This is a genomic window from Actinomadura sp. 21ATH (genome assembly GCF_041951345.1).
Taxonomy (GTDB): domain Bacteria; phylum Actinomycetota; class Actinomycetes; order Streptosporangiales; family Streptosporangiaceae; genus Spirillospora.
In genome coordinates this window covers 9,904-65,572 of the sequence record NZ_JBGNUR010000020.1, presented here as the reverse complement: position 1 = coordinate 65,572, position 55,669 = coordinate 9,904, and the positions used below count along the sequence as shown (strand labels likewise).

The 55,669-nt window shown below is 73.9% G+C and carries 53 protein-coding genes and 1 tRNA gene (1 of these 54 cut by a window edge); 26 read left to right on the top strand and 28 right to left on the bottom strand.

Annotated features, from left to right (window positions below; genetic code table 11):
- The 10 genes from ACA361_RS36310 to ACA361_RS36265 all read right to left on the bottom strand — a co-directional run.
- Positions 1 to 185, bottom strand: the 5' portion of a protein-coding gene (locus ACA361_RS36310) for a LacI family DNA-binding transcriptional regulator (protein WP_375019635.1). Its footprint begins 829 nt before the window's first position; only the first 185 of its 1,014 coding nucleotides appear in the window; its start codon is at positions 183 to 185; its stop codon lies beyond the left edge, outside the window.
- Positions 186 to 338: 153 nt separating this feature from the next.
- Positions 339 to 1,787: an SPFH domain-containing protein gene (locus tag ACA361_RS36305; RefSeq protein ID WP_375019634.1), complete on the bottom strand. Its 1,449-nt coding sequence runs from the start codon at positions 1,785 to 1,787 to the stop codon at positions 339 to 341.
- Positions 1,788 to 1,889: 102 nt separating this feature from the next.
- Entirely contained in the window at positions 1,890 to 3,056 is a 1,167-nt protein-coding gene (locus ACA361_RS36300) for an ADP-ribosylglycohydrolase family protein (RefSeq protein WP_375019633.1), read from the bottom strand.
- 25 nt (positions 3,057 to 3,081) lie between these two features.
- Positions 3,082 to 3,897 (bottom strand): SAM-dependent methyltransferase, encoded by an 816-nt coding sequence (locus ACA361_RS36295; protein WP_375019632.1) that lies wholly within the window; start codon positions 3,895 to 3,897, stop codon positions 3,082 to 3,084.
- A 99-nt stretch (positions 3,898 to 3,996) separates the two neighbouring features.
- The gene (locus ACA361_RS36290) at positions 3,997 to 6,330 is read right to left on the bottom strand and encodes a transcriptional regulator (RefSeq protein WP_375019631.1); all 2,334 of its coding nucleotides are present in this window, start codon (positions 6,328 to 6,330) and stop codon (positions 3,997 to 3,999) included.
- Between the two features lies 1 nt (position 6,331).
- A tRNA-Gly gene (locus ACA361_RS36285) sits at positions 6,332 to 6,404 on the bottom strand.
- A gap of 53 nt (positions 6,405 to 6,457) precedes the next feature.
- The gene (locus tag ACA361_RS36280) at positions 6,458 to 7,474 is read right to left on the bottom strand and encodes a YihY/virulence factor BrkB family protein (protein WP_375019630.1); all 1,017 of its coding nucleotides are present in this window, start codon (positions 7,472 to 7,474) and stop codon (positions 6,458 to 6,460) included.
- Positions 7,475 to 7,492: 18 nt separating this feature from the next.
- Entirely contained in the window at positions 7,493 to 7,804 is a 312-nt protein-coding gene (locus tag ACA361_RS36275; RefSeq protein WP_375019629.1) for a DUF4235 domain-containing protein, read from the bottom strand.
- On the bottom strand, positions 7,801 to 8,661 hold the full coding sequence (locus tag ACA361_RS36270; RefSeq protein WP_375019628.1) for a DUF3618 domain-containing protein: 861 nt from the start codon (positions 8,659 to 8,661) through the stop codon (positions 7,801 to 7,803). Before ACA361_RS36270 ends, ACA361_RS36275 begins: the two co-directional genes overlap by 4 nt.
- A complete protein-coding gene (locus tag ACA361_RS36265; protein WP_375019627.1) occupies positions 8,658 to 9,191 on the bottom strand; it encodes a phage holin family protein in 534 nt (177 codons plus the stop codon). The genes ACA361_RS36270 and ACA361_RS36265 overlap by 4 nt, the downstream gene beginning before the upstream one ends.
- Positions 9,192 to 9,451: 260 nt before the next feature.
- On the opposite strand from ACA361_RS36265, the gene ACA361_RS36260 reads away from it, so the two are divergent.
- The 3 genes from ACA361_RS36260 to ACA361_RS36250 all read left to right on the top strand — a co-directional run bounded on the left by ACA361_RS36260 (position 9,452) and on the right by ACA361_RS36250 (position 12,624).
- Positions 9,452 to 10,276: an IclR family transcriptional regulator gene (locus ACA361_RS36260; protein WP_375019626.1), complete on the top strand. Its 825-nt coding sequence runs from the start codon at positions 9,452 to 9,454 to the stop codon at positions 10,274 to 10,276.
- 93 nt (positions 10,277 to 10,369) lie between these two features.
- Complete coding sequence (locus ACA361_RS36255) at positions 10,370 to 11,650, top strand: glucarate dehydratase family protein (protein ID WP_375019625.1); 1,281 nt, start codon at positions 10,370 to 10,372, stop codon at positions 11,648 to 11,650.
- On the top strand, positions 11,647 to 12,624 hold the full coding sequence (locus ACA361_RS36250; RefSeq protein ID WP_375019624.1) for a 2-hydroxyacid dehydrogenase: 978 nt from the start codon (positions 11,647 to 11,649) through the stop codon (positions 12,622 to 12,624). The genes ACA361_RS36255 and ACA361_RS36250 overlap by 4 nt, the downstream gene beginning before the upstream one ends.
- Here the strand turns inward: ACA361_RS36250 and ACA361_RS36245 are convergent.
- From ACA361_RS36245 to ACA361_RS36220, 6 genes are all read right to left on the bottom strand, one after another.
- Positions 12,621 to 13,625, bottom strand: a complete 1,005-nt coding sequence (locus ACA361_RS36245; protein WP_375019623.1) for an ABC transporter ATP-binding protein — start codon at positions 13,623 to 13,625, stop codon at positions 12,621 to 12,623. The two genes, ACA361_RS36250 and ACA361_RS36245, sit on opposite strands and share 4 nt — an antisense overlap.
- On the bottom strand, positions 13,618 to 14,610 hold the full coding sequence (locus ACA361_RS36240) for an ABC transporter ATP-binding protein (protein ID WP_375019622.1): 993 nt from the start codon (positions 14,608 to 14,610) through the stop codon (positions 13,618 to 13,620). Before ACA361_RS36240 ends, ACA361_RS36245 begins: the two co-directional genes overlap by 8 nt.
- A complete protein-coding gene (locus tag ACA361_RS36235) occupies positions 14,607 to 15,605 on the bottom strand; it encodes an ABC transporter permease (protein WP_375019621.1) in 999 nt (332 codons plus the stop codon). Before ACA361_RS36235 ends, ACA361_RS36240 begins: the two co-directional genes overlap by 4 nt.
- Positions 15,602 to 16,531, bottom strand: a complete 930-nt coding sequence (locus tag ACA361_RS36230; protein WP_375019620.1) for an ABC transporter permease — start codon at positions 16,529 to 16,531, stop codon at positions 15,602 to 15,604. Before ACA361_RS36230 ends, ACA361_RS36235 begins: the two co-directional genes overlap by 4 nt.
- Positions 16,532 to 16,541: 10 nt before the next feature.
- Complete coding sequence (locus tag ACA361_RS36225; protein ID WP_375019619.1) at positions 16,542 to 18,113, bottom strand: ABC transporter substrate-binding protein; 1,572 nt, start codon at positions 18,111 to 18,113, stop codon at positions 16,542 to 16,544.
- Between the two features lie 144 nt (positions 18,114 to 18,257).
- Positions 18,258 to 19,148 carry a LysR family transcriptional regulator gene (locus ACA361_RS36220; protein ID WP_375019618.1) on the bottom strand — a complete coding sequence of 297 codons (891 nt, stop codon included), beginning with the start codon at positions 19,146 to 19,148 and terminating at the stop codon, positions 18,258 to 18,260.
- Between the two features lie 134 nt (positions 19,149 to 19,282).
- On the opposite strand from ACA361_RS36220, the gene kdgD reads away from it, so the two are divergent.
- The 4 genes from kdgD to ACA361_RS36200 are packed head-to-tail and all read left to right on the top strand — an operon-like array spanning position 19,283 to position 24,036.
- Positions 19,283 to 20,200 (top strand): 5-dehydro-4-deoxyglucarate dehydratase, encoded by a 918-nt coding sequence (gene kdgD, locus ACA361_RS36215; protein ID WP_375019617.1) that lies wholly within the window; start codon positions 19,283 to 19,285, stop codon positions 20,198 to 20,200.
- Positions 20,197 to 21,702 (top strand): aldehyde dehydrogenase (NADP(+)), encoded by a 1,506-nt coding sequence (locus ACA361_RS36210; protein ID WP_375019616.1) that lies wholly within the window; start codon positions 20,197 to 20,199, stop codon positions 21,700 to 21,702. The genes kdgD and ACA361_RS36210 overlap by 4 nt, the downstream gene beginning before the upstream one ends.
- Entirely contained in the window at positions 21,699 to 23,030 is a 1,332-nt protein-coding gene (locus tag ACA361_RS36205) for an enolase C-terminal domain-like protein (RefSeq protein ID WP_375019615.1), read from the top strand. The genes ACA361_RS36210 and ACA361_RS36205 overlap by 4 nt, the downstream gene beginning before the upstream one ends.
- A 46-nt stretch (positions 23,031 to 23,076) precedes the next feature.
- Positions 23,077 to 24,036: a 2-hydroxyacid dehydrogenase gene (locus ACA361_RS36200; protein WP_375019614.1), complete on the top strand. Its 960-nt coding sequence runs from the start codon at positions 23,077 to 23,079 to the stop codon at positions 24,034 to 24,036.
- On the opposite strand, the gene ACA361_RS36195 is transcribed toward ACA361_RS36200, so the two are convergent.
- From ACA361_RS36195 to ACA361_RS36170, 6 genes are all read right to left on the bottom strand, one after another.
- Positions 23,990 to 24,634: a TetR/AcrR family transcriptional regulator gene (locus ACA361_RS36195; protein ID WP_375019613.1), complete on the bottom strand. Its 645-nt coding sequence runs from the start codon at positions 24,632 to 24,634 to the stop codon at positions 23,990 to 23,992. The genes ACA361_RS36200 and ACA361_RS36195 overlap by 47 nt on opposite strands.
- Complete coding sequence (locus tag ACA361_RS36190) at positions 24,631 to 25,410, bottom strand: SDR family oxidoreductase (RefSeq protein ID WP_375019612.1); 780 nt, start codon at positions 25,408 to 25,410, stop codon at positions 24,631 to 24,633. Before ACA361_RS36190 ends, ACA361_RS36195 begins: the two co-directional genes overlap by 4 nt.
- Before the next feature lie 101 nt (positions 25,411 to 25,511).
- Positions 25,512 to 26,534, bottom strand: coding sequence for an NrfD/PsrC family molybdoenzyme membrane anchor subunit (nrfD, locus tag ACA361_RS36185; protein WP_375019611.1), 1,023 nt, complete (start codon positions 26,532 to 26,534; stop codon positions 25,512 to 25,514).
- Positions 26,531 to 27,481 (bottom strand): 4Fe-4S dicluster domain-containing protein, encoded by a 951-nt coding sequence (locus tag ACA361_RS36180; protein ID WP_375019610.1) that lies wholly within the window; start codon positions 27,479 to 27,481, stop codon positions 26,531 to 26,533. Before ACA361_RS36180 ends, nrfD begins: the two co-directional genes overlap by 4 nt.
- A gap of 3 nt (positions 27,482 to 27,484) precedes the next feature.
- Complete coding sequence (gene fdh, locus ACA361_RS36175; protein ID WP_375019609.1) at positions 27,485 to 30,742, bottom strand: formate dehydrogenase; 3,258 nt, start codon at positions 30,740 to 30,742, stop codon at positions 27,485 to 27,487.
- A gap of 94 nt (positions 30,743 to 30,836) precedes the next feature.
- Positions 30,837 to 31,334 carry an SCP2 sterol-binding domain-containing protein gene (locus ACA361_RS36170; RefSeq protein WP_375019608.1) on the bottom strand — a complete coding sequence of 166 codons (498 nt, stop codon included), beginning with the start codon at positions 31,332 to 31,334 and terminating at the stop codon, positions 30,837 to 30,839.
- 178 nt (positions 31,335 to 31,512) lie between these two features.
- Here ACA361_RS36170 and ACA361_RS36165 point away from each other — a divergent pair, with 178 nt between their 5' ends.
- The 11 genes from ACA361_RS36165 (at position 31,513) to ACA361_RS36115 (ending at position 41,708) form a co-directional block, all read left to right on the top strand.
- A complete protein-coding gene (locus ACA361_RS36165; RefSeq protein WP_375019607.1) occupies positions 31,513 to 31,806 on the top strand; it encodes a YiaA/YiaB family inner membrane protein in 294 nt (97 codons plus the stop codon).
- A 288-nt stretch (positions 31,807 to 32,094) separates the two neighbouring features.
- Entirely contained in the window at positions 32,095 to 32,880 is a 786-nt protein-coding gene (locus ACA361_RS36160) for an MlaE family ABC transporter permease (protein WP_375019606.1), read from the top strand.
- Positions 32,880 to 33,746 carry an ABC transporter permease gene (locus ACA361_RS36155; RefSeq protein ID WP_375019605.1) on the top strand — a complete coding sequence of 289 codons (867 nt, stop codon included), beginning with the start codon at positions 32,880 to 32,882 and terminating at the stop codon, positions 33,744 to 33,746. The genes ACA361_RS36160 and ACA361_RS36155 overlap by 1 nt, the downstream gene beginning before the upstream one ends.
- Complete coding sequence (locus tag ACA361_RS36150; protein WP_375019604.1) at positions 33,743 to 34,771, top strand: MlaD family protein; 1,029 nt, start codon at positions 33,743 to 33,745, stop codon at positions 34,769 to 34,771. The genes ACA361_RS36155 and ACA361_RS36150 overlap by 4 nt, the downstream gene beginning before the upstream one ends.
- Complete coding sequence (locus ACA361_RS36145; protein WP_375019603.1) at positions 34,768 to 35,820, top strand: MCE family protein; 1,053 nt, start codon at positions 34,768 to 34,770, stop codon at positions 35,818 to 35,820. Before ACA361_RS36150 ends, ACA361_RS36145 begins: the two co-directional genes overlap by 4 nt.
- Positions 35,820 to 36,878: an MlaD family protein gene (locus tag ACA361_RS36140; protein ID WP_375019602.1), complete on the top strand. Its 1,059-nt coding sequence runs from the start codon at positions 35,820 to 35,822 to the stop codon at positions 36,876 to 36,878. Before ACA361_RS36145 ends, ACA361_RS36140 begins: the two co-directional genes overlap by 1 nt.
- A complete protein-coding gene (locus tag ACA361_RS36135; protein ID WP_375019601.1) occupies positions 36,875 to 37,936 on the top strand; it encodes an MCE family protein in 1,062 nt (353 codons plus the stop codon). Before ACA361_RS36140 ends, ACA361_RS36135 begins: the two co-directional genes overlap by 4 nt.
- A complete protein-coding gene (locus ACA361_RS36130) occupies positions 37,933 to 38,982 on the top strand; it encodes an MCE family protein (protein WP_375019600.1) in 1,050 nt (349 codons plus the stop codon). Before ACA361_RS36135 ends, ACA361_RS36130 begins: the two co-directional genes overlap by 4 nt.
- A complete protein-coding gene (locus ACA361_RS36125; protein WP_375019599.1) occupies positions 38,979 to 40,268 on the top strand; it encodes an MCE family protein in 1,290 nt (429 codons plus the stop codon). Before ACA361_RS36130 ends, ACA361_RS36125 begins: the two co-directional genes overlap by 4 nt.
- Positions 40,265 to 40,930, top strand: coding sequence for a hypothetical protein (locus ACA361_RS36120; RefSeq protein WP_375019598.1), 666 nt, complete (start codon positions 40,265 to 40,267; stop codon positions 40,928 to 40,930). The genes ACA361_RS36125 and ACA361_RS36120 overlap by 4 nt, the downstream gene beginning before the upstream one ends.
- Positions 40,931 to 41,051: 121 nt before the next feature.
- Complete coding sequence (locus ACA361_RS36115; RefSeq protein WP_375019597.1) at positions 41,052 to 41,708, top strand: TetR/AcrR family transcriptional regulator; 657 nt, start codon at positions 41,052 to 41,054, stop codon at positions 41,706 to 41,708.
- A gap of 5 nt (positions 41,709 to 41,713) precedes the next feature.
- Here ACA361_RS36115 and ACA361_RS36110 read toward each other — a convergent pair whose 3' ends face one another.
- From ACA361_RS36110 to ACA361_RS36095, 4 genes are all read right to left on the bottom strand, one after another.
- The gene (locus ACA361_RS36110) at positions 41,714 to 43,762 is read right to left on the bottom strand and encodes a xanthine dehydrogenase family protein molybdopterin-binding subunit (protein ID WP_375019596.1); all 2,049 of its coding nucleotides are present in this window, start codon (positions 43,760 to 43,762) and stop codon (positions 41,714 to 41,716) included.
- Positions 43,759 to 44,760 carry an FAD binding domain-containing protein gene (locus ACA361_RS36105; RefSeq protein ID WP_375019595.1) on the bottom strand — a complete coding sequence of 334 codons (1,002 nt, stop codon included), beginning with the start codon at positions 44,758 to 44,760 and terminating at the stop codon, positions 43,759 to 43,761. Before ACA361_RS36105 ends, ACA361_RS36110 begins: the two co-directional genes overlap by 4 nt.
- Positions 44,757 to 45,320, bottom strand: coding sequence for a 2Fe-2S iron-sulfur cluster-binding protein (locus ACA361_RS36100; RefSeq protein ID WP_375019594.1), 564 nt, complete (start codon positions 45,318 to 45,320; stop codon positions 44,757 to 44,759). The genes ACA361_RS36105 and ACA361_RS36100 overlap by 4 nt, the downstream gene beginning before the upstream one ends.
- 71 nt (positions 45,321 to 45,391) lie before the next feature.
- Entirely contained in the window at positions 45,392 to 45,736 is a 345-nt protein-coding gene (locus tag ACA361_RS36095) for a phage holin family protein (RefSeq protein WP_375019593.1), read from the bottom strand.
- 156 nt (positions 45,737 to 45,892) lie between these two features.
- On the opposite strand from ACA361_RS36095, the gene ACA361_RS36090 reads away from it, so the two are divergent.
- Both ACA361_RS36090 and ACA361_RS36085 read left to right on the top strand, forming a co-directional pair.
- A complete protein-coding gene (locus tag ACA361_RS36090; RefSeq protein ID WP_375019592.1) occupies positions 45,893 to 47,104 on the top strand; it encodes a PucR family transcriptional regulator in 1,212 nt (403 codons plus the stop codon).
- Between the two features lie 96 nt (positions 47,105 to 47,200).
- On the top strand, positions 47,201 to 47,344 hold the full coding sequence (locus ACA361_RS36085) for a hypothetical protein (RefSeq protein ID WP_375019591.1): 144 nt from the start codon (positions 47,201 to 47,203) through the stop codon (positions 47,342 to 47,344).
- 6 nt (positions 47,345 to 47,350) lie between these two features.
- Here ACA361_RS36085 and ACA361_RS36080 read toward each other — a convergent pair whose 3' ends face one another.
- Both ACA361_RS36080 and ACA361_RS36075 read right to left on the bottom strand, forming a co-directional pair.
- Positions 47,351 to 48,502: a mandelate racemase/muconate lactonizing enzyme family protein gene (locus ACA361_RS36080; protein ID WP_375019590.1), complete on the bottom strand. Its 1,152-nt coding sequence runs from the start codon at positions 48,500 to 48,502 to the stop codon at positions 47,351 to 47,353.
- Positions 48,499 to 49,542, bottom strand: coding sequence for a LacI family DNA-binding transcriptional regulator (locus ACA361_RS36075; protein WP_375019589.1), 1,044 nt, complete (start codon positions 49,540 to 49,542; stop codon positions 48,499 to 48,501). The genes ACA361_RS36080 and ACA361_RS36075 overlap by 4 nt, the downstream gene beginning before the upstream one ends.
- 194 nt (positions 49,543 to 49,736) lie before the next feature.
- On the opposite strand from ACA361_RS36075, the gene ACA361_RS36070 reads away from it, so the two are divergent.
- The 6 genes from ACA361_RS36070 to ACA361_RS36045 are packed head-to-tail and all read left to right on the top strand — an operon-like array spanning position 49,737 to position 55,602.
- Complete coding sequence (locus ACA361_RS36070; RefSeq protein ID WP_375019588.1) at positions 49,737 to 50,564, top strand: ABC transporter permease; 828 nt, start codon at positions 49,737 to 49,739, stop codon at positions 50,562 to 50,564.
- A gap of 56 nt (positions 50,565 to 50,620) precedes the next feature.
- Positions 50,621 to 51,640, top strand: coding sequence for an ABC transporter substrate-binding protein (locus ACA361_RS36065; protein WP_375019587.1), 1,020 nt, complete (start codon positions 50,621 to 50,623; stop codon positions 51,638 to 51,640).
- 12 nt (positions 51,641 to 51,652) lie between these two features.
- Positions 51,653 to 52,462 (top strand): ABC transporter ATP-binding protein, encoded by an 810-nt coding sequence (locus tag ACA361_RS36060; RefSeq protein ID WP_375019586.1) that lies wholly within the window; start codon positions 51,653 to 51,655, stop codon positions 52,460 to 52,462.
- 40 nt (positions 52,463 to 52,502) lie between these two features.
- The gene (locus ACA361_RS36055; RefSeq protein ID WP_375019585.1) at positions 52,503 to 53,651 is read left to right on the top strand and encodes a Gfo/Idh/MocA family protein; all 1,149 of its coding nucleotides are present in this window, start codon (positions 52,503 to 52,505) and stop codon (positions 53,649 to 53,651) included.
- On the top strand, positions 53,648 to 54,793 hold the full coding sequence (locus ACA361_RS36050; RefSeq protein WP_375019584.1) for a dihydrodipicolinate synthase family protein: 1,146 nt from the start codon (positions 53,648 to 53,650) through the stop codon (positions 54,791 to 54,793). The genes ACA361_RS36055 and ACA361_RS36050 overlap by 4 nt, the downstream gene beginning before the upstream one ends.
- The gene (locus ACA361_RS36045) at positions 54,790 to 55,602 is read left to right on the top strand and encodes a sugar phosphate isomerase/epimerase family protein (protein WP_375019583.1); all 813 of its coding nucleotides are present in this window, start codon (positions 54,790 to 54,792) and stop codon (positions 55,600 to 55,602) included. The genes ACA361_RS36050 and ACA361_RS36045 overlap by 4 nt, the downstream gene beginning before the upstream one ends.
- Positions 55,603 to 55,669: the final 67 nt, after the last annotated feature.

Genomic DNA, 55,669 nt, shown 5'->3' with positions numbered 1-55,669 from the left:
CGGCCGGTGGCCAGGTCGCGGGCGACGGCGTCGACGCGGTAGCCCAGCTCGTCGATCGCGGCGAGCACGCGGGCGCGGGTGCCGGGCGAGACGCGGCCCTCGGCCTTGCCGTTGACGATCAGTGAGACCGTCGCGGTGGACACCTGGGCCCGGCGGGCCACATCGGCCGCCGTGGTCCGCTTCACCGCCCGCACAGCACCTCCCGCCACGGCCCGGTCAGGGCGCAAGTCGGCCCGGTAAGGCCCGTTGTCCAGCGGTTTCGCCCGCCGGACCCCGCGATGATAGCCGTTCGCGCGGGCTATGGGCGGGCGAACGGGGCGCCGCCGGAGGTCCGGCGGTCAGCGGCCTTCCGGGCCGTCGCCGGTGGCGTCGCGCAGCGCGCCGACCACGGCGGTGAGCTGGGCGACCAGCCCGGCCACGCTGGTCTGGTCGGTGCCGCCGATGGTGACCGAGCGCAGCTCGGCGGGCGCCGGCAGCCGCTCCACGATCCCGGGCAGCGCGCCGATCAGTTCGGCCTGGACGCTGGCGGGCGTGCGCGCGTTCTCGATGGCGGCCCTGGCCTGGTCGCGCTCGACCTCCAGCATGGCCTGCTCGTGCCGGAGCGCGGCGCGGGCGCGGGCCGTCTCCAGCTCCCCGTCCAGTTCGAGCCGCTTCAGCTCCCGTTCCCGTTCGATCCGCAGCCGCCCGGTCTCGGCCTCCTCGGCGTGCCGGTCGCGTTCCATCCGCAGCGCGTGCCGCGTCGTCTCGGTCTCCAGCTCGGCGACCTCGCGGGCGTCGTCGTGCTCCCGCCGGGTGCGGCGGAGCTTCTCGGCGACCTCGGTGTCGAACCGGCCCGCCTCGTTCCGGGCGCGCAGCTCGGCCAGCTCCCGCTCGTGCTCCAGCCGCTGGGTCTCCTTGAGCCGCCCGGCCGCCATCTCGCGCTGCGCGATGGCCTCCTCTGCCTCCAGTTCGGCGAGCCGGGCGAGCTGCGCCTGCTCGGAGCGGTACGGCTTCTGCAGGTTCTCCCAGAGCCGGGACGAGCTGACGACCGCCTCCTTGATCTGCACGGTGACGATGCGCAGCCCGAGGCCCTCGTCCGCCGCGTCCGCCTCGCCTTCGGCGACCGCGCGCAGCCGGGCGGTGAGCTCCTCGATGATGGGCTGCTTGTCGCTGAGGACGTCGCGGACGCCCATCGTGGACACCTTGTCCTTGATCGCCGCCTCGGCCTGCTCCTTGAGCTGCAGGTTGACCAGCCGCATCGGGTCCTGGTCGTCGCCGAAGTCGAGCTTGCGGTAGGCGACCGCGAAGTCCTGGATGATCCACTGCACGTACCCCTGCACGAGGACGCCCTGGAGCTCCTTGCAGATGCAGTACGCGTTGATCAGGATCGTCTGCGTCGCGCCCGGCACCACCAGGAACGAGTCGGTCGCGGGGTTGAACCGGAACGAGACGCCCAGCCCGATGTGCAGCGGCTTCTCCCGGCCGCGCCGGGTGTGGACGACGAACGCGTTCGGCGGGACGAGCACGTTCTTCCAGCGCCAGAAGCCGCTGATCCGGACGTCCACCGGGCCCGGGCCGCCGCTCCCGGACGCCGGGTCGCCGGCGCCGAGGGCCCGCTGCCGCTTGCCGAGCGCGCCCGAGGGGCGCGAGGAGCGCGAGCCGCGCGGCGCGGGCGCCGCGGCGGCCATCTGCGGTGGCCCGCCGGGGGCGGCGGGGCCGCGGCGGGCGCGGAGGTCGCCCTCGAGTTCGGCCTGCTGCGCGACGACCTGTTCGAGATAGGTGTTGCCCTTGCCGGCCCCGCTGCTCATCGGCCCCTCCTCGCGCTCGCCCCGCCGGTCGGCGCCGAGTCTGGCCGAGCCCGCTCGCACGCCGCAACCGCTTTGCCCGGCTTCAGGCGGCTTCCCGGAGTTTCAGGCGTCCGGAGCGGACGGCGCCCAGCCCATCGGCGGATGCCCCTGCCCCTCGGGGTCGGCCGGCGGCTCCACGCCGAACTCCAGGACGATGTCGGCGGCCAGGGCGAGCACGCCGTGGCGGTTCTCCAGCCCGTACTGCCAGTAACCGGGGAACGCGGCGGACCCGTACCGGGCACCGAGGAGGTGGCCGGTCAACGCCCCCGTCGCGTCGCTGTCGCCGGAGTGGTTGACCGCGCGCAGCATCGCGTGCCGTCCCTGGAGGGCGGGCCGCCGCCAGGCGTTCCACTCCTCCCGGGGCGGGTCGCTCTCGGCCCGGAGCAGGAGATGGACCGCGATGGCGAGGGCCTCGGGGGCCGTGTGGCCGCGGCCGAGCGACTCCACCCGCTCCGGGGTGGACGGCCCGTCCGCGGCGAGGCGGGCGGCGTCGTCGAGCGCCCGCGCGGTCTCCTCGTGCCCCTCGCGGCGGGCGAGGAGACCGCGCGCGAGCCCGAGCGCCTCCTCGAACCCGGCGCCGCGCACCAGGCCCCGGACGAGCACCGCGAGGACGCCCGCCGGGAGGAAGCCGCTCGGATGCCCGTTGGTGAGCGCGGCGACCTCGCAGCCGAGGTCGAACGCCCCCTCCTCGTCGCCCGTCCCGAACCCGCACGGCGCCGCCCGGAGGAGCCCGCCGCATCCCTTGGAGTCGTTGACGGGCTCGTCCGGCGTGCCCAGCGGATGGCCCGGCCGGCCGCGCGCCGCCGCCGCGCGCAGCGCCTCCAGCGTGCTGCGCCCCACGCCGCCGCGGCGCCCGCCGGACACGGCCGGGCCGGACGGCGTCCGCGGAGGCACCGGCGGGAGGACCGCCGCCTCCGGCTGCTCCAGCCAGCTCAGGTAGGACGCCTGGACCATGCCGATCACGGCGCCGCCGATCCCGCGGTCGCGGGCCCGGACCGAGGCCCGGGCGATGGCCGCGGCGGTGCGCGTCATCAGCTGCGTCTCGCCGGTGATCCGGCCGGTGCCGAACTCGCCGGCGGCGTACTCCCGCAGGCCCTCGGGCCCGTACTCGGCGCGGATCTCGCCGAGCGTGAGCCGCTCGACGGGCGCGCCGAGGGCGGCCCCGATGGAGCCGCCGAGCAGGCACCCGTACACGCGGTCCAGGCCGGGGGTCGAGGGGGCGGCGGTCACGCGGCCACTGTAACGGCCGGGCCCGTCACCTCTTCTTGAGGGCGATCCCCGCCATGCCCAGCTGCTCGCCGGGCTCCAGGCCGTCCGGGTCGACGGGGCCGTCCGGCCGCCACAGCGCGGTGTACGTGACGCCCGGCTCGACGAGCTCGAAGTCGCCGAAGTGGTGCTCGATCTCCTCCGGCGTGCGGGCCCAGCCCTCTTCGAGGTTCTCCCGGGTGATGCGCGCCAGCTCCTGCTGCTGCGGCAGGCCCGTGTCGACGAGCGAGGTCATGAACAGGTAACTGCCCGGCGCGAGGGCGTCCCGGTACGCGGAGACGACCCGGTCGGCGATGCCGGGCGACAGGTAGTGGAGCATGCCGACGAGCATCAGCGCGACGGGGCGGTCGAAGTCGAGGAAGTCCGCCACGTCCTCGTGCGCGAGGATCGCCTCGGGCTCCCGGACGTCCCCGACCATCACCCGCGTGTACGCGTTCTCGGCGAGAATCGCACGGCCGTGCACGCCCACCAGCGGGTCGATGTCGACGTAGACGACCTTGGCCTTGGCGTTCCGCGCCTGGGCGACCTCGTGGGTGTTCTCGACGGTGGGCAGGCCGCTGCCGAGGTCGAGGAACTGGTCGATGCCGGCCTCCCCGGCCAGCCAGCGGACGCCGCGCACGAGCACCTTGCGGTTCTCCACCGCGGACTCGCGGAGGCCGGGGATGAGCAGGGCCGTCTGGTCGGCGAGCTCGCGGTCCACCGCGAAGTTGTCCTTGCCGCCCAGCAGGGCGTCATAGGCGCGCGCGATGGTGGGCTTGCTGAAGTCCAGTTCCGGCGGGGGCCATTCGGGCCGCTCTACTGTCATCGGTGATCCTGGCCAATCCGGGTGCGGGGCTGAGGTCAAGCGGACAACGGGAACGGTGCTCAGCCTAGCCTCGGAGGGGTCCAATTTCCCGAATAAAGCTCACAATCCGGCATTCACGTACGGCCCGGCATCGCGCATCCAGTGCCGCCCCGCGTGCCAGCCGAGGAACCGGCGCGCCCCCGGCACCGCGGCACCGTCCAGGCTCCCGCCGCCGGGGCCGCGGTCGAGCAGGACGTGCCGGAGCCCGGCGAGCACCGGCGCCAGCCGCGCCGCCGCGTGCGCGGGCCGCCGGTCGGCCTGCTCCTGCATCCACGCGGCGGCGGCGATCTGGTCGCGCGGGCCGCACAGCGCGAGGAAGAACACCGCCTGCCGCCACGCGTACGCCGCGTCCTTGATCGTGCCCAGCGGCCGCGGGTTGCCGTGGACCCGCTCCACCCGCCGGCACACCGTCGCGAACGCGCCGCGCGCGAGCTCCGCCCACCCGCCCTCCGGGTCGACGCCGATCGGATGGACGAGCGCCGCCAGGTTGTGCGAGGTGAGGATCTGCGCCTGCTCGATCACCATGCCGTTCTCGGCCGGCCGGTACGAGCCCAGCGGCACGCCCGCCCGCTCCGCGCACATCCCGGCGAACGACCGCGATGTGGGCGCGGCGAACCGGCCGCTCCGCCGGGTGTCGCCGATGGTGCGGACGGCCGCGTAGTCGATGCCGTAGTACCGCTCGTACAGCGTGCCTTCGAGCACGTCGGCGGCCAGCTTCGCGGCGTTCACGAACTTCCCGGAGAACGCGCCCATGAAGATGTCGGCCGCCAGCTCCTCGGTCAGCGGCACCGGGACGTGCGCGCTCCGGGCGAGCGCGTCCAGCTCGCTGATGAGCGGGTTCGGCAGGATCGTCCCCGGGAAGCCGCGCAGGGCCAGCCCGCCGAGCCGGACCAGGGCGTCGCGGGCGCCGCCGTGGGCGCCGCCGCCGGGCCGCCGGTGCTCGTGCACGGCCCGTACCCAGGGGAGGTCGGTGAGCTTGACCTGGCTCTCCAGGTTGAGCAGCAGCAGCGAGCGCCGGTCACGGAACGCGCGGTACACCGCCGCCATGAGCGTGCGCAGCGGCTCGTCGGCGTACGCCTGCGCGGTCGTCCAGGCGACCAGCTGCGGGACGAGCTCGGCCATGACCTCCGCCGAGGGCACCACGCCGCGCTCCACCAGCGTGCCGATGGGCGCGGCCAGCGCCGACTCCACGATCTCGCGGAGCGGCGCGGGGACCTCACTGCCCGCGGGCACGCCCGTACGGCGCTCCTCGTCGCCGGTCACGGGCGCCAGCAGCGGCTCCAGGCCGGGGATCCCGGCCTCCTGGACGAGCGGCGCCAGCCGCTCGACGAGGATCCGCGCGAACCCGCCGTGCGTCGGCCGCCGCGCGATCCCGGCCTGGTGCTCGCGGAGGGCGCCGTGCTCCGGCGAACCGGGCGCGCCGCGCCGCCGCACCATGGAGTCCACCGCGTGCTGGAGCAGCCCGGGACGGGCCGGGCGGGAACCGGTGACGGTCTCCTCCAGGGCCGTCCGCAGGATCGCGAGGTTCTCCTTCGGCCGGCGGTGCTTGGCGCACAGCGTGTGCTCGGCGGCGAGCCGCTCGTACCGGGCGAGCAGCCACTCGCCGCGGGCGAGCCAGCCGTCGGTGATCCGGCGGCCGACGCGGCCGTCCTCGGCGGTCAGCAGCCAGTGCGTGAGCAGCTCGTCGGCGAACGGGTTCCAGACGGCCAGCGCCTCGTTCATCGTCGCGACCGCCGTGCTCGGGCCGCGGCCGTCGAGCGCGCTCCGCACCTGCCCCGCCGTCCGCCGGTGGACGATCTCCGCGTCGCCCGGCGCGGCCGCGCTCGGGCGCGGGAGGAAGCGCAGCCGGTCGGCGAACGGCTCGATCCGGTCCAGCAGCGACAGCGCCGCGGCGGAGTCGCCGGCGCGCAGCAGCCACGCGACGGTGAGCAGCGCGCCCTCCTCCGGCACCGCGACCTGGTAGCGGCCGCTGTCCAGCAGCGACTCCAGTTCCGCCAGGCCCGCGTCGGTGAGGTGGTGGTAGAACAGCGCGCGCCGCTCGGCGGGGACGCCCGCCCGCCCGGCGGCCTCGATCTCGTACGGCAGCAGCGGCCCGCCCGACGCGGCCGCGCCGGTCGCGAACCCGCCGCGCACCACTTCGAGCGTCACCCAGGACGGCAGGCCGCGCACGGGCACCGGCGAGCCGATCTCCAGCGTGCCGTCGGACATCCCCTGGAGGACCCGCTCCCAGGCGTCGGCCCGCGCCTCGGCGCGCCGCCGGGTCGCCGGGTCCGCGTGCGACAGCGCCGTACGGAAGGCGCGGGTGAGCTGGCCGTTCGGGTAGTGAGCGCCGATCGTGGCGCCGTGCTGCCCGTGAGGGCCGTGGGCCTCGTACCGCTCGTCTCCGCGCTTCATGCCGGCATGGCAGGTCCCGCCCCTGCACCCTCCGGGTAGGAAGCCCGGTGCTCTAGCCGTTGAGCTACATGCCGTTGCGCGAATCACGGTAGAAGCCGGTCTTTTCCGGCCGCAAGGCAATTACCGCTCACTGCTCGGGCGTGTGGCGGGACCGCTCGTTCTCCTCCAGTACGGGATCCACGGCGGCGTGCTCGTCGTCGTCGAACGCGCGGGTGTCGCGCGGCTCCACGTACGGCTCCCGCTTCTCCGGGATGCCGGCGGCGATGGCGCGGCCGCGCTCCAGCTCGGCGTTCAGCTCGGCGCCGAGCAGGATCGCGATATTGGTGATCCACAGCCACACCAGGAAGATGATCACACCGGCGAGGCTGCCGTAGGTCTTGTTGTACGAGGCGAAGTTCGCCACGTACAGGGCGAACAGCGCCGAGGCGGCCAGCCACAGCAGGATCGCCAGCAGGCCGCCCGGCGTCACCCAGCGGAACCCCTGCTTGGCGTTCGGCGACGCCCAGTACAGCAGGGAGATGAGGAAGGCCGCGATCAGCAGCAGCACCGGCCACTTCGCGATGCCCCACGCCGTGACGGCGGCCGAGCCGAGGCCGAGGAGGTCGCCGGCCTTCTGCGCCAGCGGCCCCGACACCACGACGGCGACCGCCGACAGCGCGAGCAGGACGAGCGTGACCACGGTGACCGCCACCCGCAGCGGCAGCGTCTTCCAGATCGGGCGCCCCTCCGGGACGTCGTAGATGGCGTTCGAGGCGCGCATGAAGCCGCCGACGTAGCCGGACGCCGACCACACGGCCGCGGCGAGCGAGAACAGCGCGATCAGGCCCGCTCCGCCGCCGCTGCCCTGCAGCTCCTTCAGCACGTTCACGAGCACGTCGCGGACCGCGCCCGGCGCCAGCCCGCCCAGGTTGTCGATCATCGACTGGGTGGTGCCGGCGCCGGCCAGCCCGACCATCGAGACCAGCACCAGCAGCGCCGGGAAGATCGACAGCACCGCGTAGTAGGTCAGCGCCGCCGCCCGGTCGGTCAGCTCGTCCCGCTGGAACTCGCGGACCGTGCGCTTGAGCGCGTCCTTCCACGAGGTCCCCGGCATGTCGGTGGGGCCCTCGAACCGCCTGCGCGGCGCGCGCGACCTCCTGCTCATGACACCAGCCTCTCCCGGTCAGGCGGTCACTCTCCGCCGGCCGCGGGCGCGCCCGCGCTCGGACCCGTCGTCGTCACCCGGCCACGTACCGGTCGCCTTGAGGACGCTGCGCGCCGCGTACCGGTGGGTCGCCGCCTTGACGAAGCCCACGATCGCGCCCTGCAGCATGGCCGCGACCAGGACCTCCCGCCACGTGCGGTCGAAGTCGTCGGCGTCCGGGGCGTCGTCCTCCCCGGCCACCAGCCGCCAGATCTGCTTGAAGATCATGCCCGCCAGCAGGGCGCCGAGCACGCTGATCAGGACCGATCCCAGCTTGAACAGCAGCTTCATCGGCGCCCCGCCTTCGCCTTGGCCATCCTGCCCATGTCCTTGCCCTTGGCCGCGGCCATTCCCTTGGCCGCGCCCACGCGGCCGGCGATTCCGGCACCGCTCTTCATACCCTGGCGGCGTCCGCGCATCATGCCCTTCGCCATGCCCATCGGACCCGCCATGGCCGCGCCACCGCGCGTCCCCTGGCGGCGGCCCTGCATCATGCCCTTGGCCCGGCCCATGGCCATGCCGCTCCGCATGCCCTGGCGGCGGCCCCGCATCATGCCCTTCGCCATGCCCACCGGGCCCGCCATGGCCGCGCCACCGCGCATCCCCTGGCGGCGTCCGCGCATCATGCCCTTGGCCATGCCCTTGCGCTCGGCCAGCATCGCGCGCGTTCCGGTACGGCGGCCGCTGCGGAGCATCGCCGAGCGGCGGCGGGACCGGCGGCGGCGCCGCAGCACCACGAACACCAGCAGCGCGCCCGCCAGCCCCGCCGCGGGGCCGGCGCCGCGCCGCGCCATGTCGGTCGTGTCCTGCGACCGCGCGGTCTCGCGGGCCTGCTGGGCCGTCGACTCGGTACGGCTGCGCGCCTGCTGCGCCATGCCCTTCGTCCGGGACGTCACGTTCTCCTTCATCCGGCCGACGGACTCCTTGGCGCGGGCCTTGACGTCGGCCTTGGCGGCCAGCGCCTCCACCGTGTCCCCCAGCTCGCGGCGGTGCTGCTCGATCTCCTCGCGCAGCTCCTCCGTACCTTCTTGACCCTCTTGACCCTCGTGGCCCCCGTGGCCCTCGTGCCCTTCATGGCCCGGGCCGGTCTCGCGGGCCGTACGCGCGGCCGCCCCCGGCTCGGCCGCGTGTCGCGGTTGGCTCGTCATCGGTGTGCTCTCTCCTTGATCTCGGTGACGTCCTGGCGGGCGCTCTCCATGGCGTCCCGCGGCATCGGCGGCACGGCGCGCTTGGTCTGCCCGCGCCCCATCAGCGCCAGCACCCCGGCGATCGCCAGCAGCACCACGCCGACGATGAGCGCCGACACCCACACCGGCATGACCAGCGCGAGCACCGCGATCACCGCCGCGACCAGCGCCCCCGCGCCGAACAGCGCGACCAGCCCGGCGGCGCCGAACAGCCCGGCCCCGGTGCCGGCGTGCTTCCCCTTGTCCTTGAGTTCCGCGACCGCGAGCCGCAGCTCGGCCCGTACCAGGTCGGACAGCTGCTGCGTGGCGCGGGAGACCAGCTCGCCGACGCCCTCGTCGTGCCCGCGGCGGCCGGTGGTCTGCTCGCTTCCCCGCGGCTGCGCCGGGACGGACGCGTCGTACGCGTACGCGCCGCCGTGCCCGCGGGCCTCCGCGCCGGCGGTGCCGCCGGATTCCGTCCTGCCGCTCTCCGGCGGCCGTACCGTGCTCATGTGACTCAGCCCCTCCCATGCTGTTGGCCGAGGTCGGCGCGTTCTCCGGGACCTGGAATCCCCCGTTCCCCCACAGCCCGGGCTAAACGCGTACGGACGGGTTTGAAGAGTTCTTGAGGAAGGTCCCGGGCGGCCGTCCGGCGGCGCGCCCGCCGGACGGGCACGGGCCCGGTTCTCCGAATGTAGACGGCGCCTCCCCATCTATTAGGCTGGCGCGACACTTCTTCCGCCGCCCCGTGATCCCGCCCTGGAGGCCCGCCATGGCCGCACCGTCCGACGACGCAGCCGACGACAAGACGTCGGGGGTCCGCGAGGTCAAGTCGGCGGCGCGGACGCTCGAGCTGCTGGAGCTGCTCGCGTCCCGGCAGAACCGCCCGGCCCGGCTGCGCGAGCTGACCGAGGCGCTCGGGGTGCCGCGCAGCAGCCTGTACGCGCTGCTGCGCACGCTGACCAAGCACGGGTGGGTGCGCACCGACGCGTCCGGCACGATGTACGGGATCGGCATCCGGGCGCTGCTGGTCGGCACCAGCTACCTGGACACCGACCCGCACCTGCGCATCGTCAAGCCGGTGCTGGACGGGCTGGGGGAGAAGCTCGACGAGACCTTCCACTTCGGCCGGCTGGACGGCTTCGACGTCGTCTACCTGGCGACCCGGGAGTCCGGCCAGTACCTGCGCCCGTACAGCCGGGTCGGACGGCGGCTGCCCGCCTACTGCACGGCGCTCGGCAAGGCGCTGCTCGCCGAGCGGACCGGCGCGGACCTGGACCGGCACGTCCCCGCGGAGCTGGCCGCCTCGACGCCGCACACGATCACCGGCCGCGACGCGCTGGACGCCGACCTGGAGCGCACCCGCGAGCGCGGCCACGCCGTGGACGTGGAGGAGAACAGCCTCGGCCTGCACTGCTTCGGGTTCGCGCTGCGGTACGCGGCGGAGGGGCACCCGCCGCGCGACGCCATCAGCTGCTCGGTGCCGGTGGCCCGGCTCACGCCGGACCGCGAGCGCGAGATCGTCGAGGCCATGCGCGAGGCGCGCGCGCAGATCGAGCGGAGCGCCCCGCCGCTGACGGAGGACAGCTGGCTCTGACCTCGCCGGCCGGCCAAGGCATCGTCTACATATAAAGACTGCGTCTGCTAGCGTAGCCGGACATTCAGCTCGTTCCGGTGACGTGAGGTGCCCATGCCCCAGACCGCCCGCCAGCGCATCGCCGATGTCACGATCACCCCGGTCGCGTTCCGGGACCTCCCCCTGCTCAACACCGTCGGCGTGCACGAGCCGTACGCGATCCGGGCGATCGTCGAGGTCCGCACCGACGAGGGCCTGACCGGGCTCGGCGAGACCTACGCCGACACCGCGCACCTGGCCCGGCTGCGCCGCGCGGCCGGCGCGATCGCGGGAGTGGACGTCTGGGACGTCAACGAGCTGGCCCGCCGCGTCCGGGCGAGCCTGGCCGGCGACCCCGGCACCGGCGGGCACGGCATGGCCGGGATGGTCACCAACAGCAGCACCGCCGACGCCGTGCTGTCCCCGTTCGAGGTGGCCTGCCTGGACGTCCAGGGGCAGGCGGCCGGGCTGCCGGTCAGCGCGCTGCTCGGCGGCGCCGTACGGGACCGCGTCGACTACTCGGCCTACCTGTTCTACAAGTGGGACGCGCACCCCGGCGGCGAGCCCGACGGCTGGGGCGCGGCGCTCGATCCGGACGGCATCGTCGCGCAGGCGAAGCGGATGATCGACCGGTACGGCTTCTCCGCGATCAAGCTGAAGGGCGGGGTGTTCCCGCCGGACGAGGAGATCGCGGCGATCCGGGCGCTGCGCGAGGCGTTCCCCGGCCATCCGCTGCGCATCGACCCGAACGGCGCCTGGACGGTCGAGACCGCCGTCCGCGTCGGCCGCGAGCTGGACGGCGTGCTGGAGTACCTGGAGGACCCCACCGAAGGCGTCGAGGGGATGGCCGAGGTGGCGCGGCGGGTGCCGATGCCGCTGGCGACCAACATGTGCGTGGTGAGCTTCGCCGACGTCGAGCCCGCGGTGCGGCGGGACGCGGTCGGGGTCGTGCTGTCCGACCACCACTTCTGGGGCGGCCTCGGACGCTCGAAGCTGCTGGCGGGCCTCTGCGAGACGTTCGGGCTGGGCCTGTCGATGCACTCCAACTCGCATCTCGGCGTCAGCCTGGCCGCCATGACGCACCTGGCCGCCGCCTCCCCCGGCCTCACCTACGCCTGCGACACCCACTGGCCGTGGAAGGGCGCGGACGAGGACGTGATCGAGGCCGGGACGCTGGCGTTCGAGGACGGCGCGCTCGCGGTCCCGGCCGGGCCCGGCCTCGGCGTGCGGCTGGACCGCGACCGCCTCGCCGCGCTGCACGAGCAGTACGTGCGGTGCGGCGTCCGCGACCGGGACGACACCGGCTACATGCGGTCGGTGGACCCGGCGTACGAGCTGCGGAAGCCGCGCTGGTGAGCGTCCCGCTGCGGGTCCTGGTCACCGACCCGATCATCGCCCGCTTCGCGGAGATCCTGGAGAGGAGCGGGCAGCGGGTCGAGCTCGCCGCCGGCTGGACGGACGAGGAGATCACCGGCCGGCTGCCGTACATCGACGTGCTGGTGTGCTCGCGGATGACCGAGACGATGGCCCGCGCGGGCACGAGGCTGAAGCTGGTGCACTGCGCGGGCGCCGGGTACGAGCGCATCGCGATCGGCGCGCTCCCGCCCGGCACCCGCGTGGCCAACACGTTCCACCACGGCCGCTCCATCGCCGAGCACGTGCTGATGGTCGCGCTCATGCTGTCCCGGCGGGTGGCGCGCAGGGACCGGCTCGTCCGCGAGAGCGTCTGGGAGTCGGTGAGCGCCGACCCCGGGCTGCCCCTCGGGGACACGCTCGCGGGCCGCACGCTGGGGCTGCTCGGGCTGGGCGAGACGGGGCGCGAGGTGGCCCGTCTGGCGGCGGCGTTCGGGATGCGCGTCCACGCCGTGCGGCGCGATCCCGCCGCGCCGCCGCCGGACGGCCTGCGGCTGGACCGGGTCCGGCCGCCCGCCGAGCTGCCCGAGCTGCTCGCGGCCTCCGACGTCGTCGTCGTGACCGTACCGCTGGACGAGCGCACCCGCGGCATGATCGGGACGGCCGAGCTGCGCCGGATGAGGCCGTCGGCGTTCCTGATCAATGTCGCGCGCGGCCCGGTCGTGGACGAGCGCGCCCTGTACGAGGCGCTCGCCGAGGGCCGCATCGCCGGGGCCGGGATCGACGTGTGGTGGCCGGCGCCCGGGTCGGCCGGGCGCGGCGGCGCGGCGATGCCGTTCGGGACGCTGGAGAACGTGGTGCTGACCCCGCACAACTCGGGGCACACGCGCGAGACGTTCGAGAACCGCGCCCGCGACATCGCCGCGAACCTCGCCGCCCTGGCGTCGGGCGGCGAGCTCCGCAACGTGCTGCGCTAGGCGACGGCGGTCTCCAGCGGGAAGTGGCAGGCGGCTCCGTGCTCGGTCCTCGGGGCCTCTTCGGCGCAGATGTCCCGCGCCTTCCAGCAGCGGGTGCGGAAGCGGCAGCCGGACGGCGGGTCCAGCGGCGAGGGCACCTCGCCCTTGAGCAGGATCCGCTCGCCGCGCTCGCGCTCCCCGGACGGGTCAAGCTCGGGCGCCGCCGACAGGAGCGCGGCGGTGTACGGGTGGCGCGGGTGCTCGAAGACCTCCTCGGCCGTCCCCGACTCGACGATCCGGCCGAGGTACATCACCGCGACCCGGTCGGCGACGTGCCGGACCACCGACAGGTCGTGCGAGATGAACACGTACGACACGCCGAGGTCGCGCTGGAGCTCGTCCAGCAGGTTGAGGACCTGCGCCTGCACCGACAGGTCGAGCGCCGACACCGGCTCGTCGCAGACGATCACCTCGGGTTCCAGGGCCAGCGCGCGGGCGATGCCGATCCGCTGCCGCTGGCCGCCGGAGAACTCCTGCGGGTAGCGGCCGGCGTCGCCCTCGCGCAGGCCGACCAGGTCGAGCAGCTCGCGGACGCGCGCCCGCCGGTCCTTCTTCGTCGGCTGCACGTCGCGGTGCGTCCGCCACGGCTCGGCGATGATCTCGGCGGCGGTCATCCGCGGGTTGAGCGAGGCGAACGGGTCCTGGAACACCATCTGCACGCGGCGCCGCCAGGCCAGCAGCTCCTTGCCCTTGAGCGTGAACGGGTCGCGGCCGTCGAAGCGGAGCGTCCCGGCGTCCGGCCGCTCCAGCATCAGCAGGACGCGGGCGAGCGTGGACTTGCCGCAGCCGGACTCGCCGACCAGGCCGAGCGTCTCGCCGCGGCCGAGGGTGAGGTCGATGCCGTCCAGGGCGCGCAGCCGGTTCCGGCCGGCCTTGTTCCTGGGGACGTGGAACGTCCTGGACACGCCCCGCGCCTCGATGACCGGCACGTTCTCGTTCTCAGGCGCTGTGTTGCTAGACACGGGCCGGCTCCTTCGCGAAGTGGCAGGCGGCGGCGCGGCCGGGCGCGGTGCCGGCCAGGGCGGGACGTTCGGTCCGGCACACGTCCTGGACCAGCGGGCAGCGGGCCTGGAACGCGCAGCCCGGCGGGATGGCGTGCAGCTCCGGCGGCCCGCCGCCGATCGAGCGCAGCTCCTCGCCGCGCCCGACGCGGGCCGGGACGGAGGCGAGCAGCCCGCGGGTGTACGGGTGGCGGGGGTCGGCGAAGACCTCGGCGACCGGGCCGCTCTCCACCACCCGGCCCGCGTACATGACGGTGACGTCGTCGGCGTGGTCGGCGACCACCGCGAGGTCGTGGGTGATGAGCACGACCGCCATGTCCCGCTCGGTGCGCAGCTCGTCCAGCAGCTCCATGATCTGCGCCTGGACGGTCACGTCGAGCGCGGTGGTCGGCTCGTCGGCCAGCAGCACGTCCGGGTCCAGCGCGACCGCCATCGCGATCAGCAGCCGCTGCCGCATGCCGCCGGAGAACTGGTGCGGGTAGGCCGACAGGCGGGCCTTCGGGTCGGGGATGCCGACCCGTTCCATCAGCTCGGCGGCCTTGCCCAGCGCCGCCCTGCGGGACATCCCGCGGTGGATCCGGAACGGCTCGCCGAGCTGCGCCCCGACCGTCTGGACGGGGTTGAGCGCGGTCAGCGCGTCCTGGAAGACGATCGACAGCCCGGGTCCGGCGATCTTCCGCCGGGCGGCCCGGTCCATCGTGAGGACGTCGGCGCCGCCGAGCCGGACCGTGCCGCCCGCGACGCTCGCCACCGGGTCGAGCAGCCCGGCGACGGCCTGGGCGGTCATGCTCTTGCCGCAGCCGGACTCGCCGAGCAGGGCGAGCGTCCGCCCGGACCGGACGGTGAAGCCGACCCCGTCCACGGCCCGCACGGTGCCGTGCTGGGTGCGCAGGTCGACCGACAGGTCCTCGACCTCCAGCGCGGCCGCCTTCTCGTTCTCGCTCACTGGTGCACCTCCGGGAGGGCGGCGGTGCGGCCGCCGCGGCGCTTACGCGGCAGCGCCAGCCGCCACCGCTGGGCCGGGTCGGTGGCCAGCCGGAACCAGGCGGCGAGCAGGGTCGCCGACACGGTCGTGACGACGATCGCCACGCCCGGGAACACGGCCGTCCACCAGGCGGTCTGCAGGTACTGGCGGCCCTGCGCGACCATCAGGCCCCAGCTGACGTCGGGCGGCTGGATGCCGATGCCGAGGAAGCTCAGCGACGACTCGGCGAGCATCACGAAGCAGAAGTCGACGGTGGCCACGGTGAGCAGCGTCGGCGCGACCACCGGCGCGACATGCCGGACGATCACCGCCCCGCTGCGGGTGCCGAACGTGCGGGCCGCGTCCACGAACAGCCGGCCGCGCAGCTCGGCCGACTCGGCGCGGGCCGTCCGCAGGTAGACCGGGATGCGGGCGATGGCGAGCACCGCGACGATGTTGGCGGCGCTGGGCGAGAAGATGAACAGCACGACCACCGCGAGCAGCAGCGACGGGAAGCTGAGGATGATGTCGGCGATCCGCATCGACACGCTCTCGCGCCAGCCGCGGTGGTAGCCGGCCCACATGCCCCAGGCGCCGCCGATGACCAGGGAGATCAGCACGGCCGGGACGGCGACCGACAGGGTCGTGCCGCCGGCGGTGATGAGCCGGGCCAGCACGCTGCGGCCGAGCGCGTCGCTGCCGAGGACGAACTCCCAGCCGTGGTCGAGCCGGAAGGGCGGCGTGTTGGTGGCCCGCAGGTTCTGCCGGGTGTCCAGGTCGCCGAGCAGGAAGCGGCCGGCGGTGGTGGCGAGCACGACCAGCAGCAGCACGGCCGCGGCGGCCGTGGCGACCTTGTCGCGCAGCAGGAGCCGCGTCCAGCCGACCTTGGCGGGCGCTTTCGGCGCCCGCACCGCACCGGCCGGGGCGCCGGTCTCGCGTTCCCCGGCCGCCGTCGCCGTGGAGGTTCCCTTCGTCATGCCGGCACCGCCTCCCGTACCCGCGCGTCCAGCAGGGCGTGGCACATGTCGATGAGGATGTTGAGGGCGAAGATCGTCACCGCGGTGACCAGGACGGCCGCCTGGAGCACGGCGAAGTCCCGCTGCAGGATCGAGTCGATCATCAGCTTGCCGATGCCCGGCCAGCCGAAGATCGTCTCGACCACGACGGCGCCGTTCACCAGCCCGACGGTCAGGTCGCCGGCCACGGTGAGGACGGGCGGCGCGGCGTTGCGCAGCGCGTGCCCGAACACGATCCGCGGCTCGCTCGCGCCCTTGCTGCGCGCCACCTTCACGTACGGGGCCGACAGCGCCGTCACCATCGCGCCGCGCACCACCTGCACCAGCACCCCGAACGGGCGGATCAGCAGGGTGAGCAGCGGCAGCACCCACACCTCGGGGCCGCCGACGACGCCGGAGGTGGGCAGCCAGCCAAGGGTGACCGCGAAGACCAGCACGCCCATGATGGCGAACCAGAAGTCCGGCATGCTCGCCGCCGTCATCGACAGCAGGCCGGAGAGCCGGTCGGCGAGCGAGTTGGGCCGGTACGCGGCCCAGCTCCCGATGATCACGGCGCCGATGATGGCCAGCAGCATCGTCGCCCCGGCGAGCTGGAGCGTCGCCGGGAACGCGCGCAGCGCCATCCCGGCGGCGTCCTGCCCGGTACGGAGCGACTCGCCGAAGTCGAGCGTGAGCACGCCGCCGAGGTAGTCGAGCAGCTGCTCGATCAGCGGCCGGTCGAAGCCGTTGCGCTCCAGGAAGTCGGCGCGCATCTCGGCGGTGGCGCTGAGCGGCAGGTAGAGGTTGGCCGGGTCGCCGGTGAGCCGGGACAGGCAGAACACGCCCAGGATCACCACGACCAGGGGGATCGCGCTGGAGACGATCCGTCTCCGGACGAAGGTCAGCATTCCCGTTCCCTCACTTGGCCGGGCGGACGTCGGCGAGCCGCAGCTCGTCGGAGGTCGCGGAGTTCGGCTCGTACCGGACGTTGCCGGAGATGCCGACCAGGCCGCGCATGTGGGCGATGTGCGCGTACTGCACGACGGTCTCGTTCTGGTGGCGGAGCACCCCGGCGAACGCGCGCTCGCGCTCGGCGCCCGTCTCCCGCTCCGCCTCGTCGATCATGCGGTCCAGCTCCGGCGTGCCGAACCGGCTCTGCGGGCCGTCGCTCTTCAGGTACTGGCTGGTGGTGAACGCGGCGTCGCCGGCCTGGTTGCCGTGCATGATCAGCAGCAGTACCGGGCCCGCGTCCGGGACGAACGGGTGCAGCTGGTACTCCAGGTGCGCGGCGGTGTCCAGCATCTTGATCCTGACGTTGAGGCCGATCCGGCCCAGCGCGTTCTGGATCACCTCGGCGGTCTCGGCCACCTTGGGGAACATCGCGTTCCGGGCGATCAGGGTGATCGGGGCGTTCACCGGTACCCCGGCGGCCCGCGCCTCGTCGATCAGCGCCTTGCCCCTGGCGGGGTCGTACGGCCATGCCCTGATCGCCGGGTCGTGGCCCACCACGCCGCGGGCGACGAGCTGGCCGGCGGGCTCGCCGAGCTTCATGAAGAGCGACTGGACGATGCCGGTCTTGTCGATGGCGTAGTTGACCGCGCGGCGGACCCGGACGTCGTTGAGCGGGGCGGCGTTGCCGTTCATCCGCAGCGCGGTGGTCTCGTTGTTGGGGTAGGCGACGCCGAGGTCTCCCGCGCCGTCCTCGGGGCCGAGCCCGACCGCGATTCCGGCCTCGCCGCTGGTGACCATGGCGGCGCGGATGCTGTTCTCGGCGCGCCACACGTACCGGACGGCCGGGTAGGCGGGCCGGGGGCCCCAGTAGCCGTCCGAGCGCTTGAGGCTCAGGCTGATCCCGGTGTCCCAGCCGGAGATCCGGTACGGGCCGGTTCCGACGGGCTCGCGGACCTTGCGCGCGGTGTCGGTGCCGGTCGGGACGATCTCCAGGAACGACAGCCGCAGCGGCAGGATCGGGTCCGGCTCGGCGGTGGTGACGGTCAGCGTCCGGGGGTCGGGCGCGGCCACCTCCAGCTCGCTGTCGGCGAAGACGTAGCCGTCGACGTTGCAGCCGAGCTTGGAGCCGACGGCGCGTTCGATGGTGAACTCGGCGTCCTCCGCGTCGAACGGCGTGCCGTCGTGGAAGCGGACGCCGTCGCGGATGGTGAACGTCCAGGTGCGGCCGCCGTCTCCGCCGGACTTCCACTCCGTCGCCAGCAGCGGCTTCAGCGCGCCGGAGGTCGGGTCCCGCTCGATCAGCGGCTCGGTGATGTTGGAGCGGACGACGATGCCGGTCGAGGTCAGCGATGACTCGCACGGTTCGAGCGTCGGCGGCTCCTGCTGCAGGACGATCTGCAGCGCGCCGTTCGCGCCGCCGGACACCGAGGCGCTGTTGGCGACGGTGCAGCCGGTGGCCGCGACGGCCAGCGCGAGCAGCGCGGCCGGCGCCGGATGCCGGGCGCGCCGCGGGCGGCGGCGGGGTGGGAATGCGGGCATGGCCTCTCCAGACAGGACGTGTCGAGAGCGCGAGACGTGCGTGCGGCCGCGAGGGCGCGCCGGCCCGAATCACAAGGATTGTCTACGAATAAGAAGGTCGTCTCTATGGGTAGACGGGACCTTAGAGCGGCCGATCTTCCGGCGTCAAGAGTCCGGGGCGAGCAGCCGCAGCAGCTCCCGCAGCGCCGGGAGATCGCCGCCGGCCCGCCACACCGCGTGCGTCTCGACCAGGCCGGACCCCAGCCCGGCGACATCGAGGAACTCCAGGTGGGGCAGCCGGAGCGCCGCCGCCGAGCGCGGCACCAGCGCCACCCCGACACCGGCGTCGACCAGCGCCAGCAGGCTGTGCACCTGCGCCATCCGCTGCACGAAGCGCGGCGTCACGCCCGCCTCCCGGAAGACCGTGATGACCAGCTCGTACAGGTAGCGGGCCTCGACCGGCGCGTACGTCACCACGTCGTGCGCGGCGATGTCGGCCGGCCCCGGCGCCCGCCCCAGCCCGGCCAGCGGATGGCCGCGCGGCACCGCCAGCACCAGCGGCTCGGCGTGCACCCGCCGCGCGGCGAGCACGTCCGACCGCGGGACGCCGCGCGCCAGCCCCACATCGATCTCGCCCGCGAGCAGCGCGTCCACCTGGTCGCGGGTCACCATCTCGGTCAGCACCAGCTCCACGTCCGGCAGCCGCTCGCGGGCAGCCGCGATCCACCGGCCCAGCACCGACAGCGCCGACACGGCGGTGAACGCGATCCGCACCGTGCCGCTCGTGCCGGCCGCGCTCCGGCGGGCCAGCAGCACCGCCGCGTCCGCCTGGCCGAGCAGCCGCCGCGCCTCGGCGAGGAAGGCCCGCCCCGCGGGCGTCGGGGCGGCGCCGTGCGCCGTCCTGACCAGCAGCGGGACGCCGACCGCGCGCTCCAGCTTCTGCACCTGGCGGCTGAGGGGCGGCTGCGTCATCCGCAGCCGCTCGGCGGCCCGGCCGAAGTGCCCCTCCTCGGCGACGGCGACGAAGCCCCGAAGCTGGTCGAGCGTGTAGGTCACCGCGCTCCTCCTCACGTCCCCGCCCATGCGATGCACGAAAGGTATCAGCAGATGCCTTTTCAACCTTGGACAGGCATGATGCCCGCTACCTAGCCTTCCCGTGACCGCCCCCTGCGACCAGGAGTCCACGCACCATGAGCCGCTTCACCCACGACCAGCTGAAATCCGTGCTCGGCGCCGGGCTGCTGTCGTTCCCCGTCACGCACATGACCGCCGACCTCGCGTTCGACGAGGGGCCGTACCGCGAGCACATCGCCCGGCTCGCCGGCCACCCGGCCGCCGGGCTGTTCGCCGCGGGCGGCACCGGCGAGTTCTTCTCCCTCACCCCCGCCGAAGTGGGACGGGTCGTGCGCGCCGCCGTCGCCGAGGCGCCCGACGGCCTGCCGATCATCGCCCCGGCCGGGTACGGCACCGCGCTGGCCGCCGAGATGGCCCGCGACGCCGAGGCCGCCGGCGCCGACGCCGTCCTGCTGCTGCCCCCGTACCTGACCGAGGCGGGCCAGGAGGGGCTGGCCGCCCACGTCCGGGCGGTCTGCGCCGCCACCTCGCTCGGCGTGATCGTCTACCACCGCGCCAACGCCGCGTACTCCGCCGAGACCGTCGCCCGGCTCGCGCGGGACTGCCCCAACCTCATCGGCTTCAAGGACGGCGTCGGCGACATCGAGCTGATGTCCCGCCTGTACGCCACGCTCGGCGACTCGCTGCTGTACGTCGGCGGGCTGCCCACCGCCGAGACGTACGCGCTGCCCTACCTGGAACTGGGCGTCACCACGTACTCCTCGGCGATGTTCAACTTCGTCCCGGAGTTCGCCTGCGCCTTCTACGAGGACGTCCGCGCGCAGGACCGGGCCGCCGTGTACCGCAGGCTCGCCGACTTCGTGCTGCCGTACCTCGACATCCGCGACCGGTGCGCCGGGTACGCGGTGTCGATCGTCAAGGCGGGCCTCGCCGCCACCGGCCGCCCGGCGGGCCCGGTCCGGCCGCCGCTGACCGACCTCACCGGGGCGGAGCTGGCCGACCTCACCGCGCTGATCGAGAAGGCGGCCCGATGACCGGCGTCCTGCACGCCGTGGACCCGCGCACCGGCGCCCGGCTCGGCCCCGGCCACCCGGCGGCGGGCCCGGCGGACGCCGACCGCGCCTGCGAGCTGGCCTGGGAGGCGTTCCCCGCGTACCGGCGGACCGGGCCGGAGGAGCGCGCCGCGTTCCTGGACACGATCGCCGACCGGATCGACGCGCTCGGCGGCGCCCTCACCGAACGCGTCACCGCCGAGACCGGAATCCCCGCGGCGCGGGCCGAGGGCGAGCGCGCCCGGACCACGAACCAGCTGCGGATGTTCGCCTCGGTCGTCCGGGACGGGGCCTGGCTCGACGTCCGGACCGACCCGGCGCTGCCGGACCGGACGCCGCTTCCGCGCCCCGACCTGCGGCGGCGGCGGATCCCGCTCGGCCCGGTCGCGGTGTTCGGCGCGAGCAACTTCCCGCTGGCCTTCTCCGTCGCGGGCGGCGACACCGCCTCCGCGCTCGCCGCCGGGGCGCCCGTCGTGGTCAAGGGCCATCCGGCCCACCCCGGCACGAGCGTGCTGGTCGCGGGGGCCGTCCGCGAGGCCGTCCGGGAGCACGGGCTGCCCGAGGGCGTCTTCTCCCTCGTCCTCGACGCCGGGCACGAGCTCGGGACACGGCTGGTCGCCGACCCGCGCATCCGCGCCGTCGGCTTCACCGGCTCGCGCCGGGGCGGGCTCGCGCTGGTCGCGGCGGCCGCCGCCCGGCCGGTGCCGATCCCGGTGTACGCGGAGATGTCGAGCGTGAACCCGGTGTTCGTGCTCCCGGGGGCCCTCCGCGAGAACGGCGCGGACCTCGGCCGCGCGTTCGCCGGCTCCCTCATGATCGGCGCCGGGCAACTGTGCACCAGCCCCGGCCTGGTGTTCCTGCTGGACGGCGGCGACGAATCTTCCGCAGGATCCTTCGTCGACGCCGCGGCCGCCGCCGTCGCCGCGGCCCCGGCCGCGCCGATGCTCACCGCAGGCATCCGCGCCGCCTACGACGCCGGGGTCGCGCGGCTGGCGGGCACCCCCGGCGTCCGGACGCTGGCGCGCGGCGTGGCGGACCCCGACATCGCCACGCCCTGCCTGCCCGGCCTCTTCCTCACCGACGACACGGCGTTCCTCGCCGAGCCCGCGCTCCAGGAGGAGGTCTTCGGCGCCGCGTCGCTGCTCGTCCGGGTCCGCGACCGCGCCCGCCTGCGGGAGATCGTCGCGGCGCTGGAAGGCCAGCTGACCGCGACCGTGCACGCCGCCGCGGACGACCGCGAGACGGCCGCGGAACTGCTGCCCGACCTGGAGACGCTCGCCGGGCGGATCGTGTTCGGCGGCTGGCCGACCGGGGTCGAGGTCGGCCCCGCGACCGTCCACGGCGGCCCGTACCCGGCCACCTCGGCCCCGGCCACCACCTCGGTCGGGGCGTTCGCCATCGACCGCTGGCTGCGCCCGGTCGGCTACCAGGACGTGCCCGCGGACCTGCTGCCCGCGGAACTGCGCGACGGCGGGCCCGCGTGACCGGCTCCCCGCGCGTCACCGCGATGCGGGTGGTCCCGGTCGCGGGCCGCGACAGCATGCTGCTCAACCTGAGCGGCGCGCACGCCCCGTACTTCACCCGGAACATCGTCCTGCTCACCGACTCCGACGGCCGGACGGGCGTGGGCGAGGTCCCCGGCGGGGAGGCGATCACCCGTACCCTCGGGGAGGCCCGCGACCTGGTCACCGGCCGGCCGGTCGCCGCGTACAACGCGGTGCTGGAGTCGGTGCGGCGGCGGTTCGCGGGCCGGGACGCGGCGGGGCGCGGCGCGCAGACCTTCGACCTGCGCACCACCGTGCACGCCGTGACGGCGATCGAGGCGGCGCTGCTCGACCTGCTCGGGCAGTACCTGGAGGTCCCGGTCGCGGACCTGCTCGGGTCCGGCCGGCAGCGCGAGGAGGTGCCGGTGCTCGGCTACCTCTTCTTCGTCGGCGACCGGAACCGCACGGACCTGCCCTACCGCGCGGCCGGGGACGGCGAGACCGACGACTGGTTCCGCCTGCGGGACGAGGAGGCGCTGACGCCCGAGGCCGTCGTCGCGCTGGCCGAGGCGGCGCGCGCCCGGTACGGGTTCACCGACTTCAAGCTGAAGGGCGGCGTCCTGCCCGGGCCGGCGGAGGCCGCGGCGGTGACCGCGCTCGCCGAGCGCTTCCCCGGCGCCCGCGTCACCCTCGACCCCAACGGCGCCTGGTCGCTGGACGAGGCGGTCGCGCTGGGCCGCGGGCTGCGCGGCGTCCTCGCCTACGCCGAGGACCCGTGCGGCGCCGAGGGCGGGTACTCCGCGCGGGAGGTGATGGCCGAGTTCCGGCGGGCCACCGGCCTGCGCACGGCCACCAACATGGTCGCGGCCGACTGGCGCGGGCTGGGCCACGCGATCCGGGCCGGCGCGGTCGACATCCCGCTCGCCGACCCGCACTTCTGGACGATGGACGGCTCGGTCCGGGTCGCGCAGCTGTGCGACGCGTGGGGGCTGACCTGGGGCTCGCACTCCAACAACCACTTCGACGTCTCGCTGGCGATGTTCACCCACGTCGCCGCCGCGGCGCCGGGCGACATCACGGCCGTGGACACGCACTGGATCTGGCAGGACGGCCAGCGGCTGACGACCGCCCCGTACGAGATCTCCGGCGGCGTGCTGGCGCTGCCGGACCGGCCGGGGCTCGGCGTCGAGATCGACCACGACATGCTGGAGGAGGCGCACCGGCTGTACCTGGCCGAGGGGCTCGGCGGCCGGGACGACGCGGCCGCCATGCGGTACCTCGTGCCCGGCTGGACGTTCGACCCCAAGCGCCCGGCCCTCGACCGGTGAACGGGCAGAAGTGAACGGGGAGAAGAAGGAGAGGGAGGAGAGCGTCTTGGACCGCGTCCTACAGGTCGGCCCGCTGCTGCCGTCGCTGCACCGGAACCTGCGCGAGCACTACGACACCGTCCTGCTCGACGAGCAGGACGCCGGGCACCTCGACGGCCACGGCGCGGACTACGTCGCCGCGGTCACCACCGCCCGGTACGGGGTCGGCCGGGAGCTGATGGACCGGCTGCCCCGGCTCCGGGTGATCGTCAACTTCGGCGTCGGGTACGACACCACCGACCTCGGCCGGGCCGCCGAGCGCGGGATCGCGGTGAGCAACACCCCGGACGTGCTGAACGACTGCGTCGCCGACACCGCCGTGGGCGGGCTGATCGACGTGATGCGGCGGTTCGCGGCGGCCGACCGGTTCGTCCGGCGGGGCGACTGGCCGCGCGGCCAGTACCCGCTCGCGACGAAGGTCAGCGGGAAGCGGATCGGGATCCTCGGCCTCGGCCGGATCGGACGGGCCATCGCCCGCCGGCTGGAGGGCTTCGGGACGGAGATCTCCTACCACTCCCGCTCGCGCGTGGACGGCGTCCCGTACGCCTACGCCGAGTCGCCGGAGAAGCTGGCGGCCTGGAGCGACGCGCTGATCGTCGCCACCGCCGGCGGCGCCGGGACCCGCGGCCTGGTCTCGGCCGCCGTCCTGGACGCCCTGGGTCCCGAGGGCTATCTGGTGAACGTCGCGCGCGGCAGCGTCGTCGACGAGCCGGCCCTCGTGGCGGCGCTGACCGGAGGGCGGCTCGCCGGGGCGGCGCTCGACGTCTTCGCCGACGAGCCGAACGTCCCGGCGGCGCTGCTGGACCTGGACTCGGTGCTGCTGCTCCCGCACATCGCCAGCGCCACCCGCGAGACCCGGGAGGCCATGGGCGACCTGGCGTTCCGGAACCTGCGCGGCTTCCTGGAGGACGGGACGCTGGTCACCCCGGTCCCGCTTCCAGCACCTCCGGGCCGCCGTTCCAGTTGAGGATGCGCAGGGCCAGGTCGGCGTAGGCGCGGGCGATCTGCTCGGGCCCGCGGCGGCGCTGGACCGGGTACCAGCGGGCGACGTCGATCGCCAGCGACATGATCGCCAGCTCGCCGGTCGGTACGGCCGCCGCGTCGAACCGGCCGGTGCGCACGCCGTCGTCGATCGCCTCCCGCAGCACCTCCTCGGTACGGCGGCGCAGCGCGATGATCTCGCTGCGGTGGACGTCGGACAGCGAGGCGTGCTCGTACTGGAGGATCCGCGCGACCGTGGAGTGCTCGGCGTGCCAGCGGACGAGGGCCGTCACGATGGCGTGCACCCGCTCGGCCGGGTCGTCCGCCCCGGCGGCCGCGTCCCGGACGAGCTCCAGCGTCAGCTCGTGGCCGGTCCGGCTGATCTGGTAGAGCAGGTCCTCCTTGGTGGGGAAGTGCATGTACATCGCGGCGGGGCTCATCCCGGCGCGCGCCGCGACGGCCCGGGTCGAGGTGCCGTGGTAGCCGTGCTCGCCGATGACCTCGACGGCGGCGCGGAACAGCCGCCGCGCCCCCTCCGGCCGCTTGGCCCAGGCCCGCGCCAGCGCGTCGTCGGCCGCGGTCACGTGGCGGTCAGGCCGCCGTCGACCGGGATCACCGTCCCGGTCACGAACGCCCCCGCGCGGCTGGCGAGGTAGACCGCGACGCCCGCCATGTCGTCGGGCCGGCCGATCCGGCGCAGCGGCGCGGCGGCCGCGATGGCGTCGCCGAACGCCTCCAGCGTGGCGGCCATCATCTTGGACTCGAACGGGCCGGGCGCGACGGCGTTCACCGTGATCGCCTCCGGGCCCAGCTCCTTGGCCAGGACGCGGGTGAGCTGGTGCAGGCCGGCCTTGCTCGCGGTGTAGGAGTAGCGGTCGCCCGGCGTCATGATCCCGTCGATCGAGCCGATGTTGATCACGCGGGCCGGGTCGTCGGGGGTGGCGGCCTTGCGCAGCAGCGGCAGCAGCGCGCGGGTCAGGTAGAACGGCGCCTTGAGGTTGAGGTCGACGACCTTGTCCCAGGCGTGCGCGGGGAACTCCTCCAGCGGCGCGCCCCAGGTGGCCCCGGCGTTGTTCACCAGGATGTGCAGCGGCTCGCCGGCCTCCCCGTGCCGGGACGAGACGGCCTCGGCCAGGGCCAGGCAGCCCTCCTCGGTGCTGACGTTCGCCGGCACGGGGATCGCGGTCCCGTACCGGGACAGCTCCTCGGCGGCCTGCTCGCACGCCTCGGGCTTGCGCGAGCTGACGTACACCTTGGCCGCGTCCGCCTGGAGCAGCCCGCGCGCGATCATCAGGCCGATGCCGCGCGTACCGCCGGTGACCAGCGCGGTCTTCCCCGCGAGGCTGAACAGGTCCGTCATGCCGGGCCCTCCGTTAAGCGTCCGCTTAGTGAGCGCGCTCAACCTAGGCCGGTCAGGACCCGCCTGTCAATGCGCGAGTCAGTGCCCGCCCGCCCTGCCCCTCAGCGCTCCTCGGACTCCCGCCGGCCGCGCTGCGCCAGGACCGTGTAATGCGGATCGGCGGCGCTGGCGCGCCCCGCCTCGAAGACGCCGAAGCGGGTGCACGCCGAGCCGGCCAGCAGCGCGGCCCCGCAGAGCGCCGCGGCACGGCGGGAGCGGCCCGCCACGGTCGCGGCGCCGACGGCGCCCGCCACGGTCAGCAGCCCGGACACCCGCATGAGGCGGCCGCCCCTGCCCTCCCGGTACGGCTCGGCCAGCGGACCCAGCCGGCGGCGCGCCCGCCGGACGGCCGCCTGCTCCAGCACGGCCCCGAAGACCGCGGCGGCCCGCGCCGGGACGGTCTCCCGTACGGGCGCCGCCAGCAGCCCGAGCCCGGCCGCGGCCGCCGCGCCCGAGCCGACGAACACGAACGGCATCTCCCGGTGCGCCTCGTGCCACGCCGGAACGGCCGTGTCGGAGATCAGCACCGCGGTGTACGAGGCGACCGCCACGCCCGACAGGGCGGTCCAGCCGGTCGCGGCGCGGCCCGCGCGGGGGAACAGCCCGGTCACGTCGGTCACGGCCGCGATCCCGGCGGCGGGGCCGTACGTCATCAGGATCCAGGAGCCCATGCTCATCGGCGAGGACGGCTTGAAGACCCGCAGCATGTTGAGGAACCGGGCCGGCCGCCCTAGGTCGTGGATCAGCAGGGCGGTGGACAGCGCGATCGCGCCCAGCCCGCCGATCTTGGCGGTGCGGGCCAGCGCGCGCCGGCCGGTGAACTCGGCGCCGGCGGCCAGCGCGGACGAGCCGCCGGCCAGCCCGCCGAGGAACAGGTAGCCCGCGATGTCGCGGGCCGCCCAGGTCGGCGCCTTGATGATGGGCCGGCCGTAGTACGAGCCGAACTCCGCCTCCGGGACGACGACCTGCTCGCCCCTGCGGCGGCGCCGGCGCAACCGCTCGCGCCCGCCCTTCGCGCCGGGCACGGCCTCGCGGCCCGGCCGCTCGTTCCGGGAGCCCTCCTCGGTGACCTTCGCCTCGCTCACCGCTTCCCCTTCCCGCCCGCGCAGGCCGCCGCGGCGAACGCGACGGCGACGCCGCCCAGAAGGGTCACGGCCGCGGCGCCCGCGTGGCGCCACATGGAGCCGAGGTCGCGGGTCGTCACGACCGGGTCGGGCGGCAGGCCGTACACCTCCGGCTCGTCCAGCAGGAGGAAGAACGCGCCGTCGCCGCCGACGCCGTCGTCCGGGTCGTGCCCGTACAGGCGGGCGTCCCCCACCCCCGCCTCGTGGAGGTGCTCGACGCGCGCGGCGGCGCGCTCCCGCAGCTCGTCCAGCGGGCCGTACTGGATGGAGTCGGTGGGGCACGCCTTCGCGCACGCGGGCTCCATCCCCTCCGAGATCCGGTCGTAGCAGAGGGTGCACTTCCAGACGCGCCCGTCCTCCTTGCGCTGGTCGATGACCCCGTACGGGCAGGCGGGCACGCAGTAGCCGCAGCCGTTGCAGATGTCCTCCTGCACCACGACCGTGCCGTACTCGGTGCGGAACAGCGAGCCGGTCGGGCACACGTCCAGGCAGGCGGCGTGCGTGCAGTGCTTGCACACGTCCGAGGCCATCAGCCAGCGGAACTCGCCGCGGTCCGCGCCGTCGGCCGTCACCCCCCGCGCGGCGGCCTCGGCGGTCAGGCCGAGCAGGTCCACATCGGCGTAGTCGCCGTGCTCGACGCCGGGATCCTGGAAGCCCAGCGGCTTGCGCTGCTCGATGAACGCGACGTGCCGCCACGTGTCGGCGCCGAGCCCCTCCGTGTTGTCGTACGACATCCCGGTGAAGTTCAGGCCGTCCTCCGGGACGGCGTTCCACTCCTTGCACGCCACCTCGCACGCCTTGCAGCCGATGCAGACGGACGTGTCGGTGAAGAACCCCATCCGGGGCGGGTGGCCGCGGTGCCCCGCGTCCGCCGCGACGTCGGCCAGCGGGCCGGAGAAGCGTCCCATCGGTCAGACCCCCGTTCCCGTGGTCTCGGTGATCCCGGCCCGGCGCCGGTAGTCGAGCACCATCCGCGGCAGCGCCGGCCCGCGCGGCCGGCGGCCGGCCCGGATGTCGGCCGTCAGCGCCTTGTCCTCCTGGATGTGCACGTTCGGGTCGAGCGACATGCTGACCAGCTCGTTGGCGGCGTCCCCCCGCGAGTAGCCGTTCGGGCCCCAGTGGAACGGCAGCCCGATCTGGTGGACGGTCCGTCCCCGCACCCGCAGCGGCGTCATCCGGTCGGTCACCAGGACGCGGGCCTCGATGGCGTTGCGGGCGGTCACGACGGTGGCCCACCCGCCGTGCTCCAGCCCCCGCTCCGCCGCCAGCTCGGGCGACACCTCGCAGAAGAACTCCGGCTGGAGCTCGGCCAGGTACGGCGTCCACCGGCTCATCCCGCCCGCGGTGAAGTGCTCGGTGAGCCGGTAGGTGGTGACGACGTACGGGAACACCTCCGCGCCCGGTTCGGTCCCGCTGGGATGCAGCCGGTTGTACGGCCTGGCGAAGATCTGCCGGACGGGGTTGCGGTTCCGCCCGTACAGCGCGTTCTCGAACGGCGAGTCCTGCGGCTCGTAGTGCGTGGGCATCGGCCCGTCCACCAGGCCCGCCGGCACGTACAGCCAGCCCTTGCCGTCGGCCTGCATGATGAACGGGTCGTCGCCGGCCAGCGCGGCCGGCCCGACCGCGCCCTCCTCGGGCCGGAACGACGGCGCCTTGGTGCCCTGGAAGTCGGGGATGTCATGGCCCGTCCAGCGGCCCCGCTCCCCGTCCCACCAGATCAGCGCCTTGCGGTCGCTCCACGGCCGCCCCTCGGGGTCGGCGGAGGCGCGGTTGTAGAGCACCCGCCGGTTCATCGGCCAGGCCCACCCCCACTCGGCGGCGATCCAGTCCTGCTCCGTGTGCGGCTTGCGGCGGGCCGCCTGGTTGACGCCGTCGGCGAAGACGCCGCAGTAGATCCAGCAGCCGCAGCTCGTCGAGCCGTCGTCCCTCAGCTGCTCGTACGACGCCAGGTGGTCCCCGTCGCCGTCGAAGCCGTTGATCTCGGCCAGCACCGCCTCCGCGGACGGCTCGGCGTGCGGCCCGTGGACCGGGTAGTCCCAGGTCAGGTCGAGAACGGGCCGGTCCCGCTCGTCGGTCGAGCCGGCCAGCTTCGCCCGGATGCGGCGGCCCAGGTGGTACATGAACCACAGGTCGCTGCGCGCGTCCCCCGCCGGGTCGACCGCGGTCCGGTGGAACTGGAGCCACCGGTTGGTGTTGGTGAAGCTGCCGTCCTTCTCGGTGTGCGAGGCGGCCGGGAAGAAGAACACCTCGGTGCGGATCTCCTCGGTGCTCAGCTCGCCCGTCTCGATCTCCGGGCCGTCCTTCCACCAGGTCGCGCTCTCGATCAGCGAGAAGTCCCGGACGGCGAGCCAGTCGAGGTTGGCCATGCCGAGCCGCTGCGCCTTGGAGTTGGCGGACCCGACCGCCGGGTTCTCCCCCATCAGGAAGTAGCCCTTGCACTCGCCGTCGATCTGGGCCATGACGGTCTCGTACGTGCTGTGACTGCCGGTCAGCCGCGGCAGGTAGTCGAAGGCGAAGTCGTTCTCCGGGGTCGCGGCGTCGCCCCACCACGCCTTCAGCAGGCTCACCACGTAGGCGCGCATGTTGCCCCAGTAGCCCTTGCGGGCCGCGTCGGCGAGGACGAAGCCGTCCAGCGTGATGTCCTCGTGCGCGTGCGGCATGGGGATGTAGCCGGGCAGCAGGTTGTACAGGGTCGGGATGTCGCTGGACCCCTGGATGCTGGCGTGCCCGCGCAGCGCCTGGATGCCGCCGCCCGGCCGGCCGATGTTGCCCAGCAGCAGTTGCAGGACGCTCGCGGCGCGGATGTACTGCGCGCCGACCGTGTGCTGCGTCCAGCCGACCGCGTACGCGAACGCGCTCGTCCGGTCCCGCCCGGAGTTCCGCACCAGCGCGTCGGCCACCTTGGCGAACAGCTCCGGCGGCACCCCGCAGATCTCGTGGACCATCTCCGGCGTGTAGCGGGAGTAGTGCCGCTTGAGGATCTGGAACACGCAGCGGGGGTCGTTCAGCGTCGGGTCGGTGTGCGGCGCGGCCCCGACGTTGACGCCGCCGGACCCCTGGCTCTCCGAGTGCCCGGCCTCCCGGTTCGTCCGGCGGCTGTGGGCGCGCTCCTCGTACGCGAGGTCGCGCTGCCCGGCGGCGCCGACCACGTGCGCGTCCTTGTACTGCCAGGTGTCGTAGTCGTAGACGCCGTTCCCGTCGGCGTCCATCCCGGAGAACAGGCCGTCCAGGTCCTCGGTGTCCCGGAAGCCGTCGTCGACGATGGCCGCCGCGTTGGTGTAGGCGACCACGTAGTCGCGGAAGTACGCCCCGGTGCTCAGGACGTGGTTGATGAGCCCGCCGAGGAACGCGATGTCGGTCCCGGCCCGCAGCGGCACGTAGACGTCGCTGAGCGCGCTGGTCCGGGTGTAGCGCGGGTCGACGTGGATGACGGTCGCCCCGCGCGCCTTGGCCTCCATCACCCACTGGAACCCGACCGGGTGCGCCTCGGCGAAGTTCGAGCCCTGGATGACGATGCAGTCCGAGTGCTGGAGGTCCTGCATGAACGTGGTGGCGCCGCCCCGCCCGAACGAGGTGCCCAGGCCCGCCACCGTCGAGCTGTGGCAGACCCGCGCCTGGTTCTCCACCTGCACCACGCCGAGCGCGGTCAGGAGCTTCTTGATGAGGTAGTTCTCCTCGTTGTCCAGCGTGGCGCCGCCGAGGCTGGCGATGCCGAGCGTGCGCCGGGTGCGGACCCCGCCGGACTCCCACTCCCAGTTCGCGGCCCGCGTCCCGATCACCCGGTCGGCCAGCATGTCCATGGCCGTGTCGAGGTCGAGCTCCTCCCACTCGGTGCCGTACGGCCGCCGGTACAGCACCGCGTGCTCGCGGGACGGGCCGGTCGTCAGCTGGAGCGTCGCCGAGCCCTTGGGGCACAGCCGGCCGCGGCTGACGGGCGAGTCCGGGTCGCCCTCGATCTGCACGACCCGCTCGTCCTTGACGTACACCTTCTGGCCGCATCCGACCGCGCAGTACGGGCACACCGACCGCACCACCCGGTCGGCGGTCGCGATCCGGGACTCCAGCCCGGCCGTCCGCGCCGACTCGGCGGCGGCCCCGCGCCCGAGCCGGTCGTCTCCCGTCAGCTGCCGGTAGACGGGCCACCCTTCGATCCACGTCCGCACACCCACGAGCGCTCCCTCCCCGGAGCGCCCACTACCCGCGGCACGGGCGTCGAATCCGCAGGCCAGGCGTACTGAAGCGGCCTTTACCGCGTACCGGTCCTCAGTACGCGAACCAGCCCGACAGCTTCGCGCCGAACATCATGTCGCCGGTCAGCCCGATCTTCCCGCCGGTGAACGCGGTGACCGCGTTCAGCCGCCCGGCGCACACCCGCAGCAGGTCGGCGACCGAGATCTTCAGCGACACGTTCGCGCCGCTGTAGGCGCCGCGCTTCCCGCGGGCCGCGCCGTCCTTGATCTCGACGTGGTACGTGTACACCCCCGAGGGCGTCCGCACGTTCCACTGGACGACGCCGGCGGCGCCGGCGGCCCGCTCGGGCACGAACCGCTCCCCCATGATGGTGAAGAGCCGGTCGAGCACGGCGGTCGCCCCGGCGCCCTCCACGAACTCATCGATCACCTTGTCGTCCGGGCCGTCCGGGCCGTCCGGGCCGTCCGGGGCGGTGCCGTCGAGGAGGTCGCGCAGCTGCTCCGGCCCGCTGATCGTTTCGAGGAACCGCTGCACCGCGGCGGCGTCGGCCAGGTCAGGCATGACGGTCATGTCGGCTTCCTCTCGTCCGGCTGCGCCTCGGAACGCATCCCACCGAACGGCCCGGGGCGCCCGTAAGACCGAAACCAACAAGCCCCAGGGCCGCGTTTAGCAGACCGGCACAAGTACCCAGCGCGGGTTGAGTCCCCGTACTCAGGCGATCACCCGCGGCACTCCGGACACTCGCTTCATGACGACACAAGCGCCGCAATCGGCGAGCACGACCGCGTTCTTCGTCCAGGCGATCATCTCGTTCGCCGTCTCCAGCGTCGCCGTCTGCGTCGGCATCATCTACCTGCCGGTCCAGACCTGGGTGCGCGCCTTCCTCGCCCTCGGGCTGCTGTACGTCATCACGTCGACGTTCACGCTCGCGAAGTGCATCCGCGACAAGCAGGAGTCGCAGGCCCTCACCAACCGCGCCGACCAGGCCCGGCTCGACAAGCTGCTGACCGAGCACGACCCGTACTCCACCCAGAAGCTCTGAGCGCAGGGCGCCCGGCCGCCGGCCATCAGGAGCCGGGGACGGCCAAGGGGTGGCGGGCGGCCTCGCCTATCGCCGGTCGACGAGGCCGCCCTCCACCCTCGCCCCTGCACGGGGGTTCCCAAAACCCGAACAGGAACGCGTCCCGCTGCACGGCGGGTGAGAGCACCCTAGTGACTTATTAGCGCTCTGCCAATAGGCCTCGGGCGAGTTACTGGCGAGTTGCCAACAAGCTCTTGGCAGGCCGCCAACAAGGTTCTAGGGTGTGGCCCCTGTGAAGGGGGTGATGCCGTGGTCGCGCCGGGTGTCCCCGTCCGGGTGCACGCGCTGCTCGCCGAGGTCGGCGAGATGTTCGTGGTCGCGCTGGAGGGGCTGCGCCGCACCTGGGACGTGCGGACGTGGTTCTGGGAGTTCGCCGAGCAGTCCTGGTTCCTGGCCAGGGTGACGAGCCTGCCGGTGATCCTGGTGTCGCTGCCGCTGGGCGCGACCGTGGCGCTCCAGGTCGGCCAGCTCGCCGCGCAGCTCGGCGCGCAGTCGGCCACCGGCGGCGCCGTGGTGGTGGGCCTGGTCCGCGAGGTCGCGCCGATCGCCGCCGCACTGATCATCGCGGGCGCCGGCGGCTCGGCGATGACCGCCGACATGGGCGCCCGCCGGATCCGGGACGAGCTCGCGGCCATGGAGACGATGGCCGTCAACCCCGTCCACCGGCTGGTCACGCCCCGGCTGTGGGCGGCCAGCCTCGTCTCGACGCTGCTGGCGTCGCTGGTCATCGCGGCCGGGGCGGCGGGCGGGTTCGTGTTCAACGTGCTGCTCCAGGACGTCACCCCCGGCGCCTACTTCGACGGCGCGGTCTCGCTGCTCCAGACCTCCGACCTGCTGGTGACGCTGCTGAAGTCCTGGCTGTTCGGGATGATCGCCGCGATCGTCGCGTGCCATATGGGGATGAGCTGCGCGAGCAGCCCGGCCGGCGTCGGGCAGGCGGTCAACCGGGCGATCGTGGTCGCGTTCATGCTGGTCTTCGCCCTCAACTACGTGATCACGACGGTGTACTTCGTCGCGTTCCCGCCGAAGATCTGATGGCCGGCCCGATCCTGGCCGGGCGCGCCGGAACGCGCGCCGCGGCGGCGGCCGCCGGAGCCGCGCGGCGCGCCGGCGACCTGGCGCAGTGGCCGGTGTTCGTGCAGCGCGTGGCCGTCCACTCCGCCCGCGACCTGATCTGGCGCCGCAAGTACGCCAAGACCGTCGCCCGGCACGTCAGCGACATCGTCGTCGGCGCCGGGGCCACCGTGGTCGGCGGCGGGATGATCTTCGTCATCTTCACCATGGCGTTCTTCGTCGGCACCGAGGTGGGTCTCCAGGGCTACACCGGGCTGCGCTCGATCGGCGCCGAGTCGTTCATGGGGCTGGTCGGCTCGTTCGCCAACGTCCGCGAGATCACCCCGGTCGTCGCGGCGGTCGCGCTGGCCGCGCAGTGCGGGTCGGCGTTCACCGCCGAGCTGGGCGCGATGCGGATCTCCGAGGAGATCGACGCGCTGGAGGTCATGGGGATCGCCTCGTTCGCCTACCTGGTCTGCACCCGGGTGGCGGCGGCGCTGATCGCGCTCGTCCCGCTGTACCTGATCGCGCTGTTCGCCAGCTTCTTCGCCACCCGGCTGATCAGCACCGAGTTCTTCGACCTGGCACCGGGCGTCTACGACTACTACTTCCGGCTCTACCTGCCGACCATCGACCTGGTCTACAGCTCGATCAAGGTCGCGGTCTTCTCGTTCGCGGTGATCACCATCCACTGCTTCTACGGCTACTACGCCACCGGCGGCCCCGCCGGGGTCGGCCGGGCGGCGGGCCGGGCGATCCGGCTGTCGATCATCACGATCGTCACCCTGAACCTGCTGCTGTCGTACGTGTTCTGGGGCGGCGGCGCGACCGTGAGGCTGACCGGATGATCAACGAAGAGATCCCGCTGCGGCGCCGGCTGGTGATCGCCGTGGCCACCCTCGCCGCGACCGGGCTGGTCGTGTACGGCCTCGTCGCGCAGCCGTTCCAGGACGGCGGCACGGTCCTCACCGCCGAGTTCGGGCGGGCCGGGCAGGGCCTCGGCAAGGACGCCCCGGTCAAGATCCGCGGGGTGACCGTCGGCTCGGTCACCGGGACGGAGCTGGCCGGATCCGGCCGCGCCCGGCTGACGCTGCGGCTCCGGCCCGGGATCCGGGTGCCGGACACGGTCACGGCGGTGATCGAGCCCGCGTCGGCGTTCGGCCCCAAGTTCGTGAACCTCCGGCCGGGCGCGCACGAGCAGGACGGCCCGTTCCTCGCCTCGGGCGCGCGCATCGCCCGTACCGCCGACCCGCGCGACCTGTCGGACCTGCTCGCCGACGCCGACGCCGGGCTCGGCGCGATCGAGCCCGCCGAGGTCGCGACGATCGTCCGCACGCTGGCCGACGGCCTGTCGGGGAACGGCACCCGGCTGCGCGCGACCATCGACCAGACCGGCGTGCTGGTGGGCGTCGCGCACAAGCGGCGCGCGGAGGCCCGCCGGTTCCTGCGCGACGGCGCCGACCTCAGCACCGCCCTGGCGGGCTCCGGCGACGAGCTGGTCGCGATCGGCGGCGACGGCAACACGCTGATCTCCACGACCGCGGCGGGCGGCACCGGCCGGCTCGGCGCGTTCGCCGACGGGATCTCCGACGTCTCCGCGCTCGTCGCGCACGGCCTCACCAAGCGCGGCGGGCAGCTCGGCGAGGCGTTCCGCTCCGGCGAGCGCGCCGCCGCCGTCATCTACTCCCAGCTCGGCCTCCTGGGGAACGCGGTCCGCACCGGGAACCGCCTGCTCCCCCTGTACGGGGAGCTGACCTCGCTGCCGGGGCCGGGCGGCAAGAACTACCTGCGCTCGCAGGCGTACCTGCCCACCGATCCGTGCGAGCTGCTCGTCGGCCTGTGCGGCCCGTCCACCAGGGGAGGCGGCCGATGAGGCGCGCACGGATCGGCCTGGCGCTCAAGCTGGGCACGTTCGTGCTGGTCACCGGACTGCTGACGGCGTTCATCGGGGCGCAGATCGCGCGCGTGAGCACCGGCGGCGGCTGGACGGTGACGGCCACGTTCGACGACGCGAGCGGGCTGGCCGAGGGCGACCAGGTGAAGATCGCCGGCGCTCCGGTGGGCCGGGTGGACGGCATGAAGGTCGTCGAGGGCCGCGCCCGCGTCACGATGACGGTGAACGCGTCCGTGTCGGTCCCCGCCGACAGCGAGGCCGCGATCCGCTGGCGGGACGCGATGGGCGGCCGGGTCGTCTACCTGATCCCCGGCACCGGCACGGCGCGGATGCGGCCGGGCGCGCACATCACCCGGACCCGTTCGGTCGTCGACGCCGCCGCGCTGATCGACCAGCTCGCGCCGCTGACGCAGAGCGTGAACCCCGAGCAGGTCAACACGGTGCTCGGCTCGCTCGCGCAGGCGCTGGACGGCAACGCGGCCGAGATCGACCGGCTGCTCGTCGGGGTGGACACGCTGACGTCCACGATCGCGGCCCGGCGCGCGACGCTCAAGCAGATGCTCGCGGACTACGCGACGATCACCGAGGTCATCGCCCGCCGCGACAAGCAGATCGCGAAGGCGATCGACGACCTGGTCACGCTGAGCGGCGCGTTCACCGGCAACCGGCGGCTGATCGACCAGGCGATCGTGCAGCTGGCGGCGATGGCGCGGACGTCGGACAAGGTGCTGGCGGGCAACGGCGCGGAGCTCGCGCAGGTGATCGCGCGGCTGTCCACGTTCACCGCGGGCGTGCGCCGCAACACCGGGACGGTCTCCGACGTCATGGGCTCGGCCGCCCCCAAGCTCCGGCGCATCTTCGCCGCCGTCGACAACGGGCGCTTCATCGAGTCCGCGATGCCGTGCATCACGCTCGCGGCGCCGCCCTGCCCGTACCCCACCCGGCTGCCCGGCCCGCGCGAGTCCAGCGAGGCGATCACCTCATCGGGCGCGCTGGAACGGCTGATCGTCGGCGGAGGGGGGTCCTGATGGCGCTCGGGTCGTTCCGGGACCGGAACAAGGTCACGGTCGGGCTGGTGTCGGCCGGCACGCTGATCGCGCTCGTGCTCGGCGTGTACCTCGTCGGCACCCGCGGGCTGCTCCAGGACCGGTACACGGTCACCGGGGTGTTCGCCGAGACCGGCGGGCTGCGCTCCGGCGACGAGGTGCGGGTCGCGGGCATCCGGGTCGGCGAGGTGACGAGCGTCGAGCCCGACTACGCGCGCGGCGAGGTCCTCGTCGAGTGGAAGGTGGACGCGGAGGTCGACCTCGGCACCGCCACCCGCGCCGAGGTCAAGGTGGAGAACGTCCTCGGCGGCCGCTACCTGCGGCTGTCGGGCCCGGTCGGCACCCCGCACCTGGCCGCGCTGCCGGAGTCGCGGCGCCGCATCCCCAAGGACCGCACCCGGGTGCCGTCCACCGTCAACGACGTCCTCAACACCGGGACCAGGACGCTGGCCAGGCTCGACTCCCGCTCCATCAACAAGATCGTCACGGAGCTGGAGGGCGTCGGCGAGGACGACCGGCACCGCCTGTCGAGCGCCCTGACCGGCCTCACCCGGCTGGCGGAGACCGTGAACGAGAGCAATCCGCAGATCAAGAGGCTGCTCGGCGGCGGCGACCGCATCCTGAAGGTCGCCCGCGCCAAGGACCGGCAGCTCTCCCGGCTGCTCACCAACGTCGAGGCGATGCTGGCCGAACTCCAGTTCCGGCGGAACGAGCTGGCCGCGTTCCTCGGCAGCGGCGACCGGACGGTGCGGAGCATGACCACGCTGATCGACCGGCACCAGGAGAGGCTGGTCAAGGTGATCGCCGACCTGCGCGCCACCCTCGGCGACCTCCGCCCGGCCACCGGCGACCTCAACGACCTGCTCACCTGGGCCGGGCCGACGCTCAGCGGGCTGTCCGGCACCGGCGGGTACGGCCCCTGGCTGGAGGTCCTCGCCACCGGCCTCGGCCCGCTGTCCCCGCGCGACCTCGCCCAGCTCGCCGAGGCCGCCCCGCGAACACGCACCACCGGGGCACGGACCACAGGAGGACGGCCATGAGACGGTTCGCCGCGGCGGCCGCCGCGCTGGCGCTGGCCGCCGGCACCGGCGGCTGCACGGTGCTCGGCGCGCCCGGCGCCGGCGACACCTATCCGATCACCGTCTACTTCGCCAAGACGCCGTCGCTGTACGAGCGGTCGCGGGTGAGGGTGCTGGGCGCCGACGCCGGAACGATCACGTCCATCCGGAGCGAGAGCGGCCGCAACCGGGTCCGCGTCCGGATGGAGATCGACCGCGACGTCCCCGTACCGCGGGACGTGCGCGCCACCATCGAGTCCGCCAACGCGCTCGGCGAACGCTTCGTGACCCTGCACCCGGCCTGGACGCCCGGGCGGCCCAAGGCCGGGCCGGGAACGGTCGTCCCGCTGGAGCGCACCGAGCTGCCCGTCGAGATCGACGACGCGCTCGCCGCGTTCGCCCGGCTGAACGGCTCCATCGACGCGAACCGGCTCGGCGGCGCCGTCGGGCGCGGCGCGGACGCGCTGGACGGGCGCGGCGACGACGTGAACCGCGCCCTCCAGAGCACCGCGACGCTGACCGGCGACCTCGCGGCGCAGGACGAGCGGATCGTGTCGCTGGCCGAGGGCCTGCGGTCCCTCGCCGGCGACCTCAACGCGCGGGACCGGAAGCTGGCCACGCTGCTGGAGTCGTTCTCCACCACCAGCCGCACGCTGGCCGAGGAGCGCACCCGGCTGCGCGACTTCGTCGCCGGGCTCGCCGCCGTCATCCGCAGGAGCGAGGTGCTGGTCACGCAGTACCAGGAGACGCTGCCGGCGGCCGTCACCGACCTGTCCAACATCGTCATGACGCTCAAGTCCAACGCCGGGTCGCTCGACCAGACCATCGAGGCGCTCGGCCGGTTCGCCGACGTCGCCGTGCAGGCGTGGGACAGGGAACGCAACGTCGCCGCCATCCGGCTCGTCTTCCACGGCACCGTACGGGCCTGGCTGCAGCCGCTGTTCGACGCGATGGGCTGGGGCACCATCCCCTGCCTCCAGGGCGAGCCCACCGTCGGCAACTGCACGAAGCCGCCCAGGACCGGGGAGGTCCCCCGATGAGAGGACACCGGCCGGCGGCCGCGGCGGGCGCGCTGGCGCTCGCCGTGAGCGTGGGCGCGGGAGCGGGCGGCTGCTCGCTCCAGACGCTCGGTGCCCCGCGTGGCGACATGGTCCTGACCGCGACGTTCGACGACGTGCAGAGCCTGGTCACCGGCCACAGCGTGCAGATCTCCGACATCCGGGTCGGGACGGTGACCGGGATCCGGCTCAGCGGCTACCGGGCGCGGGTCACGATGGCGCTCAAGAGCGACCGCCGGGTGCCCACGGGAACGACCGCGACGATCGCCAAGTCGTCGCTGCTCGGCGAGAACTACGTGCGCCTGGACCTGCCGCGGGGACGCGCCGCGAACGCCGGCCCGTTCCTGGCGAGCGGCGCCGCGATCGCGCAGACGTCCGTCCAGCCGGACCTGGAGGAGATCAGCGCCAAGCTCGGCCCGCTGCTCGCCGCGCTCGGCGGCCAGAACCTCCAGACGATCACCGGCGAGACGGCGACCGCGGTGGACGGCAAGGGCCGCCGGATCAACACGCTCATCAAGCGCGCCGCCGACGTCACCGACACCTACGCGGCCGCGAGCGCCGACCTGGTCCGCGCGCTGGACGGCCTCGCCCGGCTCGGCGACTCGCTGGAGAAGGGCCACGGCGAGTTCGGCCGGCTCCCCGGGAACGTGGTGCTGGCCACCGAACGGCTGCGCAACGAGCGCGCCCGGCTCAAGCGGTCCGTGCAGCAGCTCCTCAAGCTGGCCCGCTCCGTCAACGCCAATGTCCACGAGCGCCACGCCGCCCGCCTCGGCACCCTGCTGGCGCGCGCCGACGAGCTGCTCGCCGCCGCCGTGCGCGGGAGCCAGGACCTCAAGGCCGTCGCGGGGGCCGTGCTGAAGTTCCTGAACGGCCCGTCCGTGTCCCACAGCGGGCAGGGCCTGCTCTTCCTGTGGATCAAGGGCTTCCTGCCCTCCGCGGGCGCCGCGCCGGAGGCGGAACCGCGGACGGAGCAGCGGACCGGGCAGCGGGGGCTGCCGCTGGACGAGCTGATGGGACCGCGCTCATGAGGCATCCCCGCATCGCCGTCAACCTCGCCTTCTTCGCCCTGCTCGGAATCGTGCTCGCGATCTGGGCGGTACGGAGCATCATCAGCGTCGACGCGCTGGACCGCCCGTTCCGGGTCACCGCCGAGTTCGCCGACTCCCCCGGCCTCAACGAGGACCTGGAGGTCACCCATCTGGGCGTCCGGGTCGGCGAGGTCGGTGCGATCGAGCTGCGCACCGGGCACGTGGACGTGGGCCTCGACCTCGACCGCGGGGTGCGGGTCCCGGCCGGCGTGGGCGCCCGCGTGCTGCGCAAGTCGGCGATCGGCGAGCCGTACGTCGAGCTGACCCCGCCCGCGAAGCCCGGCACCGCCGTCCTGAAGGCGGGCGACCACATCCCGGTCGGGCGCACCGCCGGGACGACCGACTACCAGCGGCTCTTCGCGGGGATCGGCGACACGCTCAAGGCCGTCGACCCGCGCGACTCCCGCACCCTCGTCCACGAGCTGGCCCGGGGCCTGGAGGGGCGCGGCACGACCCTCAACGACACGATCGCCGACGCGCACCGGCTCACCGGCACGCTGGCCGCGGACGCGCACGTCCTGGACGGGCTGTCGGCCGAGCTGACCCGGCTGACCGCCACCCTCAGCGACCACCGCCACCAGCTGGCCTCCGGCGTGAACGACCTGGCGGCGTTCACCGCCGCGCTCCGGCAGAGCCGCCGGGACCTGGACACGGTCCTGGAGCACGGGCCGGGCACCCTGCGCGAGGCGAACGACCTGCTGCGCGCGGCCCGGCCCGGCCTCGGCTGCCTGCTCACCGCCGCGGCCACGCCGTCCGCGCCGCTGTTCACCCGGCAGAACCAGGCGAAGATCCACCACGTGCTGGAGATGGTCCCCACCCTCCAGGCGCTCGTCTCGGACATCACCGCCACCGACGCGTCCGGCAAGTACCTCCGCGTCACGGCCGTCCTCACGCTGCCGGGCGCCGCTCCGGCGGCGGCCGAGTACACCTCGCCCGTGCCGAAGCCCAAGGCCCCGAAGGTCGCGCTCTGCCCGTCCACCCCGAAGACGGCCAAGGGCGCGAAGAAGGCCGGGACGGCGGGCCAGGCGAAGGCTCCGGGGCCCGGCGCCGGGAACGCCACCGCCGCCCCCGCCCCCGTACGGCAGGTCGGCGCCACCGGCGACGCCGCCCCGGCCGGCGGGCCGGAACGGTGGCTGCCGCTGCTCCCGCCCGCCCTCGGCGCCGTGCTCGTCATCGCCGCGGCCGCCCGTTTCGTCCGCACGCTGCTCCGCAGGAGGTTCCCATGAGCACCGACACCGACGACCAGGTCGAAGCGGAAGTGAAGGAAGAGAAGGAAGACAGGGAGGAAGGGAAGAAGCAGGAGAACGAGGCGGCGAAGGAGCCGGGCCGGTCCAGGGCGCGGCTGGTCCAGGCGGCCGGGGTGCTGGTGCTCGCGGCGTCCGTGGTCACCGCCGGGCTCCAGTGGAAGGCGGCCGACGCCGCGGCCCAGGAGAAGGCCGACCGGACGGCGGTACGGGACCGCGCCGGGCAGTTCGGGCAGGCGCTCCTCAGCTACGACCACACCGACCTCCAGGCGGCGCGGAACCGGGTGCTGTCACTGGCCTCGGACGACTTCGCCAAGACCTACGACGTCGCCTTCACCGGCGGGCTGGAGGGCGTCATCACCAAGCTCAAGGCGACGGCCACCGCGACCGTCCGCAACGTCTACCTGGAGGACGTCGACGAGGCGGCGGCGAAGGCGGTCGTGGTGATGGACTCGGAGGTGCGCAGCACCGCCGGGACGCGCCGGGTGCTCGGCTCGTACCTCGACATGCGGCTGGCGCGGCAGGGCGGCCGGTGGCGGATCACCGAGGTGACCTCGATCGGGGCCGTGAACGAGAGCATGACCGATCCCAAGGGCGAGCAGGAGCGGTCCCCCGGGGCCGATCCGGCGTCGCCCGGCGGCTGAGCGGCCGCGCGGCGGGAGATCGCCGTCGGTCATGATGGGCCGGTCCCAGCGGTCCCGGCCGGGCGCGCGCCCCGGCCGGCGGCGCCCGCGCGCGGCGCCTCCAGGAAAGGACGAGCCCAGGATGAGCGACGGCAGCCCCGCCCCGCGCCCCCGCCGGGTCCGCAAGGAGCCCGACGAGCGCCGGGACCAGATCCTCGCCTGCGCGCGGGCGCTGTTCAGTAGCCGCCCGTACGGGACGGTCTCCAACACCGAGATCGCCGCCGCGGCCGGGGTCAGCCGGGGGCTGCTGAACCACTACTTCGGCACCAAGCGCGAGCTGTACCTGGCGGCGGTGACGGAGATGATGAGCGTGCCGCCGATCCCGGTGCCGTCGTGCGCGGCGGGCGCGAGCGTCCGCGAGCGGGTCGGGCACAGCATCGACGCCTGGCTGGAGCTGCTCGACCGCAACCGGGAGACGTGGATCGCCGCGCTCGACATGAACTCCTCGGGCGGGGACGCCGAGCTCGACGCGATCCTGGAGGAGGCCAGGGACCGCGCGGTCGGGCACATGACCGAGGTGGTCGGGCTGACCGCGCTGTCCCGGGAGCACGCGGAGGTGCGGTCGGCGTTCCGCGCGTACTCCGGGATGGCCGAGGCCACCTCCCGCGAATGGCTCAAGCAGGGCCGGCTGACGCGCGCCCAGGTGCACCTCCTGCTCCAGGAGGTGCTGCTGAACCTGGTCGAGGAGGTCGTCCCCCGGCTGGTCGAGACGGTACGGGACCGGCCGCCCGCGGGCTGACGGGATCAGAGTGACGGCAGCAGCGCCGCCGGGGTGATCGGCAGCTCGCGCAGCCGGACGCCGGTGGCGTGGTGGACGGCGTTGGCGACGGCGGCGGCCGCGCCGACGATCCCGATCTCGCCGATGCCCTTGCCGCCCATCGGGTTGAGGTGCGGGTCGTCCTCCTCGATCCAGACCGCGTCCATGCCGGCCACGTCCGCGCAGGCGGGCACGTGGTACTGGGCGAGGTCGTGGTTGAGGTAGTCGCCGAACTCCTCGTCCATCACGCTCCGCTCCATCAGCGCCATCCCCAGGCCCATCGTCATGCCGCCGACGAACTGCGAGCGCGCGGTCGTCGGGTTGACGATCCGGCCGGCCGCGAACACGCCCAGCATCCGCGGCACCCGGACCTCGCCGGTGTCGGCGTCGACCTCCACCTCGGCGAAGTGCGCGCCGAACGCGTGCCGGGCGTACTTCTCCTGCGCCTTGATCTCCTCGGTCGTGTCGGCCGCCACCTCCGTGCCGGGCGGCGCCTCCAGCACGGCCTCGCAGGCGCGGACGACGGCCGTCCCCCAGCTGGCGGTGCCGGTCGAGCCGCCCGCGACCGACGCCCGCGGCAGGCCGCTGTCGCCGATCTCCACGGTGACCCGGGACGGCTCCACCCCCAGCGTCTCCGCCGCGATGATCGTCAGGGCGGTGCGGGCGCCGGTGCCGATGTCGGTGGCGGCGATCCGCACCGTGCAGCGCCCGTCCGCCTCGCGCCGCGCGGTGGCCCGGCACGGCGCCCGGTTCGCCGGGTACGTCGCGGACGCCACCCCCATGCCGCGCAGCTTCCGGCCGCGCCGCGGCATCGAGCGCGGCGCCGGATCGCGCTCCGCCCAGCCGAACCGGGCGGCGCCCTCGCGCAGGCACGCCACCAGGTTGCGGGAGCTGAACGGCAGCCCGCTCTCCGGCTCGGCGTCCGGCTCGTTGCGGACGCGCAGCTCGATCGGGTCGACCCCGGTGGCGAACGCCAGCTCGTCCATCGCGCACTCCAGCGCGAACATGCCCGGCGTCTCGCCCGGCGCCCGCATCCACGACGGCGTGGGCACGTCCAGCGTGCTCAGCCGGTGCGCGGTCCGCAGGTTGGGCGCCCGGTACATGGTGCGGGACGGCGTCCCGGCCTGCTCCGCGAACTCCCGGACCGTCGAGGTCTGCACGAGAACCTCGTGGATGAGCGTGCCGATCCGGCCGTCCTCGTCCGCGCCGAGCCGCACCCGCTGGACGGTCGGCGTCCGGTAGCCGGTGATCGCGAACATCTGCTGGCGCGTCACCGCGTACTTCACCGGCCGCCCGACGGCCTTCGCCGCCATCGCCGCGAGCACCACGTTGGGACGCGGCGTCCCCTTGGACCCGAAGCCGCCGCCCACGTGCGACGCCACCACGCGGACCCGGGACGGGTCCAGCTCGAAGATCTCGGCGAGGGCGGCGCTCACGGACGAGGCGCCCTGGTTGGAGTCGTACACGACCAGGCGGTCGTCCTCCTCCCACAGCGCCAGCGTCGTGTGCGGCTCCATCGGGTTGTTGTGCTGCGCCGGCGTCCGGTACGTCGCGTCGATCTGCACCGCGCAGGTGGGGAGCGTGTCGTCCGGGCGCCCCTTCTCGGTGTCGGCGGGGAAGCCGGCGTTGACCGTGTCCGGTTTGTAGAGGTTCGGGTTGTCGCGGCGCAGGCGCACGTCGTGCGGCTCGGGGGCGTACTCGACCCGGACCCTGCGGGCCGCCTCCTGCGCGGTCTCCAGCGTCTCGCCGATCACCGCGGCCACCAGCTGCCCCCGGTACGAGACCCGCCGGGACTGGAACAGCGCCAGCTCCCCGTCGGTGCCGGACGGCAGCGCGGGCGCGTTCTCGCAGGACAGCACGGCCAGCACGCCCGGCTGCGCCAGCGCGGGCCGGGCGTCCACGGACCTGATCTCGCCCTTCGCGATCGTCGCGGGGACGGCGTACAGGTAGGCGGCGTTCGCCACCGGGTACTCGAACGCGTACCGGGCCCGCCCGGTGATCTTCTCCCGGGCCTCGACCCGCTCCAGCGCCGTCATCGGTCCTCCCCCTGCTCCGCCGCCAGCTCGGCGAGCGTCCGCACGATCAGGTTCCGCGCGAGCCGGACCTTGTAGGTGTTGTCGCGCAGCGGCTTGGCCGCCTCCAGTTCGGCCTCGGCGGCGCGGATGAACGCCTCCTCCGTCGCCGGGGCGCCGCGCAGCCGGTCCTCCATGCGCCAGGCCCGCCACGGCTGGTGGGCGACCCCGCCCAGCGCGACGCGGCTCTCCTGGACGGTCCCGTCGACCACGTCCAGCGCGGCACCGACGGACACGAGCGCGAACGCGAACGACGCCCGCTCGCGGACCTTCCGGTAGCGGGACGGCATGGGGAGCGGGTCCACCTCGACGCCCGTGATGAGGTCGCCCGGCTCCAGCGTGGTGTCGCGCTGCGGCTCGTTGCCGGGCAGCCGGTAGAGGGGCTCGGGGCCGCGCCCCACCAGCGGCACGACGCGCTCGCCCTCGCCGCCGCGGACGCGCACGCGCGCGTCCAGCGCCGCCAGCGCGACCGCCATGTCGGACGGGTGCGTGGCCACGCAGTCGTGCGAGTGCCCGAGGATCGCCAGGTTGCCGTGGTCGCCCTCGATGGCGGGGCAGCCCGTACCGGGGCTCCTCTTGTTGCAGGGCTTGGTGACGTCCTGGAAGTAGGGGCAGCGGGTGCGCTGCAGCAGGTTCCCGCCGACGGTGGCCATGTTGCGGATCTGCCCGGACGCCCCCGCGAGGACGGCCTGGGCGAGCATGGGGAAGCGCCTCCGCACGGCGTCGTGGGCGGCGAGGTCGCTGTTCCTGACGGCCGCGCCTATCGCGAGCCCGCCGTCCGGCTCCTCCTCGACCGTGCCGTACGGGAGGCGGGTGACGTCCACCAGCCGCTCCGGCTCGGCCACGCCCAGCCGCATGAGGTCCACGAGGTTGGTGCCGCCGCCCAGGTAGAAGGCGTTCCCGGTGTGGCTCGCGAGCGCCTCCTCGGCGCTGGCCGCCCGCGCGTACGTGAACGGCCTCACGAGCGCACCCCTTCCTGGGCCCCCGCCTGCCGGATCGCGGCGACGATGTTGACGTACGCGCCGCACCGGCACAGGTTGCCGCTCATCCGCTCGCGGATCTCCGCGTCGGTCAGCGCGGGCCGTCCGGCCAGGTCCGCGGTCACCGCGCTGGGCCGGCCGTCGGCGATCTCGCCGAGCATCCCGGCCGCCGAGCACAGCTGGCCCGGCGTGCAGTAGCCGCACTGGAACGCGTCGCACTCGGCGAACGCCTCCTGGAGCGGCGCGAGCTCGTCCGGCCCGCCCGGCGCCAGCCCCTCCACGGTGACGATCTCGGCGCCGTCGTGCGCCACGGCCAGCGCCAGGCAGCCGTTCGCGCGGCGCCCGTCCAGCAGGACGGTGCAGGCGCCGCACTGGCCGTGGTCGCAGCCCTTCTTGGATCCGGTCAGCCCGAGCCGCTCGCGCAGCACGTCCAGGATCGACGCCCGCGTGTCGACGGTGATCCGCTGCTCGTGCCCGTTCACGATCAAGGTGATCTCGGCATGGGCGGGCCGCTCGGCCGCCGAGCCGTCAGCACTCTCCATGGACGCGTCCCTACCCGGGATCACGCGAGTGAGTCAGCCGCGCACGCGCGGTGGCGGACGGGTCCCCGGCCTCAGGTCGAGTCGGCGATGATCTCGGCGACCTGGCGCGCGGTCTCGGTCGGCAGCGGCGGGGGCAGGCCGCGCCAGCGGCGGGCGGCGAGCATCGCGGCACCGGCGGCGCCGCCGGAGTACGCGGCGGCCGCGACCAGCGCGGCGGCCTCGGGCGGCAGCTTCTTCTCCAGCAGCAGGAGGTTGAGCCGGTACGTGGAGGCGGTGGCGAGCAGCCCGAGCGTCCCGGCCAGCGCACCGAACCTGAGGGCGGGGAACCGCTGCCTCGCCTTCTCCCACATCTCCCGCTGCGCGGCGTCCATCACGGACCGTGCGACCACGAGATTCTGCTCCGTTGACTCGCTCATGACCGACCCTGCCATAAGCGCCCCTTACCCCCATGGAACGGACAAACACCTCCCTTCAGGTCCTTCCAAAACCACCGATTCCACTGCAACTTCGGACACCAATGTGTGAGATGGGTTACAAGTGATCCGGGGGCCCGGCACAGGAGGAGGCAGAGAGTGGAGGTTTCCGACGGGCTGCTCGACGTCCGGATGCCCGAGGGCACCACGCCCACGCTGGCCAAAGCGCTCCGCAAGCACGTCCCGAAGATCGCCGCGGAGGCGGTCGCCGAGATCCAGCGCGAGGTGCCGCAGTACGCCCGCCCGCACGACGCCCGCTACTCCGAGGTGCTGGAGCAGGGCGTCGCCTGGGCGATCGGCCACTTCGTCGACCTGATGGCGGACCCGGCGACCTCCTCCGCCGAGATCGTGGAGTTCTTCCGCGGCGTCGGGGTCGGCGAGGCGCGCGAGGGCCGCGACCTGGAATCCCTCCAGCGCGCCCTGCGCACCGGCGCCGGCGTCGCGGTCCGGCGGCTCACCGAAGCCTCCGAGCGCACCCCGCACCGCGTCACCGCCGGCATCATCGCCGAGGTCGCGCAGGCCGTCCTCGCCTACATCGACCGCCTGGTCGGCGTCGTCGCCGAGGGCCACGCCGAAGTGGCGGCCCGCGCCGTGGGCGAGCGCCAGAACCGCCGCCGCGAGCTGCTCGAACTGCTCATCGGCGACCCGCCGCCCCGCCTCGCCGACCTCCGCGAGCCCGCCCGGCTGGCCGAGTGGCGGCCGCCCCGCACGGTCGCCGCGCTCGCGCTGGGCGAGCGCCGTCCCGACGTCCACCCGCCCTCCTTCCCGGACGAGATCCTCCCCGGCCTGCACCTGGACGAGCCGTGCCTGATCGTCCCCGACCCGGCCGGCCCGGGCCGCGAGCGGATGCTGCGCTCCGGCCTGCGCGACTGGATCGGCGCCCTCGGCCCCACCGTCGAGATCACCGAGGTGGCCAAGTCGCTGCGCTGGGCCCGCCAGGCCCTCGCCCTCGCCACCGCGTCCGTCATCGGCCACGACGGCCTCGTCCACGCCGACCGGCACATCCCCCTCCTGGTCATGACCCAGGACCGCGAGCTCCTCGAACGCGCCGCCGCCCGCCGGCTCGAACCCCTGATGAAGCTGCGCCCGTCCCAGCGGCAGCGCCTCGCCGAGACGTTCCTGGCCTCGCTCGAATGCGGCTTCAACGCCACCCAGGTCTCGGTCCGCCTCCAGGTCCACGCCCAGACCATCCGCTACCGCCTCCGCCAGCTGGAGACCTTCTTCGGCGACGACATCTACGACCCCGAACAGCGCCTGGAGTTCCACATGCTCCTCCACGCCTGGCTCGCCACCCGCGGGGGGCAGGTCTAGACCATTTTGCGTTGGAGGGGGGGTGATCCAGAAAATCTCCTTCTCCGGTCGATCGCCGGAGACCGAATCGATCGTTGAAGGAGGACGGCGGCAACCGTGAGCACTTCCCTGGCGAACCCCCGTCGTACCCGGCTCGTCTCCTGGCCCTCGCAGGGCGCGGAGACCACGGACCAGGAGCAGCCGGCGACCAGCGCCGAGTCCGCCCCGTCCGCGGCCGAAGAGCAGAGCACGGGGCATTAGCACCCCTCAGCCGCTCAGGACATCGACGGTGAGTCTTCTCACGGTGGCCTCGTCCACCTCCACGCCCAGGCCCGGGCCGTCGGGGACGTGCGCCGTGCCGCCCTCGACCCGCACGGTCGAGGCGGCGTAGGGGGACTCCACGAACTGCCGGCCGTTCAGGTCGACGGGCGTGTCGATGCCGTACGCGGCGAACAGGTGCAGCGAGGCGGCCAGGCCCAGGTCGGAGTCCGTCAGGCCGGAGCCCATCAGCTGGACGCCGGCGTCCTCGGCCAGCGCGCACAGGCGGCGCGAGAGGGTCGGGCCGCCGCTGCGCTGCACCTTGGCGATCGCGATGTCGATCGCGTCGAGCTTCACGAACGTGGCCAGGTCGGACGGATGGCGCAGGCTCTCGTCCAGCGCGACCGGGACCGGGGAGTCGGCGCGCAGCCGGCGCAGGCCGGCCACGTCGTTGGCGGGCAGCGGCTGCTCGAACGCCGTGACGCCCAGCGGGCTCAGCCGGTGCGCCATGCGGAGGGCCGCGTGCGCCGTATAGCCCTGGTTGGCGTCCACCCACAGCGGGGCGTCCGGTCCGGCGTGCGCGCGGACGGCCTCGACCACGGCGGCGTCGGTCGCCTCGTCGTGCAGGCCGATCTTGACCTTGAACGCGCCGTACCCGAGGCCGCGCCCCTCGGCGACGCTGTCCCCCACCTCGGCCGGCGACTGGCCCGAGACGACCCAGGCGAGCTCGATCCGGTCGGTGCGCCGCGCGCCCCACAGGACGCCGCAGGGGACGCCCGCGGCGCGGCCGAGGAGGTCGTTGAGGGCCATGTCGACGGCGCTCTTGGCGAGCGGGGCGCCGATGCTGAAGCCGCGGTTGACGGTGCGGTCGAAGATCCGGGCGATGCCGTCCAGGTCCCAGGCGGGGTGGCCGGTGACCGCGGGGGCCAGGTAGCGGTCGATGGTGGTGACGATCGACTCGGCGGTCTCGTACGTCCAGGCGGGGATGGGGGTGGCCTCGCCCCAGCCGGTGGCGCCGCCGGCGTCCACCCGGACCAGGATCCGGATGCTGGGCCGCCCGGCGACGGCGACCGCGCCGCCGGCGACGCCGAACGAGCGGCGGGTCGGGAGGGCGACCGGGAAGGTCCGGACGCGTTCGATCTTCAGATCACCGAGATTCAACGGCTCCCCCTCGGAGGCGCGGTGCTGGCACGGAGGACGACCTCGCCCGGCATGCGCTCGACGCGGCTGCGGCGGGCGGGGTCCCGGACGGCGAGTTCCATGACGCGCTCGCCCATCAGGTCGAGCGGGAGCGCGACGGTCGTGAGCGGCGGGGTGAGGTCGCGGACGATCGGTATGTCGTCGAAGCCCGCCAGCGACACGTCGCCCGGGACGCTCACGCCGCTGTCGCGGAACGCGGCGAGCGCGCCGATGGCCATCACGTCGGTCACGGCGAACACGCAGGTGGGCAGGTCGCCGCGGCGGATCAGCTCGGTGGCGGCCGCGTAGCCGCCGTCGCGGGTGAACGCGGCCTCGACGACGCGGGACTCCGGCAGTTCCAGCCCGGCCTCGGCGACGGCCGCGGCGAAGCCGCCGAAGCGGTCGGCGACCGTGGTCAGCTCGCGGGGGCCGGTGAGGACGGCGAAGTCGCGGTGTCCGAGGTCCAGCAGGGCCGCGGCGAGCGCGGCGGCGCCCTCGCGGTTCTGCGGCAGGACGGTGTCGACCTTGAGGCTGCGGTGCCGGCTGACGACGGCGACCCGGCCGCCGGCCCGCTGGTACGGGTCCAGCTCGGCGTTCATCGAGCGCTCCCAGTCGCGGTCCTCGAAGCCGGAGCCGATCAGCAGGATGGCGCGGGCCCGCTGGGCGCGCAGCGTCGCGATGTACTCGATCTCCCGGGCCGGGTCGCGGAACGTGCTGGCCAGCATGACCATCAGGTCCCGGTCGGAGGCGGCGCGCATGACGCCGCGGGCGACGCTGGCGAAGTAGGGGTCGCTGACATCGTGGCAGATGACCCCGATGACCTTGCTGGACGAGCTGGCGAGCGCCTGCGCGTGGGCGTTGGGCGTGTACGCCAGGACCCCGGCGGCGGCGAGCACCTTCTCCCGGAGGTCGGCTCTGACCTGGGCGGTCCCGTTCAGCACGCGCGATGCGGTGGCGAGCGAGACGCCGGCCCGGTGGGCGACGTCCTGGAGCGTCACGTGCTGCCGTTCCGGCTCGGTCATGGCGCCTCCCGGTAGGGGGTTTTCCGTGTGCGACGGTACGCCGGTCGATATTGCCGCGCCTGACCTCTTGACCGGATCGCCCGCTGTTCTTACGGTCATAGCCATAGTAGCCGAGAAAGCGCTTTCAGAGAGCGCTTTCTGAGACCGCCATCGGAGGTCCCATGGTGACCACGCCCGCGTCAACGGCCACACCCGTGAAGGGGGTGGCCGCCCGCGACGCGCCCGGTGCGGGAGAGCGCGTGCGGGACGCGCTCGAACGCACCTGGCGTCCCGTCGGCCTGCTGTTCGCCTGCCTGGCCGCCTGGTGGGGCGTCACCGCGGCCGGGCTGGTGGAGCCCTACCTCGTGCCGTCCCCCGGGACGACGCTGGGCGTGATGGGCGACAAGGCGTCGTACATCTGGCACCACACCTGGATCACCACGTACGAGACGCTGCTGGGCTTCGTGATCGCCGTCGTCGTCGGCATCGCCGCCGCGGTGATCATGGTGTACTCCACCACGGTCGAGAAGACCCTCTACCCCATCCTGCTGTTCGCGCAGGTCATCCCCAAGATCGCGATCGCCCCGCTGTTCGTGGTGTGGCTCGGCTTCGGGCTCGCGCCCAAGATCGTGGTGGCCGTGCTCATCGCGTTCTTCCCCGTGGTCATCTCGATGGTCACCGGGCTGAAGGCGGTGGATCCGGAGATGATCCAGCTGTCGTCGACGATGGGCGCCGGACCGCTCCAGACGTTCGCGAAGATCCGGTTCCCGGCCTCGCTGCCGCACCTGTTCTCCGGGCTCAAGGTCGCGGTCACGCTCGCCGTCACCGGCGCGGTCGTCGGCGAGTTCGTCGGCGCCAACGAGGGCCTCGGATACGTGATCCTCCAGGCCAACGGCAACCTCGACACCCCCATGCTGTTCGCCGGGCTGCTGGTCATGTCGCTGATCGGCGTCATCCTCTTCGTCCTGGTCGAACTGGCCGAACACCTCCTGCTGCCCTGGCACGCCAGCCGCCGCGGCGAGGCCGTGACCACCACCTACTAGCCACCAGCCGCTAGCGGACACCCGCCCACCGGCGGAACCACCCCCACGGAGACCCCATGAAACTCCGCACGTTCGCCATCGCCCTCGTCCCCGCGCTCGCCCTCACCGCGGCCGCCTGCGGCGGCGGTTCCGAGGAGACCACCAGCGCCTCCGGCAAGAAGCTCACCAAGGTGAGCCTGACGCTCAACTGGTACCCGTACGGCGAGCACGCGCCGTTCTACTACGGCGTGAAGCAGAAGATCTTCGAGAAGCACGGCATCGACCTGGAGATCAAGGCCGGCCAGGGCTCGCAGAAGACCGTGCAGGCCACCGGCGCGGGCCAGACGGACTTCGGCTGGGCCGACACCCCGGCGCTGCTGGCCGCGGTCGACAAGGGCATGCCGATCAAGAGCATCGGCGTGTTCCTCCAGACGACCCCCGCGTCGGTCCAGGCGTTCGAGACCACCGGGATCAAGGCGCCGGCCGACCTCAAGGGCAAGAAGATCGCCGGTACGGCCGGGGACGCCCTGTCGCGCACCTTCCCCGTGTTCCTGAAGAAGAACGGCCTCGCCGAGTCCGACGTCCAGATCCAGAACACCGACCCGGCGGGCAAGATGGCCGCGGTCATGTCCGGGCAGGCCGACGGGCTGGTCGGGTTCGCCAACGACCAGGGCCCGATCATGAAGGACAAGTCCAAGAAGGCCACCACCGCGCTGCGCTTCTCCGAGCACGGGCTGAACTTCTTCTCCAACGGGCTGATGGTCGGCGAGCGCAAGCTCAAGAGCGAGGGCGACCTGGTCAAGCGGATGGTCGCGGCCACCAGCGAGTCCTGGACCGCCGCGCAGAAGGACGAGGCCGGCGCGGTCGCGTCGATGGCCGGGGCGTCCGACCAGCTGCCGCCGGTGCCGGTGATCACCGAGCAGTTCAAGGCCACGATCGGGCTGCTGCACACCGACGCGACCAAGGGCAAGGCGCCCGGCGTCAACACCGAGGCCGACTGGAAGACGACGATCGACGTCTTCCACCAGGCCGGCGTCATCGGCAAGGCCCAGCCGCCCGCCGAGTACTGGCAGGCCGACACCGCACCCCAGGGCTGACCTATGAGGATCATGAGCGAACCGGAGACCGGGACCGCGGCGACCGCCGAGGGCGCCGCCGTCCGCATGGACGACGTGGCCGTCCGCTTCCGCAGCCGCAAGCGCGACGTCACCGCGCTGCACGAGGTGTCGCTGAACGTCGCCATGGGCGAGTTCGTCGCGATCGTGGGCCCGTCCGGCTGCGGCAAGTCCACCCTGCTGAAGCTGGTCGCGGGGCTGCTGAAGCCCACGTCGGGCGACGTGCGGCTGCGCGGCGAGCGGGTGGCGGGGCCGCGGCACGACATCGGGTACGTGTTCCAGCGCGCGGCGCTGCTGGAGTGGCGCAGCGCCCGCAAGAACATCCTGCTCCAGGCCGAGATGCGCAAGATGCCGTCCGACCAGGCCGCGCGCCGGACCGCCGAGCTGATCGAGATGGCCGGCCTGACCGGGTTCGAGGACGCGCTGCCGCACGAGCTGTCCGGCGGCATGCAGCAGCGGGTCGCGCTGTGCCGCGCGCTGCTGCACGAGCCGCCCGTCCTGCTGATGGACGAGCCGTTCGGCGCCCTGGACGCGCTGACCCGCGAGCAGCTCAACATCGAGCTCAACCGGATCTGGCGGGAGACCGGCACCACCGTGCTGCTGGTCACGCACTCGATCGCCGAGGCCGCGTACCTGGCGAACCGGGTCGTGGTGATGAGCGACCGGCCCGGCACGATCAGGGAGGTCATCGAGGTCGACCTGCCCGCCGAGCGCGACTACGCCCGGACCGTCGACCACCCCGAGTTCTCCCGGGTGGCCGCCCGCATCCGGGGCCTGCTCGGGGCCGGCGCGGGCGCCGAATAGCACCTCAGCTCTCGAAGCACACCTTTAGGGAAGGAACGGGATGGCACGCAGGTCCATCGGGATCGTCATGAACGGTGTCACCGGCCGCATGGGATACCGCCAGCATCTCCTCCGCTCGATCCTGGCGATCCGGGAGGCCGGCGGGCTGCCGCTGGCCGACGGCACCGTCCTGTGGCCCGAGCCGGTGCTCGTCGGCCGCAGCGAGCAGAAGCTGCGCGACCTCGCCGAACGGCACGGGCTGGAGCACTGGACGACCGATCTGGCCGAGGCCCTGGAACGCTCCGACACCGAGATCTACTTCGACGCCCAGGTCACCTCCGCCCGGGAGACGGCGATCCGCGCGGCGATCGCGGCGGGGATGCACGTCTACACCGAGAAGCCGCTGGCGGAGGGCCTGGAGGAGGCCCTGGCGCTGGCCCGGCTCGCGGACGAGGCGGGCATCCGGCACGGGGTCGTCCAGGACAAGCTGTTCCTGCCGGGGCTGCGCAAGCTCCAGCGGCTGGTGGACGGCGGGTTCTTCGGGCGGATCCTGTCGGTGCGCGGCGAGTTCGGGTACTGGGTGTTCGAGGGCGACTGGCAGGAGGCCCAGCGGCCGAGCTGGAACTACCGGGCCGAGGACGGCGGCGGGATCATCCTCGACATGTTCGCGCACTGGCGGTACGTGCTCGACGCGATCGCGCCGGTCCGGTCCGTCCAGGCGCTCGGCGCGACGCACATCCCGGAACGGGTGGACGAGCACGGCAAGCCGTACGAGGCCACCGCCGACGACGCCGCGTACGGGATCTTCGAGCTGGAGGGCGGGATCGTCGCGCAGATCAACTCGTCGTGGACGACCCGCGTGTTCCGCGACGAGCTGGTGGAGTTCCAGGTGGACGGCACGGAGGGCTCGGCCGTGGCGGGGCTGCGGCGCTGCCGCGTCCAGCACCGCTCGATGACGCCCAAGCCGGTCTGGAACCCCGACCTGCCCGCCACCGAGGACTTCCGCGGCCAGTGGCAGGAGATCCCCGACAACGAGGAGTTCGACAACGGCTTCAAGGTCCAGTGGGAGATGTTCCTGCGCCACGTGTACGACGACGGCCCGTTCGCGTGGGACTTCTACGCGGGCGCGCGGGGCGTCCAGCTGGCCGAGCTGGGGCTGCGGGCGTGGCGCGAGGGCCGCCGGCTGGACGTCCCGGAGCTGTCCCGATGAAGGTCGTGCTCCCCTCGGCCGCGCCCGCCGCGTCCGGTGAGGGCCTGGTGCCGTACACGCTGGGCGAGCCGCGCGCGTTCGGCCGCCCGGCGGGTCCGGCGGCGTCGCGGGTGGCGTACGCGGCGGCGCACGTCGTGCCCGACCCGTTCGGGGACTCGCTCGACTGGGACACGACGCTGGCCTTCCGCGAGCACCTGTGGTCGTACGGGCTGGGCGTCGCGGAGGCGATGGACACGGCGCAGCGCGGGATGGGACTGGACTGGTCCGTCACGCGGGAGCTGATCCTGCGCAGCGGCGCGGCGGCCCGCGCCCGCGGCGGCCTCATCGCCTGCGGCGCGGGCACCGACCAGCTCCCGCCCGGCCCGGCGTCCCTGAAGACGATCGTCGCCGCGTACGAGGAGCAGCTCGCGGTCGTGGCCGAGGCGGGCGCCGTGCCGATCCTGATGGCAAGCCGCCAGCTGGCCGCCGCCGCGACCGGCCCGGACGACTACGCCGAGGTGTACGGGCGCCTCCTCTCCCAGCTGGAGCGGCCGGCGATCCTGCACTGGCTGGGCCCGATGTTCGATCCGGCACTGGAGGGCTACTGGGGCACGCCGGACCTGGACGCGGCGGCCGCGGCCGTGCTCGACGTCATCCGCGAGCACGCGGCGAAGGTCGACGGCATCAAGGTGTCCCTCCTGGACGCCGGCCGCGAGATCGACCTGCGCCGCCGCCTGCCGGACTCCGTGCGCCTCTACACCGGGGACGACTTCAACTACCCGGACCTGATCCGCGGCGACGAGCACGGCCACAGCGACGCGCTCCTCGGCGTCTTCGACCCGATCGCGCCCGCCGCCGCGGCCGCCCTGCACGCCCTGGACGCGAACGACCTCGACGCCTACGAGGAGGCGTTCGCGCCGACGCTCCCCCTCGCGCGCCACATCTTCGAGGCGCCCACGTACTACTACAAGACCGGCGTCGTCTTCCTGGCCTGGCTGTCCGGCCACCAGAGCCACTTCCGGATGGTCGGCGGGCTGGAGAGCGCGCGTTCCGTACCGCACCTGGTGCGCCTCTTCCAGCTGGCCGACGGCCTCTATCCGGACCCGGAGCTGGCGGCCGCCCGGATGCGCGCCTGGCTGACCGTCCAGGGGGTGCCGCAGTGACCGCCGATCCGCGCTTCAGCCTCAACCAGTGGACGACGCGCCACTGGCCCCTCCCCGACCTGGTCTCCGGCTGCGCCGCCGAGGGCGTCCGGGGCGTCGGCCTGTGGCGCGAGCCCGTCGCCGAGTACGGGCCGACCCGTGCGGCGAAGCTCGTCCGCGACGCCGGCCTGGCGGTGACGTCCCTCTGCCGGGGCGGCTTCTTCCAGCGGGAGGGCGCCATCGCCGAGAACAGGAGGGCCATCGAGGAGACGGCCGCCCTCGGGGCACCGGTCCTCGTCCTGGTGAGCGGCGGCCTCCCGGACGGCTCCCGCGACATCGACGGCGCCCGCGCCCGGGTGGCCGACGCGCTGGCGGAGCTGGCCCCGTACGCGGGCGAGCACGGCGTCCGGCTGGCGATCGAGCCGCTGCACCCGATGTTCGCCTCGGACCGGTGCGTGGTCGCCACCCTCGGCCAGGCGCTCGACCTGGCGGCGCCCCACCCGGCCGCCCAGGTCGGCGTGGTGATCGACACGTACCACCTCTGGTGGGACCCGGCCGCGTACGCGGACATCGCGCGGGCGGGCCGCGAGGACCGGCTGGCGATCTTCCAGGTGGCCGACTGGACCACCCCGCTGCCCGAGGGCGTCCTGACCGGGCGCGGGATGCTCGGCGACGGCTGCGTCGAGCTGCGCCGCTTCCGCGAGGCGGTGGACGCGACCGGCTACGACGGCCCGATCGAGGTGGAGATCTTCAACGAGGACCTCTGGGCCACCCCTGGCGAGAAGGCCCTGACCCTGACCCTGTCCCGCTTCGCGGAACACGTCCTCTAATGCCGCCCCGCCCCGTCGACTCGTGGCGTGTCGCCCTCTCGCGGGCGGGGCGGCATTAGAGGACGTG

What these genes read in the sequence shown, in the direction of transcription:
- ACA361_RS36055 (WP_375019585.1), top strand. Translation starts at nt 52,503, where the DNA reads ATGGCACGCAGGTCCATCGGGATCGTCATGAACGGTGTCACCGGCCGC.
- ACA361_RS36260 (WP_375019626.1), top strand. Translation starts at nt 9,452, where the DNA reads ATGGCCGCACCGTCCGACGACGCAGCCGACGACAAGACGTCGGGGGTC.
- ACA361_RS36095 (WP_375019593.1), bottom strand. Translation starts at nt 45,736, where the DNA reads ATGAGCGAGTCAACGGAGCAGAATCTCGTGGTCGCACGGTCCGTGATG.
- ACA361_RS36050 (WP_375019584.1), top strand. Translation starts at nt 53,648, where the DNA reads ATGAAGGTCGTGCTCCCCTCGGCCGCGCCCGCCGCGTCCGGTGAGGGC.
- ACA361_RS36210 (WP_375019616.1), top strand. Translation starts at nt 20,197, where the DNA reads ATGACCGGCGTCCTGCACGCCGTGGACCCGCGCACCGGCGCCCGGCTC.
- ACA361_RS36270 (WP_375019628.1), bottom strand. Translation starts at nt 8,661, where the DNA reads ATGACGAGCCAACCGCGACACGCGGCCGAGCCGGGGGCGGCCGCGCGT.
- ACA361_RS36180 (WP_375019610.1), bottom strand. Translation starts at nt 27,481, where the DNA reads ATGGGACGCTTCTCCGGCCCGCTGGCCGACGTCGCGGCGGACGCGGGG.
- ACA361_RS36190 (WP_375019612.1), bottom strand. Translation starts at nt 25,410, where the DNA reads ATGACGGACCTGTTCAGCCTCGCGGGGAAGACCGCGCTGGTCACCGGC.
- ACA361_RS36255 (WP_375019625.1), top strand. Translation starts at nt 10,370, where the DNA reads ATGCCCCAGACCGCCCGCCAGCGCATCGCCGATGTCACGATCACCCCG.
- kdgD (WP_375019617.1), top strand. Translation starts at nt 19,283, where the DNA reads ATGAGCCGCTTCACCCACGACCAGCTGAAATCCGTGCTCGGCGCCGGG.
- ACA361_RS36275 (WP_375019629.1), bottom strand. Translation starts at nt 7,804, where the DNA reads ATGAAGCTGCTGTTCAAGCTGGGATCGGTCCTGATCAGCGTGCTCGGC.
- ACA361_RS36290 (WP_375019631.1), bottom strand. Translation starts at nt 6,330, where the DNA reads ATGAAGCGCGGAGACGAGCGGTACGAGGCCCACGGCCCTCACGGGCAG.
- ACA361_RS36145 (WP_375019603.1), top strand. Translation starts at nt 34,768, where the DNA reads ATGAGGCGCGCACGGATCGGCCTGGCGCTCAAGCTGGGCACGTTCGTG.
- ACA361_RS36235 (WP_375019621.1), bottom strand. Translation starts at nt 15,605, where the DNA reads ATGACGAAGGGAACCTCCACGGCGACGGCGGCCGGGGAACGCGAGACC.
- ACA361_RS36125 (WP_375019599.1), top strand. Translation starts at nt 38,979, where the DNA reads ATGAGGCATCCCCGCATCGCCGTCAACCTCGCCTTCTTCGCCCTGCTC.
- ACA361_RS36230 (WP_375019620.1), bottom strand. Translation starts at nt 16,531, where the DNA reads ATGCTGACCTTCGTCCGGAGACGGATCGTCTCCAGCGCGATCCCCCTG.
- ACA361_RS36165 (WP_375019607.1), top strand. Translation starts at nt 31,513, where the DNA reads ATGACGACACAAGCGCCGCAATCGGCGAGCACGACCGCGTTCTTCGTC.
- ACA361_RS36060 (WP_375019586.1), top strand. Translation starts at nt 51,653, where the DNA reads ATGAGCGAACCGGAGACCGGGACCGCGGCGACCGCCGAGGGCGCCGCC.
- ACA361_RS36100 (WP_375019594.1), bottom strand. Translation starts at nt 45,320, where the DNA reads ATGGAGAGTGCTGACGGCTCGGCGGCCGAGCGGCCCGCCCATGCCGAG.
- ACA361_RS36305 (WP_375019634.1), bottom strand. Translation starts at nt 1,787, where the DNA reads ATGAGCAGCGGGGCCGGCAAGGGCAACACCTATCTCGAACAGGTCGTC.
- ACA361_RS36075 (WP_375019589.1), bottom strand. Translation starts at nt 49,542, where the DNA reads ATGACCGAGCCGGAACGGCAGCACGTGACGCTCCAGGACGTCGCCCAC.
- ACA361_RS36115 (WP_375019597.1), top strand. Translation starts at nt 41,052, where the DNA reads ATGAGCGACGGCAGCCCCGCCCCGCGCCCCCGCCGGGTCCGCAAGGAG.
- ACA361_RS36295 (WP_375019632.1), bottom strand. Translation starts at nt 3,897, where the DNA reads ATGACAGTAGAGCGGCCCGAATGGCCCCCGCCGGAACTGGACTTCAGC.
- ACA361_RS36170 (WP_375019608.1), bottom strand. Translation starts at nt 31,334, where the DNA reads ATGACCGTCATGCCTGACCTGGCCGACGCCGCCGCGGTGCAGCGGTTC.
- ACA361_RS36065 (WP_375019587.1), top strand. Translation starts at nt 50,621, where the DNA reads ATGAAACTCCGCACGTTCGCCATCGCCCTCGTCCCCGCGCTCGCCCTC.
- ACA361_RS36150 (WP_375019604.1), top strand. Translation starts at nt 33,743, where the DNA reads ATGATCAACGAAGAGATCCCGCTGCGGCGCCGGCTGGTGATCGCCGTG.
- ACA361_RS36130 (WP_375019600.1), top strand. Translation starts at nt 37,933, where the DNA reads ATGAGAGGACACCGGCCGGCGGCCGCGGCGGGCGCGCTGGCGCTCGCC.
- ACA361_RS36225 (WP_375019619.1), bottom strand. Translation starts at nt 18,113, where the DNA reads ATGCCCGCATTCCCACCCCGCCGCCGCCCGCGGCGCGCCCGGCATCCG.
- ACA361_RS36135 (WP_375019601.1), top strand. Translation starts at nt 36,875, where the DNA reads ATGAGACGGTTCGCCGCGGCGGCCGCCGCGCTGGCGCTGGCCGCCGGC.
- ACA361_RS36140 (WP_375019602.1), top strand. Translation starts at nt 35,820, where the DNA reads ATGGCGCTCGGGTCGTTCCGGGACCGGAACAAGGTCACGGTCGGGCTG.
- ACA361_RS36110 (WP_375019596.1), bottom strand. Translation starts at nt 43,762, where the DNA reads ATGACGGCGCTGGAGCGGGTCGAGGCCCGGGAGAAGATCACCGGGCGG.
- ACA361_RS36155 (WP_375019605.1), top strand. Translation starts at nt 32,880, where the DNA reads ATGGCCGGCCCGATCCTGGCCGGGCGCGCCGGAACGCGCGCCGCGGCG.
- ACA361_RS36280 (WP_375019630.1), bottom strand. Translation starts at nt 7,474, where the DNA reads ATGAGCAGGAGGTCGCGCGCGCCGCGCAGGCGGTTCGAGGGCCCCACC.
- ACA361_RS36265 (WP_375019627.1), bottom strand. Translation starts at nt 9,191, where the DNA reads ATGAGCACGGTACGGCCGCCGGAGAGCGGCAGGACGGAATCCGGCGGC.
- ACA361_RS36120 (WP_375019598.1), top strand. Translation starts at nt 40,265, where the DNA reads ATGAGCACCGACACCGACGACCAGGTCGAAGCGGAAGTGAAGGAAGAG.